54 protein-coding genes and 1 other RNA gene (2 of these 55 cut by a window edge) are annotated in these 57,671 nt (G+C 39.4%); 23 read left to right on the top strand and 32 right to left on the bottom strand.

Going from position 1 to position 57,671, the window contains the following annotated elements:
* The 4 genes from dnaJ to grpE all read right to left on the bottom strand — a co-directional run.
* A protein-coding gene (dnaJ, locus tag A6E04_RS12560; RefSeq protein WP_012550949.1) for a molecular chaperone DnaJ crosses the window boundary here: on the bottom strand, nt 1-854 show its 5' portion. It extends 289 nt beyond the left edge of the window; 854 of the gene's 1,143 nt are visible here — the first part of the coding sequence; it begins with the start codon at nt 852-854; its stop codon lies beyond the left edge, outside the window.
* A gap of 283 nt (nt 855-1,137) precedes the next feature.
* A complete protein-coding gene (dnaK, locus tag A6E04_RS12555) occupies nt 1,138-3,039 on the bottom strand; it encodes a molecular chaperone DnaK (RefSeq protein ID WP_012550950.1) in 1,902 nt (633 codons plus the stop codon).
* 264 nt (nt 3,040-3,303) lie between these two features.
* A complete protein-coding gene (locus A6E04_RS12550) occupies nt 3,304-4,239 on the bottom strand; it encodes a hypothetical protein (RefSeq protein WP_244886272.1) in 936 nt (311 codons plus the stop codon).
* A gap of 233 nt (nt 4,240-4,472) precedes the next feature.
* Nucleotides 4,473-5,057, bottom strand: coding sequence for a nucleotide exchange factor GrpE (gene grpE / locus A6E04_RS12545; protein WP_026025379.1), 585 nt, complete (start codon nt 5,055-5,057; stop codon nt 4,473-4,475).
* A 174-nt stretch (nt 5,058-5,231) separates the two neighbouring features.
* Here grpE and nadK point away from each other — a divergent pair, with 174 nt between their 5' ends.
* The 3 genes from nadK to bamE all read left to right on the top strand — a co-directional run bounded on the left by nadK (nt 5,232) and on the right by bamE (nt 8,519).
* Nucleotides 5,232-6,116 (top strand): NAD(+) kinase, encoded by an 885-nt coding sequence (gene nadK / locus A6E04_RS12540; protein ID WP_065611567.1) that lies wholly within the window; start codon nt 5,232-5,234, stop codon nt 6,114-6,116.
* 127 nt (nt 6,117-6,243) lie between these two features.
* Nucleotides 6,244-7,911: a DNA repair protein RecN gene (gene recN, locus A6E04_RS12535; protein WP_026025381.1), complete on the top strand. Its 1,668-nt coding sequence runs from the start codon at nt 6,244-6,246 to the stop codon at nt 7,909-7,911.
* A gap of 251 nt (nt 7,912-8,162) precedes the next feature.
* Nucleotides 8,163-8,519, top strand: a complete 357-nt coding sequence (gene bamE, locus A6E04_RS12530) for an outer membrane protein assembly factor BamE (RefSeq protein ID WP_012550955.1) — start codon at nt 8,163-8,165, stop codon at nt 8,517-8,519.
* 87 nt (nt 8,520-8,606) lie between these two features.
* On the opposite strand, the gene A6E04_RS12525 is transcribed toward bamE, so the two are convergent.
* Together A6E04_RS12525 and A6E04_RS12520 are read right to left on the bottom strand one after the other, a co-directional pair.
* On the bottom strand, nt 8,607-8,918 hold the full coding sequence (locus tag A6E04_RS12525) for an RnfH family protein (protein ID WP_017021288.1): 312 nt from the start codon (nt 8,916-8,918) through the stop codon (nt 8,607-8,609).
* Nucleotides 8,905-9,342, bottom strand: a complete 438-nt coding sequence (locus A6E04_RS12520) for an SRPBCC family protein (RefSeq protein ID WP_012550957.1) — start codon at nt 9,340-9,342, stop codon at nt 8,905-8,907. The genes A6E04_RS12525 and A6E04_RS12520 overlap by 14 nt, the downstream gene beginning before the upstream one ends.
* Nucleotides 9,343-9,443: 101 nt before the next feature.
* Between A6E04_RS12520 and smpB the strand changes: the two genes are divergently transcribed.
* Together smpB and ssrA are read left to right on the top strand one after the other, a co-directional pair.
* Nucleotides 9,444-9,929 carry an SsrA-binding protein SmpB gene (smpB, locus tag A6E04_RS12515; RefSeq protein ID WP_065611566.1) on the top strand — a complete coding sequence of 162 codons (486 nt, stop codon included), beginning with the start codon at nt 9,444-9,446 and terminating at the stop codon, nt 9,927-9,929.
* A 73-nt stretch (nt 9,930-10,002) separates the two neighbouring features.
* Nucleotides 10,003-10,369: a transfer-messenger RNA gene (ssrA, locus tag A6E04_RS12510) on the top strand.
* A 278-nt stretch (nt 10,370-10,647) separates the two neighbouring features.
* Here ssrA and A6E04_RS12505 read toward each other — a convergent pair.
* Nucleotides 10,648-11,169, bottom strand: a complete 522-nt coding sequence (locus A6E04_RS12505; RefSeq protein ID WP_065611565.1) for a MarR family winged helix-turn-helix transcriptional regulator — start codon at nt 11,167-11,169, stop codon at nt 10,648-10,650.
* Between the two features lie 172 nt (nt 11,170-11,341).
* Between A6E04_RS12505 and A6E04_RS12500 the strand changes: the two genes are divergently transcribed.
* A complete protein-coding gene (locus tag A6E04_RS12500; protein ID WP_065611564.1) occupies nt 11,342-12,241 on the top strand; it encodes a haloalkane dehalogenase in 900 nt (299 codons plus the stop codon).
* A complete protein-coding gene (locus tag A6E04_RS12495) occupies nt 12,238-12,657 on the top strand; it encodes a DUF4437 domain-containing protein (RefSeq protein ID WP_017021291.1) in 420 nt (139 codons plus the stop codon). The genes A6E04_RS12500 and A6E04_RS12495 overlap by 4 nt, the downstream gene beginning before the upstream one ends.
* Nucleotides 12,658-12,707: 50 nt before the next feature.
* Here the strand turns inward: A6E04_RS12495 and A6E04_RS12490 are convergent, their stop codons facing one another.
* Nucleotides 12,708-13,034: a winged helix-turn-helix transcriptional regulator gene (locus A6E04_RS12490; protein ID WP_139078824.1), complete on the bottom strand. Its 327-nt coding sequence runs from the start codon at nt 13,032-13,034 to the stop codon at nt 12,708-12,710.
* A 178-nt stretch (nt 13,035-13,212) separates the two neighbouring features.
* The gene (locus tag A6E04_RS12485) at nt 13,213-13,842 is read right to left on the bottom strand and encodes a magnesium transporter (RefSeq protein WP_083199008.1); all 630 of its coding nucleotides are present in this window, start codon (nt 13,840-13,842) and stop codon (nt 13,213-13,215) included.
* 404 nt (nt 13,843-14,246) lie between these two features.
* Between A6E04_RS12485 and A6E04_RS12480 the strand changes: the two genes are divergently transcribed.
* Together A6E04_RS12480 and A6E04_RS12475 are read left to right on the top strand one after the other, a co-directional pair.
* Entirely contained in the window at nt 14,247-15,296 is a 1,050-nt protein-coding gene (locus A6E04_RS12480) for a hypothetical protein (RefSeq protein WP_017021294.1), read from the top strand.
* Complete coding sequence (locus tag A6E04_RS12475) at nt 15,296-16,369, top strand: hypothetical protein (protein ID WP_065611562.1); 1,074 nt, start codon at nt 15,296-15,298, stop codon at nt 16,367-16,369. Before A6E04_RS12480 ends, A6E04_RS12475 begins: the two co-directional genes overlap by 1 nt.
* Before the next feature lie 41 nt (nt 16,370-16,410).
* Here the strand turns inward: A6E04_RS12475 and A6E04_RS12470 are convergent, their stop codons facing one another.
* From A6E04_RS12470 to sigZ, 6 genes are all read right to left on the bottom strand, one after another.
* Nucleotides 16,411-17,796, bottom strand: a complete 1,386-nt coding sequence (locus A6E04_RS12470) for a cytochrome-c peroxidase (protein WP_065611561.1) — start codon at nt 17,794-17,796, stop codon at nt 16,411-16,413.
* 362 nt (nt 17,797-18,158) lie between these two features.
* The gene (locus A6E04_RS12465; RefSeq protein ID WP_065611560.1) at nt 18,159-19,616 is read right to left on the bottom strand and encodes a glutathione synthase; all 1,458 of its coding nucleotides are present in this window, start codon (nt 19,614-19,616) and stop codon (nt 18,159-18,161) included.
* Nucleotides 19,617-19,641: 25 nt separating this feature from the next.
* A complete protein-coding gene (locus A6E04_RS12460) occupies nt 19,642-21,459 on the bottom strand; it encodes an ABC transporter ATP-binding protein (RefSeq protein WP_065611559.1) in 1,818 nt (605 codons plus the stop codon).
* Complete coding sequence (locus tag A6E04_RS12455; RefSeq protein WP_017021299.1) at nt 21,452-23,251, bottom strand: ABC transporter ATP-binding protein; 1,800 nt, start codon at nt 23,249-23,251, stop codon at nt 21,452-21,454. Before A6E04_RS12455 ends, A6E04_RS12460 begins: the two co-directional genes overlap by 8 nt.
* A gap of 4 nt (nt 23,252-23,255) precedes the next feature.
* A complete protein-coding gene (gshA, locus tag A6E04_RS12450) occupies nt 23,256-24,854 on the bottom strand; it encodes a glutamate--cysteine ligase (protein ID WP_083199006.1) in 1,599 nt (532 codons plus the stop codon).
* Nucleotides 24,855-25,009: 155 nt separating this feature from the next.
* Nucleotides 25,010-25,558, bottom strand: coding sequence for an RNA polymerase sigma factor SigZ (sigZ, locus tag A6E04_RS12445; protein WP_065611558.1), 549 nt, complete (start codon nt 25,556-25,558; stop codon nt 25,010-25,012).
* A gap of 277 nt (nt 25,559-25,835) precedes the next feature.
* Here sigZ and A6E04_RS12440 point away from each other — a divergent pair, with 277 nt between their 5' ends.
* A complete protein-coding gene (locus tag A6E04_RS12440) occupies nt 25,836-27,248 on the top strand; it encodes a cation:dicarboxylate symporter family transporter (protein WP_065611557.1) in 1,413 nt (470 codons plus the stop codon).
* A 95-nt stretch (nt 27,249-27,343) separates the two neighbouring features.
* The gene (locus A6E04_RS12435; RefSeq protein ID WP_065611556.1) at nt 27,344-28,663 is read left to right on the top strand and encodes a CoA-disulfide reductase; all 1,320 of its coding nucleotides are present in this window, start codon (nt 27,344-27,346) and stop codon (nt 28,661-28,663) included.
* A gap of 131 nt (nt 28,664-28,794) precedes the next feature.
* Here A6E04_RS12435 and A6E04_RS12430 read toward each other — a convergent pair whose 3' ends face one another.
* The gene (locus A6E04_RS12430) at nt 28,795-29,973 is read right to left on the bottom strand and encodes a MalY/PatB family protein (RefSeq protein WP_065611555.1); all 1,179 of its coding nucleotides are present in this window, start codon (nt 29,971-29,973) and stop codon (nt 28,795-28,797) included.
* A 200-nt stretch (nt 29,974-30,173) separates the two neighbouring features.
* On the opposite strand from A6E04_RS12430, the gene A6E04_RS12425 reads away from it, so the two are divergent.
* A complete protein-coding gene (locus tag A6E04_RS12425) occupies nt 30,174-30,551 on the top strand; it encodes a rhodanese-like domain-containing protein (RefSeq protein ID WP_017021306.1) in 378 nt (125 codons plus the stop codon).
* A 75-nt stretch (nt 30,552-30,626) separates the two neighbouring features.
* Complete coding sequence (locus tag A6E04_RS21575; RefSeq protein ID WP_277814500.1) at nt 30,627-30,761, top strand: hypothetical protein; 135 nt, start codon at nt 30,627-30,629, stop codon at nt 30,759-30,761.
* A gap of 143 nt (nt 30,762-30,904) precedes the next feature.
* On the opposite strand, the gene pdxY is transcribed toward A6E04_RS21575, so the two are convergent.
* The 3 genes from pdxY to cadB all read right to left on the bottom strand — a co-directional run bounded on the left by pdxY (nt 30,905) and on the right by cadB (nt 35,454).
* Nucleotides 30,905-31,774 carry a pyridoxal kinase PdxY gene (gene pdxY / locus A6E04_RS12420; protein WP_017021308.1) on the bottom strand — a complete coding sequence of 290 codons (870 nt, stop codon included), beginning with the start codon at nt 31,772-31,774 and terminating at the stop codon, nt 30,905-30,907.
* Nucleotides 31,775-31,850: 76 nt separating this feature from the next.
* Nucleotides 31,851-33,989, bottom strand: a complete 2,139-nt coding sequence (locus A6E04_RS12415; protein WP_017021309.1) for a lysine decarboxylase CadA — start codon at nt 33,987-33,989, stop codon at nt 31,851-31,853.
* A gap of 118 nt (nt 33,990-34,107) precedes the next feature.
* Complete coding sequence (gene cadB / locus A6E04_RS12410; protein WP_017021310.1) at nt 34,108-35,454, bottom strand: cadaverine/lysine antiporter; 1,347 nt, start codon at nt 35,452-35,454, stop codon at nt 34,108-34,110.
* 660 nt (nt 35,455-36,114) lie between these two features.
* Between cadB and A6E04_RS12405 the strand changes: the two genes are divergently transcribed.
* Nucleotides 36,115-37,584: an alanine/glycine:cation symporter family protein gene (locus tag A6E04_RS12405; RefSeq protein WP_065611554.1), complete on the top strand. Its 1,470-nt coding sequence runs from the start codon at nt 36,115-36,117 to the stop codon at nt 37,582-37,584.
* Nucleotides 37,585-37,660: 76 nt separating this feature from the next.
* Here A6E04_RS12405 and cadC read toward each other — a convergent pair whose 3' ends face one another.
* Nucleotides 37,661-39,289 (bottom strand): lysine decarboxylation/transport transcriptional activator CadC, encoded by a 1,629-nt coding sequence (cadC, locus tag A6E04_RS12400; RefSeq protein WP_065611553.1) that lies wholly within the window; start codon nt 39,287-39,289, stop codon nt 37,661-37,663.
* A gap of 547 nt (nt 39,290-39,836) precedes the next feature.
* Here cadC and A6E04_RS12395 point away from each other — a divergent pair.
* A complete protein-coding gene (locus A6E04_RS12395; protein WP_017021313.1) occupies nt 39,837-40,253 on the top strand; it encodes a VOC family protein in 417 nt (138 codons plus the stop codon).
* A gap of 65 nt (nt 40,254-40,318) precedes the next feature.
* On the opposite strand, the gene A6E04_RS12390 is transcribed toward A6E04_RS12395, so the two are convergent.
* On the bottom strand, nt 40,319-40,756 hold the full coding sequence (locus tag A6E04_RS12390) for a YeeE/YedE family protein (RefSeq protein WP_139078817.1): 438 nt from the start codon (nt 40,754-40,756) through the stop codon (nt 40,319-40,321).
* A 9-nt stretch (nt 40,757-40,765) separates the two neighbouring features.
* On the bottom strand, nt 40,766-41,185 hold the full coding sequence (locus A6E04_RS12385; RefSeq protein ID WP_065611551.1) for a YeeE/YedE family protein: 420 nt from the start codon (nt 41,183-41,185) through the stop codon (nt 40,766-40,768).
* Between the two features lie 311 nt (nt 41,186-41,496).
* Here A6E04_RS12385 and A6E04_RS12380 point away from each other — a divergent pair, with 311 nt between their 5' ends.
* The 3 genes from A6E04_RS12380 to A6E04_RS12370 all read left to right on the top strand — a co-directional run bounded on the left by A6E04_RS12380 (nt 41,497) and on the right by A6E04_RS12370 (nt 45,098).
* Nucleotides 41,497-42,417 carry a DMT family transporter gene (locus A6E04_RS12380; RefSeq protein WP_065611550.1) on the top strand — a complete coding sequence of 307 codons (921 nt, stop codon included), beginning with the start codon at nt 41,497-41,499 and terminating at the stop codon, nt 42,415-42,417.
* Nucleotides 42,418-42,575: 158 nt separating this feature from the next.
* A complete protein-coding gene (gene metA / locus A6E04_RS12375) occupies nt 42,576-43,514 on the top strand; it encodes a homoserine O-acetyltransferase MetA (protein ID WP_017021317.1) in 939 nt (312 codons plus the stop codon).
* 255 nt (nt 43,515-43,769) lie between these two features.
* On the top strand, nt 43,770-45,098 hold the full coding sequence (locus tag A6E04_RS12370) for an anaerobic C4-dicarboxylate transporter (protein ID WP_026025383.1): 1,329 nt from the start codon (nt 43,770-43,772) through the stop codon (nt 45,096-45,098).
* A gap of 88 nt (nt 45,099-45,186) precedes the next feature.
* Here A6E04_RS12370 and A6E04_RS12365 read toward each other — a convergent pair whose 3' ends face one another.
* The gene (locus A6E04_RS12365) at nt 45,187-46,401 is read right to left on the bottom strand and encodes a NupC/NupG family nucleoside CNT transporter (protein ID WP_065611549.1); all 1,215 of its coding nucleotides are present in this window, start codon (nt 46,399-46,401) and stop codon (nt 45,187-45,189) included.
* Nucleotides 46,402-46,416: 15 nt separating this feature from the next.
* Here A6E04_RS12365 and A6E04_RS21570 point away from each other — a divergent pair, with 15 nt between their 5' ends.
* The 5 genes from A6E04_RS21570 to A6E04_RS12345 all read left to right on the top strand — a co-directional run bounded on the left by A6E04_RS21570 (nt 46,417) and on the right by A6E04_RS12345 (nt 50,444).
* Nucleotides 46,417-46,551, top strand: a complete 135-nt coding sequence (locus A6E04_RS21570) for a hypothetical protein (protein ID WP_280513405.1) — start codon at nt 46,417-46,419, stop codon at nt 46,549-46,551.
* A gap of 278 nt (nt 46,552-46,829) precedes the next feature.
* Nucleotides 46,830-47,390, top strand: a complete 561-nt coding sequence (locus tag A6E04_RS12360; RefSeq protein WP_017021320.1) for a DUF2301 domain-containing membrane protein — start codon at nt 46,830-46,832, stop codon at nt 47,388-47,390.
* 130 nt (nt 47,391-47,520) lie between these two features.
* Nucleotides 47,521-49,218: an ABC transporter permease gene (locus A6E04_RS12355; RefSeq protein WP_370527104.1), complete on the top strand. Its 1,698-nt coding sequence runs from the start codon at nt 47,521-47,523 to the stop codon at nt 49,216-49,218.
* Nucleotides 49,178-49,825 (top strand): ATP-binding cassette domain-containing protein, encoded by a 648-nt coding sequence (locus A6E04_RS12350; protein ID WP_017021322.1) that lies wholly within the window; start codon nt 49,178-49,180, stop codon nt 49,823-49,825. Before A6E04_RS12355 ends, A6E04_RS12350 begins: the two co-directional genes overlap by 41 nt.
* Nucleotides 49,818-50,444 (top strand): CDP-alcohol phosphatidyltransferase family protein, encoded by a 627-nt coding sequence (locus tag A6E04_RS12345; RefSeq protein ID WP_065611547.1) that lies wholly within the window; start codon nt 49,818-49,820, stop codon nt 50,442-50,444. Before A6E04_RS12350 ends, A6E04_RS12345 begins: the two co-directional genes overlap by 8 nt.
* Before the next feature lie 94 nt (nt 50,445-50,538).
* Here A6E04_RS12345 and rpoS read toward each other — a convergent pair whose 3' ends face one another.
* The 9 genes from rpoS to eno all read right to left on the bottom strand — a co-directional run.
* Complete coding sequence (gene rpoS, locus A6E04_RS12340) at nt 50,539-51,504, bottom strand: RNA polymerase sigma factor RpoS (RefSeq protein ID WP_017021324.1); 966 nt, start codon at nt 51,502-51,504, stop codon at nt 50,539-50,541.
* Between the two features lie 55 nt (nt 51,505-51,559).
* The gene (locus A6E04_RS12335; protein WP_017021325.1) at nt 51,560-52,552 is read right to left on the bottom strand and encodes a peptidoglycan DD-metalloendopeptidase family protein; all 993 of its coding nucleotides are present in this window, start codon (nt 52,550-52,552) and stop codon (nt 51,560-51,562) included.
* 6 nt (nt 52,553-52,558) lie between these two features.
* Nucleotides 52,559-53,185 (bottom strand): protein-L-isoaspartate(D-aspartate) O-methyltransferase, encoded by a 627-nt coding sequence (locus A6E04_RS12330; protein WP_017021326.1) that lies wholly within the window; start codon nt 53,183-53,185, stop codon nt 52,559-52,561.
* A complete protein-coding gene (gene surE / locus A6E04_RS12325) occupies nt 53,185-53,949 on the bottom strand; it encodes a 5'/3'-nucleotidase SurE (RefSeq protein WP_065611546.1) in 765 nt (254 codons plus the stop codon). Before surE ends, A6E04_RS12330 begins: the two co-directional genes overlap by 1 nt.
* Before the next feature lie 30 nt (nt 53,950-53,979).
* Nucleotides 53,980-55,026, bottom strand: coding sequence for a tRNA pseudouridine(13) synthase TruD (truD, locus tag A6E04_RS12320; protein ID WP_017021328.1), 1,047 nt, complete (start codon nt 55,024-55,026; stop codon nt 53,980-53,982).
* A gap of 14 nt (nt 55,027-55,040) precedes the next feature.
* Nucleotides 55,041-55,520, bottom strand: a complete 480-nt coding sequence (ispF, locus tag A6E04_RS12315) for a 2-C-methyl-D-erythritol 2,4-cyclodiphosphate synthase (protein WP_065611545.1) — start codon at nt 55,518-55,520, stop codon at nt 55,041-55,043.
* Nucleotides 55,517-56,236, bottom strand: a complete 720-nt coding sequence (ispD, locus tag A6E04_RS12310; protein WP_065611544.1) for a 2-C-methyl-D-erythritol 4-phosphate cytidylyltransferase — start codon at nt 56,234-56,236, stop codon at nt 55,517-55,519. Before ispD ends, ispF begins: the two co-directional genes overlap by 4 nt.
* A 3-nt stretch (nt 56,237-56,239) precedes the next feature.
* Nucleotides 56,240-56,524 (bottom strand): cell division protein FtsB, encoded by a 285-nt coding sequence (gene ftsB, locus A6E04_RS12305; protein WP_017021330.1) that lies wholly within the window; start codon nt 56,522-56,524, stop codon nt 56,240-56,242.
* 181 nt (nt 56,525-56,705) lie between these two features.
* On the bottom strand, nt 56,706-57,671 hold the 3' portion of the coding sequence (gene eno / locus A6E04_RS12300) for a phosphopyruvate hydratase (RefSeq protein ID WP_012550986.1). It continues 333 nt past the right edge of the window; only the last 966 of its 1,299 coding nucleotides appear in the window; its start codon lies off the right edge, out of view; it ends in the stop codon at nt 56,706-56,708.

The following is a 57,671-nucleotide window of genomic DNA, read 5'->3' as shown; positions in this document are numbered from 1 at the left end:
TCAACTTCACCACCCAGTGCCGCCATTGTAAAGCTTACTGGCACCTCACAGTATAAGTTGTTACCATCACGATCAAAGATATTGTGCTCTTTTACATGAACTTGTACGTATAGATCGCCAGCTGGAGCGCCGTGCTCTCCGGCTTCGCCTTCACCAGATAAACGAATGCGATCGCCCGTATCTACACCAGAAGGAATCTTAACGTTAAGTGTTTTTGTCTTTTGTACTCGACCATCGCCATGACAAGAATTACATGGGTCTTTAATGATCTTACCTTTACCATGACAAGTAGGACATGCCTGCTGCACAGCAAAGAAGCCTTGACGCATTTGAACTTGGCCTTGACCATGACACGTGCTACAAGTTGTTGAAGAAGTACCTTTTTTAGCGCCCGTTCCATCACATGGTTCACAGGCCGCTAACGTTGGAATTTCAATGTCTTTCTCACAACCACGAACCGCTTCTTCTAGCGTAAGTTCCATGTTGTAACGTAAATCTGAACCACGTTGTGCACGTTGCTGACCGCCACGACGGCCACCACCAAAAATATCACCAAACACATCGCCAAAAATATCGCCAAAGTCACCTTGACCGCCGCCAAAGCCGCCGCCGCCACCCATACCACCTTGTTCAAAAGCCGCATGACCGTATTGATCATATGCCGCACGCTTTTGAGCATCAGTTAGGATTTCATACGCAACTTTTACTTCTTTAAACTTTTCTGGCGCAGTTTCATCACCCTGATTACGGTCTGGATGGAATTTCATTGCTAGACGTTTATAGGCTTTCTTTATATCACGCTCAGAAGCATCACGGCTCACACCTAATACTTCATAAAAATCACGTTTAGACATGCTTTGGTCACCAATTCTTTTGATACTGCCGGCAGTGACACCGTCAGTATGAGTTCAATCTAGATAATCAGGTTCAACGTTCGAGAATGATTATCTAGATTGACCTATTAATTACGAATTTGCGGGCGGTAGAGAAAACTCCAACGCCCGCAATATATTTTCTATCGAGAAACCGATAATTAATTCATTAAGTTATAAGTCGCTAGTTCAAGGAAAAAGCACGGAGTTTACGTTAGTAAATGAGTACTTTTAACGCCGAAATAGCGGCTTAAAACGACAGGAATTATTTATCCTTAACTTCTTCGAACTCAGCGTCTACAACATCATCTTCTTGCTTAGGTTGCTCACCTGCGTCAGCACCTTGTGCTTGCGCTTTCTGTTGAGCGATTTCCATTAGCTTTTGTGCTGCTTGCATTAGCTCTTGAGTTTTCGCATCGATTACTTCTTTATCATCGCCTGACTTAACGTCTTCTAGAGCTTTGATTGCTGCTTCGATTTTTTCTTTCTCGTCAGCTGGAAGTGCATCGCCTGCTTCTTCAATTTGTTTCTTAGTACCGTGAATCATTTGGTCAGCTTGGTTACGAGCAACAACTAATTCTTCGAACTTTTTGTCCGCGTCTTTATTCGCTTCTGCTTCTTGTACCATTGCTTCGATTTCTTCAGGAGTTAAACCACCTGATGCTTGGATAGTGATCTTCTGCTCTTTACCAGTAGATTTATCTTTCGCAGATACGTTTAGGATACCATCAGCATCTAGATCGAAAGTTACTTCGATTTGTGGCATGCCACGTGGTGCTGCTTGAATACCTTCTAGGTTAAATTGACCCAGAGATTTGTTGTATGTCGCTTGCTTACGCTCACCTTGAAGTACGTGGATAGTTACCGCACTTTGGTTATCTTCAGCTGTAGAGAACGTTTGATCCGCTTTTGTTGGGATCGTTGTATTCTTCTCGATTAGTTTAGTCATAACACCACCCATCGTTTCGATACCGAAAGACAGAGGAGTTACATCTAGAAGAAGTACATCTTTAACATCACCAGACAATACGCCACCTTGAACTGCAGCACCCATTGCTACTGCTTCATCAGGGTTAACGTCACGGCGAGCTTCTTTACCGAAGAACTCAGCAACTTTAGCTTGAACCATAGGCATACGCGTTTGGCCACCAACTAGGATAACGTCAGTGATTTCGTTTACAGATAAATCTGCATCCGCTAGAGCAACTTTAAGAGGCTCAAGAGTACGAACAACTAAGTCTTCAACTAAAGATTCTAGTTTTGCACGTGTTACTTTAACGTTCATGTGCTTAGGACCAGTTGCATCAGCAGTAACGTAAGGAAGGTTTACGTCAGTTTGTTGAGCTGAAGATAATTCAATCTTCGCTTTTTCTGCTGCTTCTTTAACACGTTGCATAGCAAGTGGATCAGTTTTAAGGTTAATACCTTGTTCTTTTTTGAACTCGTCAACTAAGAAATTGATCATACGGTTATCGAAATCTTCACCACCTAGGTGAGTATCGCCGTTTGTAGCAAGAACTTCGAAAGTTTGCTCGCCATCAACGTTGTCGATTTCAATAATTGAAATATCGAATGTACCACCACCAAGGTCGTATACTGCGATAGTGCGATCGCCGCCTTTCTTATCAAGACCGTAAGCTAGCGCTGCTGCTGTTGGTTCATTGATGATACGTTTAACATCAAGACCCGCAATACGACCCGCATCTTTCGTTGCTTGACGTTGAGCATCGTTAAAGTAAGCAGGTACAGTTACGACTGCGCCAGTCACTTCTTCGCCTAGGAAATCTTCAGCTGTTTTCTTCATTTTCTTAAGAATTTCAGCAGACACTTGAGGAGCAGCCATTTTTTGGCCTCGTGCTTCAACCCATGCATCGCCATTATCAGCTTTGATAATTTTGTATGGCATAATTTCGATATCACGTTGAACTTCTTCGTCTTCAAAACGACGACCGATCAGACGCTTAATCGCAAATAATGTATTTTGTGGGTTAGTAATTGCTTGACGCTTAGCTGGCTGACCTACAAGAGTTTCGCCATCAGTGTATGCAACTACCGATGCAGTTGTGCGTTCGCCTTCTGCATTCTCTAAAATACGTGGCGTATCGCCATCTAGAACAGCAACACAAGAGTTAGTAGTACCTAAGTCAATACCAATGATCTTACCCATCAGGTTATCTCCAATTTATCTATTTAAACTTACTCAAAACAACTTGAGTAAAGGTTGGGACTGAATCCCATAATTCATTCTATGACTAATAAATAAGGGCGTGAAATCACAATTCAAGGGAAAAAATAAAAAAAGTGTCATTTATTTTAAAAATAAACAAAAAAGCCTAGCAATTAGGCTAGGCTCTTATTCGAAATCAATATTCTTATTAGCTCTTCTTTAAAAAGAACGCTCTCTTACAAAAGAATCAAGACTCATTTTATTTTAATGATCATAAAAACTCACAGGAGGCGGATTCTCATACCATTCATCTTTTGTTAAATAGGTTTTCCCTCCGGCTTTCACATAAGGGCTATTATTATCAACAATTGACAAATTTTCTGGAGCCACGGTCCCCATATAATACCAAGTCGGCGTCGTTGTTAAATACTGAAAACGACTTCCTCCTGCACCTGGTAGATAATTAGCGTTTGATAAATCACCATGTGATACTGACGTATTTACCGTTGGATAATAATCAGCACCCGTGCTTATTAATATTTTTGCCTCTTCACTGTCTTTTTTGTTGTTTTCATTATCTGTAACCAACCAAGCTTGGATTCGAACAAAAGCAGCAACAACATTTTCACCATCGATAGAAACTTTACTTGTTCCCCCATGAAGTGGGTAATGCTTACGATGAATCTTGTATTCTTTGATACCAGAATCAGAACGACGATACGGAACATCTTCTATGTATTTAATTATATTATGAGAATAATAAGCCGCCCAAGAAATAGGCTGTTTATCCTCAGTGGCATTTACCCATTCCGCAGTAGATGGATTCATACTTCCATCTACCGAACGTAATAACCAAATGTCAGTATCACCGATCGCGATACGAACATTTGTCGCCTTATTCTCTTGCGCTTCAAATACCGTAAACCATTGAGTCATCCCACTCCAATAATCAGACGTCGTGATACTTTTATCTACGATTTCATTAGCCCAATAAGATGGCGCCGCATCCCCTCTAGGAACCCCTTGTACAATCGTAGCTCCATGAGCCCAAGCAGACGTTAAAGGAGCATCATATAACAACGCATCATTAGGCAGTGCCATTGAAGCGTACGTTTCAGAAGCGACAACATGTGCAGCCAGACTAAAAGGGGCATACAAGCATAAGGCGCTACAAAATAGCGACAGTGATTTTAATTTCATATTTACTTCCATTAACGAAACTCATTACATCCATGATGATTAAAATGTAGTAAAAAACAAAATAAATAACGACTCTCCATAAGGGCTACATCTCAAGTTTTGACGTTCGTTCCTTATTTATAAGACCCATTCCCAAAACAAAGACTTCACATCTTAAACCAGAGACAAAAAAAAGCGGTACCATCGCTGATACCGCTTAATTTAAATTAACTTAATAAATCAAAAAAAATTGATTATTGAGCAACCATAACCATTGCAGGACGAATAACTTGCTCATTTAATGAGTAGCCTTTCTGCATTACAACCATTACGGTGTTTGATTCATGATCTGGACTTGCTTGCATACCAATGGCTTGGTGATGCTCAGGATTAAAGGTTTCACCCACTGGGTTAATCACTGTTAGACCAAACTTTTCTATTGTTGAAATAAACGTTTGTAATGTAAGTTCAACACCTTCAAGCAACACTTTTGCCGCTTCGTTTTCTTTATCTCCGCTTTCTAGAGCACGCTCTAGATTGTCGATAACAGGCAATAGTTCACCAGCAAATTTCTTCAGTGCGTATTTACGCGCTTTATCAATATCACCTTCAGCACGACGACGAACATTTTGCTCTTCAGCTTTCGCTCGTAAAACCGCATCTTGTTGCTCTTTAAGTTGCGCTTGGCTTACAAGTAATGCCGCTTCTAATTCTGCAATTTTAGCGTCTTGGCTTTCTTCCATAGATTCGTTCCACTCAACATCGGCTTCAGTACCAATAGCTTCGATTTGATCTTCAACTACGATTTCTTCGTTTACTTTTTTTTCTTCGTTATTCATTTCTGCTTCTCCAGAAGACTGCTGATTAGCCATAAAGCGATCTTAATACAAACCAAGGCGACGCTCTACAAGCAAATTAAAACTTTGTCATTATTATGGGGACTAAATAAAGCGATTCAAGCATAATAGTATTAATTGTAACATTTGTTCCCCATTTAATGATGGATGATGGATATGAAAACAGCTTTTAACGTTATAGCAATCATTGGTAAACCTAGAGATCCTAATGCCATAAAAACGCATTTAGCCTTATACGATTGGCTTACTGAGCTAAATTATACGGTTTTATTGGATGAGCGTTTACGTGAAGCTCTCCCTACTATACCTGATGAATGCTTTAGCCATCTTCCTAAACTTGGTGAGTTAGCCGATCTTGCAATTGTTGTTGGTGGTGATGGGAACATGCTCGGCGCGGCACGTGTATTATCACGCTTTGATATTTCCGTTATTGGCGTAAATAGAGGGAATCTTGGGTTCTTAACTGATCTTGACCCTGATAATTTTAAAGAGCCATTAACTGAAGTATTAAATGGAGAATTCATAAAAGAAGAACGTTTCTTACTTGAATCTGAAGTTCACCGTCATGGACAATTAAAAAGTCACAATTCAGCGTTTAATGAAGTTGTCCTTCACCCTGGACAAGTGGCACATATGATTGAATTTGAAGTCTATATTGATGATAGCTTTGCGTTCTCTCAACGCTCTGATGGCTTGATTATTTCAACCCCAACAGGATCAACCGCTTATTCTTTGTCTGGTGGTGGTCCGATCCTTTCTCCTAATTTAAATGCCATTTCAATTGTTCCTATGTTTCCACATACGCTTTCAAGTCGACCTTTAGTCGTTGAGGGAGGCCGCCATATTAAATTATTAGTTTCCCCAGATAATCGCAGTTCACTTGAAGTCAGTTGTGATGGACAAGTCTCTTTACCAGTTAGCCCAGGTGACGAAGTTCATATTTTCCAAAGCCCAGGCAAGTTGCAACTTATCCACCCCAAAGATTATAGCTACTATCATGTACTTAGAAATAAGTTAGGCTGGTCTAGTAAGCTTTTTTAAAAACCATAATCTTAAATCATAAGCGATTCACAAAAAATTCAAATAAACTTTACTGTATAAAGAAACAGTATATACTGTTTCTTTATACAGTACTTTAGCGTTATTTAAATTTCGTAGAGAATGGCTTATGTTGGCACATATTAAAATTACTCATTTCGCAATCGTGAAATCGCTAGAATTAGATCTTACCAAAGGCATGACCACCATTACTGGTGAAACTGGTGCCGGTAAATCTATCGCGATTGATGCTCTTGGTTTATGTCTAGGTGATCGAGCTGAAGCGTCAATGGTTCGCCAAGGCGAAGAAAAAGCAGAGATCACAGTTCTCTTTACTTTAGAGAACAATATTAATGCTAAGCGATGGTTAGAAGATAACGAATTATACGATGGCAATGATTGTATTCTACGCCGTGTAATCACTAAAGAAGGGCGCTCTCGTGGCTTTATTAATGGCAGCCCTGTACCTGCAACACAGCTAAAAACACTAGGTCACTTATTAATTAATATTCATGGTCAACATGCTCATCATGAATTAATGAAACCTGAATATCAGCTCAATATGTTAGACCAATACGCTGGACATCTTTCTCTATTAAATAAAACACGCAGTCGTTATCAAGCATGGCGCCAATGTGATAATTCATTGAAACAATTAATCAAAAACAGTCTACAAAACGAAGCGCAAAAACAACTGATTGAATACCAAATAAAAGAATTGAATGAATTAGCATTAGGTGAAGAAGAATTCGCAACCCTTGAGGAAGATCATAAACGTCTTTCAAATTCGAGTGAATTAGTTGATTACTGCCAACAAGCCGTCTCTCTGTTGTATGAAAACGATGATGTGAATGCACTTCAACTTCTTCAACATGCAAATAATCATATTCAACAATTAAGTCAGCTTGACCCGCAATTGGCCCCATTAACTGAAATGTTAAATGACGCGATGATTCAAGTAGAAGAAGCAAACCATGAGCTTAAGCATTATTTAGATACTATCGATGTTGACCCTTCTCAAATCGCTTATGTCGAAGAGCGCTTCAGTAAAGTCATGTCAATGGCTAAAAAGCACCATGTCATCGCTGATGAATTATATGAACATCATCAACAACTCTTAGCTGAATATGAACGTTTAGATTGCTCCGATGAAAAACGAGAACTACGCGAACAAGAAGTAGAAGAATTAAAACAACACTTCTTAGAGTCTGCACATAAGCTCACTAAAAGTCGTCAACGTTACGCAAAAGAGCTAAACAATAAAATCACGGAAAGCATGCAGACATTAAGCATGGAAAAAGCCGTTTTTGATATTCAAATAGAAAGTGATGCCGCCACTAAAATTTCACCACTAGGCATTGATACTTTATGTTTCAAAGTATCAACTAACCCGGGGCAGCCTTTGCACCCTATCGCTAAAGTTGCTTCTGGTGGTGAGCTATCTCGAATTTCTCTGGCTATACAAGTTATTACGGCGCAAAAAATAGAAACACCAAGTTTGATTTTTGATGAAGTTGACGTCGGTATCAGTGGACCAACTGCAGCCGTTGTAGGAAAAATGCTTCGCACTTTAGGTGAATCAACCCAAGTACTGTGTGTTACCCACCTGCCTCAAGTTGCAGGCTGTGGGCATAACCAATTATTTGTTGAAAAACAAACAACGTCAGGAAAAACAGAAACACAAATGCGCCCACTTAACACACAAGAACGCGTAGAAGAATTAGCTCGTTTACTTGGCGGAACTAAAATTACAGCACATACCTTAGCTAATGCCAAAGAATTGTTAAACGCAGCTTAAATAGCCTTATCTACTTACATCGATGTAAGCAGATAAATACATAAGACTAAGATAAACGAAGCCAGTACAACCATTGTATTGGCTTTTTTATTTCACTTTATCGGCAATTTACGACGAAAAAAACACAATAGATGCAACTAGATTCAAAATTTAGGGTCAAAATACACCAGAACAGGCTTAACCTTTTTACTTATCAAGTCAGCTTGTTTATCATCTATTTAATTATTTAAAAGGCTAAAGCTGTACGAACTATGCAATTCAAAAAATGGATCATTGCTCTACCCCTTGCTGCTGGACTATTGGGTGGTTGCTCGCTAGTAGAACCATTGGTATATCGAATCGATATTAGCCAAGGTAACTACGTCGAACAGGAAGCCGTCGATAAACTGCGATTTGGCATGACAAAACAACAAGTACAGTTTGTTATGGGTTCTCCAATGCTTGTTGAATCAGGCTACCCAAATACTTGGTATTACATTTATCTATTTACTCATGGACACGAGAAATCAGTTCAAAAGGACATGATTGCTCAGTTTGATGATAATGGTAATCTAACCAGTATTGAGGGATATTTCCCTATGAGCGATAGCTTCTTCGAAAAAATGTAATTTTCCTTACAAAAGAAAAACTACGTTCAAACACAAAAAACCGGAAATCGTTAAACGACTTCCGGTTTTTTATTTTCCGATACTGCTCTATTTTTTAGCGGCTTCTTTTTTTGCTTGTGCCGCTCTTTTTCGTCGAATCTCTTTTGGATCAGCAAGTAATGGTCGATAAATTTCTATACGATCTTTATCTCTGATTGTCGCATCTAACTTTACGTTACGGCTAAATACACCGACTTTATTTACCACTAAATCAATATCAGGATAACGTTCTAATACACCAGATTGCTCAATGATCTCTTGAACGGTTTGATCTGCTTTTACGGCAAGTTTAAAAACCACTTGCTCTGTTGGCAAGGCATACACCACTTCAACATGTATCATCTCGTTAATTATTGACATAAATCTGCTTCGCTCGCTGGGTAAATGAATTCACCATATTATTAGTAAGCTCTTGAAAAACCTTACCAAATGCCATTGCTACTAACGCGTTGGTAAATTCAAAATCTAATTTTAGTTCTACTTTACACGCCGTTTCATCTAATTCAGTAAAATGCCATCCACCCGTTAATGATTTAAAAGGCCCATCAACCAAGTTCATTCCTATGATTTGAGCATCAACTAACGTATTTTCGGTAATAAACGTCTTCTTTATGCCTGCTTTTGCTACATCGACCGACGCTATCATAGAACATTCTGTTTGTTCTATGATCTTAGAACCAGAGCACCCGGGTAAGAACTGAGGATAAGACGCAACATCATTGACTAAATCATACATCTGCTTTGCACTGAAAGGTACTAATGCAGAACGGCTAACCTGAGGCATAAATTCTCCTTTACATAATAGAGGGTTGCATCATACCATCTTGATGTTAAGAGCCAAACTACTTCCCCTATTCTCAACTAATAACGTATAATGTGGGCATTATGGCAAAGAAGAAATCAAAAGATAAAGCGGGCAGTAATACCATTGCTATGAACAAGCAAGCTCGCCACGAATATTTCATTGAAGATGAAATCGAAGCTGGGGTCGAACTCCAAGGCTGGGAAGTTAAATCTCTTCGTTCTGGTAAAGTAAATATCGCGGAAAGCTACGTATATGTTCGCGATGGCGAAATTTTCATTAGTGGTATGAACATAACACCACTGCAAGCAGCATCGACTCATGTTGTTGCGAACCCTACTCGTGTTCGTAAACTTTTAATGAGCCGTAAAGAAATTGATAATCTAATCGGTCGTGTTAACCGTGAAGGTATGACACTTGTTGCTACTAGCATGTACTGGGTTCGCTCTTGGGCGAAAATAAAAGTTGGTGTAGCAAAAGGTAAGAAACTGCACGATAAACGTACAGATTCAAAAGAAAAAGACTGGAACAGAGATAAAGCTCGAATTATGAAGAGTAGTTTGCGTTAATTTCAACCAGTTAGACTGATACTAACTAGACAGACGCTGTTTTTCTGTTAGTATCATCAGGTACCAAATCTTTGGGGCTGATTCAGGATTCGACGGGAATTTTGAAACCCTAGGAGCATGTCGTGGGGCGGTTGGCCACGTAAAAAGCCGCAAAAAAATAGTCGCAAACGACGAAAACTACGCACTAGCAGCTTAATAACCTACTCGGTGCTCTCCTGCCCTAGCTTCCGTTTGTAAGACGGGGAATAACAGGGGATCAAACCCAAACGAACTAGAATGGATTCTCCCACCTGAGAGATGAAGTTTGAATTATAATTCAGGTTAGCCATAAGATAGCGTGTCGGTTCGCAGTTTTACGGTGAAATTAAAGATCGACTAAACATGTAGCGCCAACGGTGAACGGTTCTCGGACGGGGGTTCAAATCCCCCCAGCTCCACCAAACGTTTGGAAAAGCCCAACTTCGAAAGAGGTTGGGCTTTTTTGTATTTGTAAGTTATGTATCTATGCCTAACCACATAGAAAAACCATAATTATCAATATAAAACAATAAATTACAAAAACTCAAAAATAAGCTAAAGATTCAGCCAATCATAATATCATGCTATAAAAAAATCCCAATATCTTTGGATACTAGGATTCTTCGTGTATAGATTGCCATTTTATAAGGTAAATGGGAATAAATCAGAAATCATCACTCCCTCTGATTAGTACTCTATTTTATGTCTTAGCTATCGTTGCAACCTCAACAGGACACCCTGCTTTTCTGCATACCCCTTCATCACAAAAACGGCAAATACGTCTTGCTTCAACAACATTACCAGTCATCGCAGAAAGAATCGTTTCTAATATAGGAACAATCGTTTCTTTCTCTCGCTCACCAATGGAATCAATAACACCACTTGTTATTTTTTCACGAGCTAAAAGTATTTTATTTGCACGCTCTCGTCCTGCATCAGTAACGCATAAAACAACGGCTCTAGCGTCTATTTTACTGCGATGTCGATCAACAAGCCCATCATGTACAAGATTATTCACAAGCCGAACAGATCCTGAATGAGTCAACCCAAGCACTTTACTTAGCATCTCAATACCATCATTTGGATGGTTATTAATGGCAACTAAAGCCGTTTCGTGACTAAGGCTACGCCCATCAAGTTCTGCGACTTCCATTTCTATGTTAGAAGCTATCGTTGTGGCGAATGCACCAAGTAGATTCTTTAAATAATTATCATCAGTCATATCTGCATTATATGTGAGTCAGTCATAAAAAACTATAGACAAAAAATAAATACCCTGCAATACTCTCGAAATATACATGAGTCACGCATATAAATACATAAGTTAATGTTTGTACGTTAATGACACTCCAAGCGTCATCAACACTATTTTTTATTGATATAACGAGCTAATAATGAAAATTGATACTGAAGTCCTACATTATGAAAAAAAATTTAAAACAGTTTTAGGCAAAAAAATGGCCTATATAGAACACGGTGCTGGCGATCCAATCGTATTTTTACATGGTAATCCGACCTCTATATTTTTATGGCGAAATATTATTCCACACCTTGAAGGTCAAGGACGTTTAATTGCCATTGATATGATTGGTATGGGAGATTCAGACAAACTTGATAACACCAAAGATGGCAGTTATTCATTAAAAGAAAATACGCGATACACTTCAGCGTTATTGGAAGAATTGGGGGTTGATAAGAATGTCACATTGGTCTTACATGATTGGGGATCGGGTGTAGGTTTTAATTGGGCTAATCATAACCAAGAAAAAATAAAAGCAATTGCTTTTATGGAGGCCATTGTTACCACCTTTCCAACTTGGGAAGAGTTTAACCATGAGCTGCATGAACCAATCGGTATGCTACGATCTCCTGAAGGCGATAAAATGGTTCTTGAAGACAATTTTTTTATTGAAACATTACTTCAAAATGCCATTTTAAGAGAATTGACAAAAAAAGAGCATGCAGAATATCGTCGTCCATTTATAAATTCAGGCGAAGATCGCCGAGCAACGTTAGCTGGGCCTCGTCAACTTCCAATTGCTGAAACTCCAGCAGAAACAGTTACTTTAATTAACTCTTATGCCGAGTATTTAGCTCACTCGAATAATGTACCTAAACTATTTATTAATGCCGAACCGGGGGCATTTTTAGTTGGCTATGCTCGTGATTTTGTTCGTACCTGGCCTAATCTTGAAGAAATTACCGTTAAAGGGTCTCATTTTATTCAAGAAGATTCCCCACATGAAATTGGAGAAGCGTTATCTTCATGGGTAACAAAAAGGAATGTAAAATGAAAAAAATAATTTCCCTCGCTATATTGCTAACATTAAGCGGCACTGTTTATTCTCAAGATAATATCGTGTCAGAGACTCTTATAAATAAAGATAAAGAATTTACAACCGTAATGGATCCGATTCAATTTGCAAATGCTTATGGTGATGCAAATTCAGGGGATTATGGACGATTTGGTTTATTTCCTGCCAACTTTGAAACGCCTAGTCATGTTCATTCTCATGGGTATAATGCGATCGTCATTAAAGGAACAATGACAAATCCTTTTAACCATGATCAAAACCCGCCAATTTTATCTCCGGGATCGTTTTGGTCAGTAAAAGCGGGAGATATTCATACAACAGCGTGTATCTCAGATATCCCTTGTGAATTTTTTGTTTATTCAAATCAATCATTTGATTTTGATGTGAAAAAATAAAGTAACACTAATAAATGGATAGAGGCATTTACCTATCCATTTATTATTAACTATTTACGCAATTCAATTTGATTAGTTTGAGACCACACGCGTAGATCATCTAATATTTTTAATGCGGTTCGACCAAAATCAGTTAACTCATAACTGACCGCAATAGGGCGATCGCTGATCACTTTTCGAATAACCATCCCTTCTGTTTCTAGTTCTTTTAGTCGCTGATCAATCATCTTTTTACTTGCACCACCAAGCCTACGGGCTAAATCATTAAAACGTACTGGTTCATCTTTCAAATGATAAATGATGGATCCCTTCCATTTACCACCAATCAAACGCATGCCTTTTTCTATCGCGCATGGCTCATGTGACGGGTTTATCATTAGTTTGTCTTCTTTATCGTTCACTTTACTCTCATTTCCCACAATTAATCCGCCTACGTCATAACGAAAAATACACAAGTCATCTTCATCTAGTGGTTACTATTGTAAACCACTAAAATAAAAAAGCCCAACGTCAAAATGAAGTTGGGCTTTGTGTCCATCAATTGTCTTTAGGTTATTAACCGATATCTAATAATGCAGATGCGATAGCAAAATAAATGAGTACCCCTGAAATATCAGCGATAGAAGTGATCAATGGGGCACTGGCTGATGCAGGGTCTAATTTGAGCTTATGTAAACCAAAAGGCAAAACGGTTCCGATTAAGCTACCAATGAGAACAATGGCTATCATGCTTAAACCAACAACCATCGCAATATCATAACCACCACGATATAGCCCTAGCAGGTATACCGCCGCTGCCATACTTAAACCGAGACCTAACGCGACAAAAACTTCTCTTCCTAGCATTTTCGCCCAATCGTTCGGTTTTACATCACCGGTTGCTAACGCTCTGACCATTAACGTCGCAGATTGAGAACCTGCGTTTCCGCCGCTATCAATTAATAAAGGTAAGAAGAAAACAAGTGCTACATACGAGGTAATAATTTCTTCAAAATAAGCAATACCAGCCCCTGAGAATACGTTCCCAAATACGAGTAACACTAACCAAAATACGCGCTTTTTATAGAGCAAACCAATAGAAGCATTTTTGATGCTAATACCAGTGCTCTCAATATGAACGCCTTTATGTGCCGACTCTATTGTATCAATATGTTCGGTGTGATTTTTTTGTTGTACGAGTTCCATAATACGTCTCCAGATCTGAAAACGTACCCGCCTTCAGATCATCATGTACGAAAAGAGTTAAACCTCCAACTTGGGGGTTCCTGTTTATTTGATTTCATGATTTTTATCCTTGTATGAACAAGAGTGATCTGATGGACAGCAACGTAGCTGCATTTGAAAGACGGGCGGACTTTACCCAATAAGCCTAAGATATGCCATTACGGTGTGTAAGGGTCTATTGCAAACAATGTCTTTATTAATATAACCCTCAATTAAAAAATCATTTATTAAATAAAAAATCGATGAAATAACAAACAAATGATACCTGTTGGCTCATAAATGAGAACGCAATCGATATCCCTATTTGCTAAAAAAAGACAGTGCTTTACTCTATAAAGATAATTATTAAAAAAGAATGAGAACTCATGAAATTACTTTCACGTTTATTGTTGCTCGCCAGCATTACCACTCCAATAACCAGCATTGCCGCACTTGGTGAGCATCCCATCATTCTTATTCATGGTTTTCAAGCGGGCCAACTGCAAACAAAACCTCAGTACGATGCAGTCGTGACTGATGGTAAAAACTATTGGCAAAGTTATTGGTTAGATAAAGCGGACGAACGTATTGATTGGCCATCACAAGAACGCATTGTCGGTAAGATTTCAAGTGATTATATATGGCCAAAACTTAAAAAATTATCTGAAAATAATACCTGTGCAAATGGCTGTATTTTAGTGACCCACTCTACTGGTGACTTAGTTGCACGATACTTATTGGATAATCAAGAAAACTGGCTAACCAATGCAGGTTTAACGCCTTTGAATATCATTGCTACGTTTGATTTTGCAGGCGCCGGCGGAGGATCAGAGCTTGGCGATCTAGCGATTAACATTTCAGAAGGCAGTGGTGTATTAAATGCACCTTTAAAATACGCCATGTCATTATGGCTAGGTGAAACCCCAAATATAAATAATACTGGGATCCTGAATGATCTGAAGGTGGCGAATGCTCGTCAGCTCGCTCCTTTGCCTGATAATCGAATTCCACGTATTCGTTTCGTCGGTAAAGGAAGCGATTATTTTGGTTCAACCAGTCAATTTTTACCCGGTAAAGATGATGGGGTTGTTTCTAGTCATTCATCATGTGGAGCCAGTCAATCCGGCAAATTCTTCAGTTGTTCATCAAACATAGGATTTAATGGCCGAGTTACTCCTCAATCACAGGCAGTCACCCGTTTTATGCCATATCACTATCCGCTATTAATGGGAGACGATTACAGTCACAGTGATTTAATTGGCACTGAAATAGAAGGAAAAGTCGTTGCTGCTAACCAAAATAAAGAGCTGCTTGATGGCACTTTGATTGAAGTGAAAATAAAATTTGTGACCTACCCGTTAACAGGAACGACTTATCGTTATGTCGATAAATCCAACACAAAAACCATGTCAGAATTAGCCAGCGATTTACTATAATGAATAAAAACACCTTATTTATTTGCGGACTATTAATGGTTTCAGCCGTTACCTTTCATTGGATAATGCGAGACAATACCTCATCGAAGATTGTCTCCACTTTCCCCCTTAAAAAAAGTCATCCGTCGCCGAAACAAGATCCTATATCGCCACTAAAAACCGTTTTTAAGAAAAATATTGATTCACAAAAGAAACCAGAAAGTCAGCGACGACAAGATATTCCACAAGAGTTAAGTACACAATTTTCGTTATTATCTAAGGCGTATGCCAATGATATCGCCTACCCTTCTTATTCTATGCCTTTGCTTTCCGGTGATCTTAATTATCTAGAACCAAACCATTTCAGTGTCGTTAATATCCCAGTGTTGGATGGAACTCATACCGCGTCTCTTTCTCTAAAAAAATATCGTTTTGATTACCCTGAACCTATCGTTGTCACTCTTAATTCAGATCTTGCTGTTGACCACATTGAATATGAGCTATTAAATCCAGAAACACGAAAGTCATTAACGACTCAATACACTCAAGAATTAACCACCCGTTTTATAGCCAAAAAAGAGTGGCCTCAAGAGATCAGAATAAAAGCCACGATCACATTTTTAAATGGGAAAGACATCATTACTACTGATATTCAATTTTCAAATCCGGTGGCTTATGTCGAATCAATAAATGCACCTTATTCCGCTGGCAGTAACATGATTCTCCCATTAAATGTGAACACAAAACAACCGGGTAACTACCGTATTCGAGCCAATTTGTACCTCGCCAATGGCAAACCCATTGCATCACTAACGCATAAAACAAAACTCTCAACAGGTAACTCTATATTTGAATTAAAGGCTCATCACTCCGTATTAAAAGGGATACAAGGAGAGTTGGAGTTACGCAATATTACGGTAGAAAAAATGTCAGATTTCCCCGGAGAGAAGACACGGTATGGAGCAAGTAAAGAAGCGGTATTTCCAATTCCCTCTTTTGATCTATCCGGGTTAAGTGATGAACCTTACGAAATACCGGAGCAAGACAAAGAACGTCTTCAGTTTTTAAACGATATAGCTCAACAAAACGAATAAAAAGGAGACAGGGTGATCTCCTTTTATTTTCATATGAATAATTAATTCAACGTTTTACCATTGTAGTCACCGGTTAGAGTTCTCAAGTACGCGCTAATATCCGCAATTTCATTTTTTGTTAGCGTTACTCCAACTTGATATACTGCCATCGTGGCGACCGCATCATCCAACGTCTCTACACTGCCATCATGAAAGTAAGGGGCCGTTAACGCAATATTTCGCAAGGTTGGTACTTTAAAGCGATTCATGTCATCCGGTTTATTCGTCACATTAAAACGACCATTATCAACCTCTGATACATTGCCTCGATGAGAAAAATAATCGGCTTTTAATCCCATGACTTCAAAGGTTTGCCCTCCCATCGCTTGACCTGCATGACAGGTTGAACATTTGTTATCTTTAAATAATTCATACCCTTTTTTCTCTTGCTCATTCAACGCCAGCGTATTTCCTTTTAAAAACTGGTCAAAACGACTGTTTGGCGTCACTAAGGTTTTTTCAAACTCGGCAATGGCATCTGTAATGTTATTTCCCGTAATTCCATCAGGATAGATCTTAGCAAAAGCCGTTTTCATTCCTTCATCCAAATCTAGCTTTTGGGTAATTTGCTCCCAAGACGATGAGCCCATTTCAATAGGGTTCATCGGTGGGCCACCAGCTTGTGCTTGTAGATCACTCGCTCGACCATCCCAGAATTGATGAATGTTATAAGACGCATTAAATACCGTAGGCGCGTTTATCGGCCCTTTAGAACCATTAATCCCCGTAGAGGTCGTTAATCTATCAACGCCCCCTGTAGAAAGCGAATGACAGCTTGAACAGGCTACCGTGTTATCACCAGATAAACGCGTATCGTGATAAAGCACTTCACCTAAGGCCACTTTATTATCATCCACATTAATCGCATCATTAATGGGTTGTATCGATTCGTATTGGAATTTTTTGCTCGCTAATGATTGCTTATCATCTCGCTCTTGCTTTATCCATACTCGTAACGTTTGCTTCTCTTGAGCGGATAGATTTGAACGCCAATGCATGGACAAGTACGCTTTAGGTGGCATAGATTCATCGTCTAGCACTCCACTGATTTTGGCTAAAGCCACATCGGAGATTTCATTGTCACCTTCAAAACTGTTTAACACGTCATCAAATTGAAAATGACGTAACCCACTCTCAACGTCTTTTTGCATCAATTGTTTAGCGATAGGAAGATTGGCATAAAAAGGCATTTCGCTATTATCAGTATGGCAGTAACCACACCCATTCTCGGTGAGTACTTTAAAAGCAGCAGAAGAAACCGGATCCCGCTTGATGGTGGATTGTGTCAACTTACTTTGACTCAACACTTGATCAGATGAGTCCACTACATAAACCGTTCCTAAATAAGCAACGGCCCCTAGCCCTATAATCAATCCTAATTTTTTCATAACTCTTTCCTGCGACATGAATGTTCGCACACGATAGAGAGAAAAAATGACGCTTTCCAAGGAAGAAATGTCATGATAATCATCGTTTTAATCGATAACTGAACATGAAAAAATCAAATAACCTTACTTTTCATAATGATAAATAACACTCGGCATCAGTATGATAATAAAGTGTTAAACTAATAACGAACGATTTATTATCCAAGATCAATTTTATAAATCAAACTGATACCAATAACATCTATTCGGTGAGCGACTAATTACGCATAAAAATTACAGAATGGGTATGACTTTCTCTGTCATACAAAAAAGCCCAACATCACAATAATATTGGGCTTTGTATTACGGCACTGTCTTATTAATTAATCAATTAACACCAGAGAATCAAGAATCCCTTTTCCACTGTGGATCCCACCTTCATTTTCACTTGCTGGCTTACTGCGAATTAAATACCCAGCATACCCTTCAAATTCTGTTACGGGATTTCCATTGTAATAGGCCGTAAATAATCCAATTTCACTGACTAAATCATTCACGATTGTCTGTTCTCCATCACGAACCGCAATGGTTGGCGTTTCACGTTCGTGTGGATATAAACGTTGCATCAACGCCCATGCATCATATTCCTCTGGCTCTAATTGGCTTAATTTCTCACTGATATCCAGCCCAAAGACACAATGACCACCACCTTCACCTTGGTTTTTTAATACCCACTCTTCTTGTTTTGCTTCTGCGTTAAACCATGTGATGGTTTCGTTATTAACAGGCTTCATATCAGCTAAGACACTTTTTACCAATGTCGCCTCTTCGAGGGTTAATCCCCAACGCGCATATTCCGCTTCTGGCATCATAGTTAACAGCATTTGCATTGTTTTACTGGTCGCTAATTGCTGACTGATGGTTGCATTCACCGCGACATGATGCTGCTCAATAAGCAATCGGGTTTGGCTTAACGTATGGCAACATTCTGGCTCATTAAGTTCTGGTGAGAAATAGTCCTCATATTGATAACCCGCACGCAAATACACCACATCAATAGCCCCTACATTATCCAATAGCAGACGTTTATTTTCGCCACTAAATAGCTGGGTGCTGAGTTGTTCAAATGTACGTCTTACCGTCCGTATACCTTGTTTTTGCAACTCAACTTCAAGTAAATGCTGGTCGTATACGTTATCTTCGTTCTTTTGAACCACCATCAAAAACGTGGGTTTACTTTGATCATTAAAATCTGAATTCACCGCTCTTGCAGCAATAGCAATACCGTAGGCCAATTGCTCTAAACCATGATTCTCAGCAGGCGTGGCTGATGGGTCTTCAATCCATTGGTTATAGGTATCCGGCCATTGATTTTTCATAAACGAATGAAACTCAGTGGCACGTTGACCAAAAGGCCCCATGCCTGCTGCAATCCCATTAAATTCAATCACTTTTGCACCATGATTGCGATCATCCATGAAATCTGTACGCATTAATAACAAAGGCTGGCGGGCGGCGGTGTAGTTATTCACATCACTGTGTAGCGTACTGTGTAATGACATTAAGCGACCGAAAAAAGGATCCGCTTTGGCCATGTGACCCAATGACGCTTGCAGAAAATCATGATCTTCAGACACGTTATTAATAAGCTTCGTGATTAATGGTGTCACGGTTAATAAGTGCTGATAAACCTCACGCTCAATGGTCATTGGTGCAATGCTAAATGGACAGTGTCGTGCCGTATTATCTGCTTGTCGAAATGCCACACCGTGCATAATTGCCCATTCACAGGCATCTTCAATGACTTGCTGAGAAACAAACGATTTTTTTTCTGTATTCATTTTAATTACTCTTAAATTCAATAACTCAAGCAACGTTAGTGTTAGCTAAACCAAGCGTGCTGTTCTGATGTTCATTTTCTTCTTGTGCTTTTTGTGCCAGATACAAATCTCGATAATCCCCGGCTTGAACAATAAGCTCATCGTGCGTACCACTTTGAACCATTTTACCTTTATTCATCACTAAGATTTTATCGGCATTTTTTATGGTTGATAATCGGTGAGCAACCATAATTACGGTTCTGCCATCTTGAATATTTTCTAATGCTTCTTTTACTGCTTCTTCGGTTTCACTATCAATATTTGCCGTTGCTTCATCTAATAGAAAAACATTAGGTTGGTGTGAAATCGCTCGAGCTAATGCTAAAAGCTGTCTTTCACCAACAGAAAGAGATGATCCACCATGACCCGGTTGATGATCATAGCCATTAGTTAATCGATTAATAAATCGGTGGGCTTTTACCTGCTGCGCCGCTGAAATGACTTTTTCTTTATTTGGTGTCGAGTGTGATAAATCAATATTCTCAACGATAGAACCACTAAAGATAGTTGGGTCTTGAGAGACCAAGCCAAACATTTTTCGTAATTGCACTTCAGGTAATGATTCAATCGGCTGGCCTCCTATTAAAATAGAGCCTTGTTGGTGTTGATAGAATCGCATAAGCAAATTAATGACCGAGCTCTTACCGCTGCCGGTATGACCCACAATCGCAGTAAACTGTCCGCCTTTAGCGACAAAGTTAACGTCTGACAGTACCAAGTTACCTTCATCATAGCTTAACTCTACGTGACGAAACTCTATGTCATGTGGTGCTGACAACTCAACCCACTCTTGCGGATAACGGTTCTTGTCAGATTGCTCATCTAATAATTCAAATACACGTTTTGAGGCAACCGTTGCCACTTGTAATTTACGCAGCTCCATTGATAGCTGTCGAAACGGGTCAAAGAAACGTTCAATATAGTTCAAAAATGCGTATAACGTACCCACTTCAACCGCGGTATTTAATGATCCATAAGCAAACCACGCCACAATTCCTGCCGCCGTTAGGTTCGACACTAAACGGGTTAATGGGATCAACATGAAACTATCAATCGCTATTGATTTGGTTCTAAACTCAAACCAACGTTGGTTTTCTTGTTCAAACTTTTCTTTAAATGCTTTTTCTTGATTGAATGCTTGAATCAGCGCCATTCCTTGTAGCGATTCATTAATGCGTCCATTGATATTACTGATTTGCTCTCGAATACCATTAAATACTGGCATAGAGATCTTTCGATACAAATGCATTGTCGTCAGCAGCACAGGGATCAATACCAAGCTCAATAGCATCAAACGCCAATCCAATATTGCTATCGCTATAAATATCGCAATGATACGTAAGCTGCCTTGAATGATGGTTGGAATGGTCGACACAAACATATCACGCATCGATTCAGTATCATTCGTAATATAAGAAACCAACTTACCCGCAGACAATTTATCAAAGGTACTGATCGAGAAATTCAACACATGATTAAATAATTGCTTTCTCACATCATTAATCACCAATAAGGCACTATGACGAAATGACACCGCTTGCAAGTAAGTAAATAGCGCCGATATCACATAGAACATCATCACTAAGCTAATAAGAACAATCAGATGCTGCCACTCAAATTGTTGTGGCACGATAACGTCATCAATAATGGTTTTCGCTAACCATGGGATCGCCATTTCGGCACTGATCGCAACCGTTAGCATCATAAATGCCATTAAAAATCGCGCTTTATGGGGCAGAGAATAGGAAAATAATCGTTTAAATAAGGAAGTGTCACTTGATTGCGGTGCTTTATCTTCACTCATGACTCTCTCCTGTTTGTTTCTGCTCTTTGGTGTTATCACTTGGTATGTCTTTAATAACGGTACCTAACTGACTTTGTCTTTGATAAACCATTGAGTACCACCCCTGATTCGCAAGTAATTCATGATGTGATCCTTGCTCTTCTATTTGCCCTTCATTTAACACAAAGATTCGATCCGCTTCGATTAAATTAGGTAACCGTTGCGTCACTAATATCATGGTTTTATCGCCATAATTTTCCTTTAAGTTTTGGCGTACAATCACTTCGGTTTTAATGTCTAGCGCACTGAATGGATCATCTAACAACAGAATATCCGCATCAGATAGTAAGGCTCTGGCAAGCGTTAATCGTTGACGCTGCCCACCTGAAAGATTATTTCCGCCTTCACGAAGCTGAGTATTAAACCCATCAGGCATGTCATCGATTTCATTTTTAATTCCAGCCATATTAGCAACGTGTTTAATTTGTTCGTCTGTTGCATCCGGTTTAGCCAGTGCGATATTTTCAGATATCGTGCCTGAAAATAAGAACGGTTTTTGTGGAACCCACGCCATCTTATTGCGTAATGAATGAAACGTTAATGAGTCAATCGAGTGCCCATCAATACTAATACTTGATCCATTTGATAGCTGAAACTGTCTTAATACCAATTGCAATAAAGTACTTTTACCGCTGCCTGTTGGGCCTGTTATTCCAATAAAACCACCGTCAGATACCGTCATGTTAATTTTATCAAGTGCTCGTCGATTCGAATTTTGGTAAGAGAATGAGGCGATATTAATATTCAATGCCGCTTTCGCCTCCTTAGGTAATGTCACCGTCCCCTCAACCACTTCTTCTTTTTCTGAAAAAAGCACCTCTAAACGTTGCCATGAGGTACTTCCACGCTGGAAAACATTAAACTGCCAACCAAATTGTAGAAACGGCCCTAATAGTTGCCCAAGGTACAAGGTAAACGTAGTAAATAAACCCACCGAAATCTGCCCATGGCTGATTAGCCATCCGCCATAACCTAATGAAATAACAAACGATAAGCCGTAAATAAGTTGAATGGTTGGGGCAAAAGCCGCGTCCACTTTCGCAACGGCTAAGTTCGCTTCTAACGTATCGTCCAATGTTTTACCAAAGCGTTGTTCTTGACGCTGACCAATGCCGTGAGATCGAACAGCACGAATACCCGATACGGTTTCACGCGTCTCTTCATTTAAGTTAGAAAAACTGGCTTGTGCTCGACCAAACGTTTTATGCAAGTTACTGCCGTAACGCTGAGTAATAAGCACCAATAATGGAAATGGCAACAGCGCAACCGCCGTTAATTCACCACTGACAATAAATATCATGCCGAAGATAACCGTCAGACCAGCAATGAAAGAATCAACTAACGTCATGATCCCCATACCAGTGGCTTCTTCAACCGCATTCAAATCATTGGTGGCATGCGCCATTAAATCGCCCGTACTTCGACGAGAATAAAACGACGGCGATAACATTGAAAACTTTCGAAATAAATCTCGACGAAGTACTTTCGCAATCGCAATAGATGCGCCATACAATTGGCTTTGCCATACATAGCGCAACCCATACATCGCAATGGCTGACACAATAATCCCGCCAATATGAGTCAACAAATACGTCATCGTTAATTCATTTTTACTGATGCTATCGACGATACGTCCGATTAACCAAGATGGGATTAAATTGAGTAATGCCACCACCTGTAAAGCAATGATGGCAATGATGTATTGGCGTGAAAACATCTTGATGTAACCACGCAACTTCCACAAAATATTCATTAAACTACGCTACACCCTCTGCTATTTCACAATCACACTGCAAATAATTTTTTTTCTGAATAAACTCATCAAAACTCATGTCTTGTTTCGCTTCCATCTGTTGCTGTTTAAATAAAGACTCGGTGACCAGATGGGTTAGATTACCCATTTCGTCCTTATCAATCGTTGTGTCTTTATGCTGTTTAAAATACGTTTCAGATAATGTCTGTGTTGCTCGCTTATAAGATACGTTTTCATTTTTCATGAGCGCGAGCATTTGTGCCGATGGCGTTAATTTACTGTCCAAAAATTTCGCACGTTCACGATCTATACTTTGCTTGTGCCCTTCTGTAGCAAACACCTTATCAAACCAACATGCTATTGGTTCCATTGAAGATAATAATTCGACACCAAGATGTTTAAGCTCTATCTCCCCTTCAGTAGTGGGTAATAGTAACCCTTCTTTTCTCCCTTCGGTTGCAACTAATTCTTGGCGACGTGCAATTAATAATCGCTCCTCGTCTGTTAATTCTGGGCTTGGCGCTAATGCGTTATACGCAAGGAATGCATCGATAAAATGGCTTTGCTCTTCATTAATCCCTAGCGGTAAAAATGGGTTGTTATCTAAACTGCGTAACTCAATGTATTGAATACCGTGATGACACATGGCATATAAAGGACGCAATTGGTCATTAACGATTTTAGGTCTTACAGAACCATACAATTCATTTTCTAACTGTAATACCGACCCATTTAATTGTTGGTCTGCATTGAGGTGGGTATAGCGATCGCTTGGTGTGCTTAGTGCGTGACACAAATCCGCCAAGTATTCTTGTTTATTATTAAAGCTCACTGGGTAAAGAGATTGTTCATTACTGCTATAGCCCATGTTACTCAGGCGTAACGACGTCGCCCATGGTAGGTAATACGTATCTTCATCAAATACACCTAAAGGATGAACTTGATTCGTTACATAGCTTTTATCTACCGCAGGCGATGTGCCGAATAAATAAGGAATAATCCAACCATTACGTAAAACATTGCGGATCAAATGAAAATAACGATCCGAAATAAATTCGCTTAACGGTAACTCACTGCTCATGTGCGAATGTAATGTCGCCCAAAACGAATCAGGGAATGAAAAATTATAATGAATACCTGAGATTAACTGCATTCGTTTACCATAACGGTTTGCCAACCCTTTACGGTAACGCACTTTATGTTGTCCTGCGTTAGAGGTCCCGTATGTCGCAATCACAATATCATCATCACTTGGTAGCGCCGGCGGCATGCTTGCGCCCCACATGATTTCATTATCAGGTAAATGCGCTGCGACGAAGTGATGCAAAGAAGCCAATGAATCAAACATTGCTTTTCTTTTCGTCATTGCCGGTGTCACTAACTCTAATTGCGCTTCTGCAAAATCAGTCGTGATATAAGGATGCGTTAATGCCGATCCCAGCACCTTTGGATGAGGTAAGCTTGAAATGCAGCTTTTTGGAGTGGTGCGGATCAGCTCTCTTTCAATTCCACGGCGGATGTCATGGAGTGTATTCATGGCATTTTCGTTATTTAAAAAAGAAAGCGTATTAGGTTCTAGGTATTTCACATCAGTATTTTTCATTTATGATCTTCATAAAAATAGTTTTAACGGTTCAAAGACGTAAAAACTGGAAAAAAGACGCAAAATTTTTTCAAATAATAGGAATAAAAAAGAGAGGAGAAAATAAACGGAAAATAGAGTGGTTATTTCCCATTTATTTAAAAAAAAGAACCGCATTATTTTGATTGCGGAGAACAACTTTTTCCTTTTTTAGGAGAATAACCAGTGACCGTTCCCCCATCATTAATTTCAAAATCACAACACGTCATTAAGTTCTCTCGAAATTTAACACGACCACGTTGGATACGGCTTTTTGCTCCAGATAAAGAAAGCCCTAACTGATCAGCGATTTCTTGTTGAGGAACTCCCTCCAATTCAGCCAAACGCAAAGGCGTACTGTATTTTTCAGGAAGCTCATCAATTAAAGGGCGTATACATTCAGCCATCTCTTTTCGAGCCTCTTCTATCGTATCTTCGTCTTCTGAGACCAAATCATCCGGCAACTCATCAAAAGGTTGTTTATTACGATGAAAATCCATGATCGTGTTATACGCAATTTTATATAGCCATCCTTTCAAACTATCTTGCGATTTTAACTGGTGTAAATTGCTGCTGGCTTTTATATAAACATCTTGAAGAATGTCATCTACCGCACTTGCATCATCCACTCGTTTGTAAACGTAATTACGCAATTGTGCTTTGTGATTTTGCCATTCTGACAACATAAAAACAGACCTCAAATAAAAAATAGTTGGGGGGATTTGAGTAAGACGGTGAAATAGGTAAAAAGACGCAATAAATTCACATTATTTTTTATCTTTGTTTTTTAACCCATTTTTTTGCATCTTTTTTTTCTTCACGGCGTCTCTCTGATATTAGCCATGCAAAGAAAGTATTTATTGTTCACGCTTTCTCTACGATAGGCCCGTCGGTTACTGATGATTCGCAGTTACTTTGTTTATCGTAACCCAAATCTATTTATTAAACATCAGGATGTCTCATATGAGCCTTACATTGATTGGATTATTCATTGCCTTTTTAGGATTTTATTTCTTACTATCCCAATTAAAAAAAAACAAAAAGAGTTTCAATTATCGAGTATTAACGGCCTTAATCGGTGGCTTAGTCTTTGGTAGCCTGATTCAGCTTACATTAGGCAATCACAGTGTGGTTGCTGGAGAGTTTTCTAAACTCATTTCTATTTTTGGCAGTGGTTACATTAAATTGCTGCAAATGATCGTGATCCCACTGGTCTTTGTTGCTATGACCGCTTCAATTATGAATGTTGAAGGAAACGGATCATTATCAAAAATTGCGCCTAAAATCATTGGTGTTCTCATTGTTACCGTGGCTATTTCAGCCATCGTGGGTATCGCTAGCATCTATGTCTTCAATATTGATGCAAACAGTTTGGTTAGTGTCGTGGGATCTAATTCCGCGATAGAAGCTCGAAATAATAACTTGGTTTCGACTCAAGAGCTGATGACCAATAATGGATTATCTGAACTGTTCCTATCTATTATTCCTAGTAACATTTTTGAAATGCTCACTGGTGCAGAAAAAACGTCAACGTTGTCTACCGTGCTATTTGGTATGTTCCTAGGCTTTAGCGTACTTCAAGTTAAAAAGCGTAAACCAGAAAAAGTGCAAGGCTTCATCGATTTCATTAACTCAGCAAAAGAAGTCGTATTATCGATGGTTCGAGAGATCCTAAAGCTCACCCCTTATGGTGTGTTCGCATTAATGACCACCTTTATGATGACGAATGATCTGTTTGCCTTAGCTGAAATGGGTCGTTTCTTACTGGCAAGTTATAGCGCTATTATTGTTATGTTTGGTATTCACCTCGTGTTGGTTTCTTTATTTGGTTTATCCCCAAAAACCTTCGCGAAGAAAACGTGGCCAGTTCTCGTCTTTGGTTTTGGATCTCGCTCAAGCATGGCGGCGATCCCACTCAATGTAGAAACACAAACACAGCGCCTTGGTGTCGATGAAGAAACAGCAAATATGTCGGCCACTTTTGGTACCAGTATTGGACAAAATGGGTGTGCGGGTATTTACCCTGCCATGCTCGCAATTATGGCGGCTCAAGTCATGGGGATCCCTGTTGACTTCAACTTCATTCTTCAACTTGTTGCCGTGATTGCAATTGCGTCTTTTGGTATTGCGGGTGTAGGCGGCGGCGCTACTTTCGCAGCAGTTGCAGTACTGACCATTATGGGATTAGATATTACGATTGTTGCTATTCTTGTCTCAATTGAAGCACTTATAGATATGGCAAGAACCGCACTTAATATCTCGGGTTCCATGTTGTCAGGTGTCATTACAGCAAAACGTAATGGGTCATTAAACACTACGCAATATAATGCTCAAAGCACAACACCAATACAGAAAGAGAGCGAAGTTTCAGCCTAATCACGTCCACCGCTTCCTCTTTTTTCACCAACTCAACGCTTAACCAATAAGGGCATTTAATTTAATGCCTTTACATTCTAATCAGGTAAAAAATCATGAATATTATTGTTTTAGGTGGCAGTGCTGCCGGCATGAGCTTTGCGGCTAAATACAAAAGAAATCAACCCAACGACAACGTCATTGTGGTTGAAAAACGTGACTATATCTCTTTCGGTGCCTGTGGTTTACCTTATTTTGTCGCGAATAAATTCAGTGATACTGAACGAATGATCTCGCGAACACCTGAACAAGCCATAGAATCTGGCTTAGACATTCGTTTAAATACTGACGTTATTGCCCTTAACCAAACCGATAAAATGGTGACTGTGCGACACGAAAATAAAGAGCAATCACTGCATTATGATCAACTCATTATCGCCACTGGCGCTCGACCAATTATTCCAGATTTAGGTCAATACAATATTAAACAGGTTTATACCTTAACGAGCATGGAAGATGGCATCGCTGTAAAAAAAGCAATGCAAGATTTAAGCAAACCGAAGATAGCAATTATCGGTGCTGGGTTTATTGGCTTAGAGATGTTTGATGCGGCACATGACTTAGGAAAAAACGTCACCTTAATTGAACGTGAAAAGCATATATTGAGTCGTCAATTCAGCCCAGAAATGATACATGACGTAGAAGAAGCAATTCGACAAACAGGTACGAGCTTACAACTTAATACTCAAGTGAATTACATTAGCGATAATCATAATAGTTATACCATTGCTACTAATAACGGTGATATAACCGCGGATATCATTATATTAGCGCTTGGATTCAAACCAAATACCGAATTTATTGAATTACCAAAGCTTGGGAACGGTGCCTTATTGGTCGATAAATTTGGTGCGACACAAGATCCAAATATTTACGCCGTCGGTGATTGTGCTAGCGTGCATCACCTCTCCTTAGATAAGCCGCTTTATCTTCCTTTAGCCACAACAGCAAATAAACAAGCCCGCATGATGGCAGATAGATTATCTGGTAAAGAAACCTATTTAACTGGCTTTTTAGGATCATCATCATTAAAGGTACTTGATTACGAATTAGCGAGTACGGGAGTATCTGAATGGCTAGCTAAGCAACATCATTTATCAGTGAATACGTCCGTTATTAATGATAAAAACCAAACTGATTATTATCCGGGTCAAGAAGACATAAAGATTAAATTGGTTTATCACCCAGAATCAAACGTGTTGTTAGGTGGTGAGATTATCGGTAAAAAAGGCGCAGTTGGTCGACTAAATGCATTAGCGGTGGCCATCACTGCAAAAATGACGACACAACAACTCGGCTATTTAGACTTTAGTTATGCGCCTCCTTTTGCAAGAACGTGGGACGCATTAAATGTAGCTGGTAACGTAGCTAAATAGGGATACTAACATCCCTTTATATATCCCCATCAGGTCAAACTGGTGGGGGTTTTTATTTTATTACTACATAAAAAAACACCGAACATTATTGGCTCAGTGTTTTTATTATAGATACTAAATCAATGCTTTTTCTATGAATTTAACTTATCGATTTCATTTTTCAATAAGATAAAAGAGGCTTGAATTTGAGCGAGTGGAGACGCGATATTCATTCGATAAAAATTTGAATCTTGCTCACCAAACCATGATCCCGGAGTTAATCCCATCTTCGTTTTATTTACGATAAGCGTTTTTAATGCTTCTTCTTCCAAGTTTAGTCCTGAGAAATCAAACCATATTTGGTTTGTCCCTTCTGGTTTGTAAGCCAGTACTTGAGGTAGATTCTCTTCAAGGTAATTAACAATCCAATTCACGGTATTTTCGGTATAAGCTAAAAAGCCATCGAACCACGCTTGTCCTTTTTCATAAGCCGCTATGGTGGCAAACGTAGTAAACGCATTACCATGATCTAAAGATAATGAATTGACGGTGGCTTTTATCTGCTCGAACATCTCTTGATTGTCAGTATAAATATACCCGTTTGAGATACTATTTAAGCCAAAGTTTTTCGCTGGAGAGCCGATAATCGAGACACTTTTTTCATAACCAAACTCAACAATACTGGTAAATTTATGCCCCGAAAATACGATATCCGCATGAATTTCATCACTGATTATCACGACATCATATTTTTTAGCGATATCGACTAATTGTTGTAATTCACTCTTTTCCCATACTCTCCCTACTGGGTTGTGAGGGTTACAAAGCAGAACCATTTTTACATCACCGCTTTGTAATTTTTCTTCAAAATCATCAAAGTCCATACGATAGTGACCATCTTCGATTTTCATCGTATTGCTGATCGCTTTTCTACCAGACGACTCAATTAAACGCTTAAATTGATGATAAACAGGGGTTTGAATTAATACTCCATCACCTACTTCTGACCATTCACGGATCAATAATGCAATGGCATTCAACACTCCAGGAACTTGAACAAAGGTCTTAGGGTTCAATTCGATATTGTGCTGACGCTTATTCCAATCTGAGATCGCCTTAAACACGGCAGATGAGTTAAATTCATACGCATACACTTCGCGATCAACAAGACGTTGTAATTCTAACGTGATGGGATTAGCAATAGGAAAGTCCATATCCGCTACCCAATATGGCGTCACTTCTTCTGTTTTATAAATATGGTTCAGCATATCAGAATCGTATTTTATGAATTTATTCTGAGCGTCACTATTTTTAGGCGTATCTGTAAACATGCGGTGTTATCCTCAATTAAAATTTATCTTTACGATAACTTAGACGCTTAATCATAAAAAAAGACGCACTATTTTTTATCCCTTATTTAAAGCGTAATATTTACGTAAAAAGAGTAAAAAATAATGCATCTTTTTCTTACTAACTGCGTCTATTCATTAATGACAGCATTGTATTAATGCGAAATTAAGAGAGAAAAAACATGTCACAAACAATAATAAAAGGCATTAAAGAGTTAAATGAAGAAGCACGTTCAACAGTAGAAGAAATGTCGATTGCAGAGGCTAAGGCATTATATCAAGACGATAACTATATCTTTGTCGATGTCCGAGAAGCCGCGGAACGAGAAGAGCATGGCGTGATCCCGGGGGCGTTTACTTGCCCAAGAGGAATGTTAGAATTTTTAATTGACCCGAAATGCCCTGCTCATAATAAGATTTTCAATCAAGATAAAACCTATGTTTTCTATTGTGCTCATGGTTTACGCTCACTTTATGCGGCAAAACTGGCCTCTGAAATGGGGTTATCACCAGTAAAAAATCTAACTGAGGGTTTCTTTGGTTGGTTAAAAGAAGAATAACGATTATCTAAATACAAAAATAATCATTCACCTAATAAAACAAAACCCAACATCACAAAGAGGTTGGGTTTTTTAATGTCTAGTTTCAATCTATCCGTGGCATTTTTTGTTGCTCGAGTTACGGTTAAAAAAGGCGCTAATGCATGCTTACAAGATAAACGAGGTAATACGGCAATCATGAGAGCCGTATTGAAAATAATGCAGGTTTAACACTACAAGAATTTACACACCTCGATGGTCAATCTGATCTATTCAATAATTAAAAAGAAATCAACACAATAAAAAAGCCCTTTAATCACTGACGATAGGGATTAAAGGGCTTTGCATTTTCTATTCATTGCGAAGATGACGGATTACGCTACTTTCGTCGCTTTTACCGTAATATTGGGCGCATTAAATTGTTCTTGTGACGCGATAAGCTGTAACTCATACGCTCCACGATTGAAGGTTTCTTTCATCACAGAATCAACCGCAGCATTGGTACGCTCAAATGCTTCAATTGGCGCATAGCCTGCCATCAAATTGGCCAGCATCACACCACTGATTAAATCCCCTGCCCCTACTGGCTGACGCTTTGCATCAAAGTCATATAAAGGACGAGAAACGTGGTAACTGCCGTCTTTGGTGGTTAATAGCATTTCAAAACGATCTTTTTGAATTCCCGCACGACTCAAGTGTTTTACCACTACCATCTTAACGCCTTTTTCAAGCAGTTGATTATTCGCTTCAATCACTTGATCTAAGGTATTAATAGTCATGCCAGATAAACTTTCTAACTCAAGTAAATTTGGTGCAATAATATCGGCTGAAGCTAATGCCGATTCTTTAAAAAACACTTCGACTTCTGGTGCAACAATACAACCTTTCTCAGGGTGCCCCATTACTGGATCACAAAAGTAAATTGCGTTTGGATTGTCTTGTTTAATTTTCTGAACCGCAGTAATGATCTCTTCACCTTGCGCTGCTGATCCTAAGTAACCACTTAATACCGCATCACAGACTTTTGTTGCTTCAATTGCTGATAGACCATCAACTAATTCTGAAATATGGCCCGCAGGCATAGCGATGCCTTTCCAGCCTTGTAAATATTGTGTGTGATTTGAAAACTGTACCGTGTTAATTGGCCACACTTCCATTCCCATTCTTCGCATTGGAAAAACCGCTGCACTGTTGCCTGCACAACCAAATACCACATGAGACTGAATGGAAAGAATACGTTTCATAACATCACCATAATTTAAAATAGAGTAAGGGCTTCCGTGCCCTAAAATAAACGATAATCCTTTAAAACCCTAGGGCTTAATCTTCTTTTAATACTTTCACTGTGTAACTGCCATCTTTTTGAGCATATACACCGTGAATATCCGTTTCAAAGCCTGGGTAATGAGCGCCGATTGCACATAGCATCTCTAAGAAATCAAGTACTGGACGAGATTCTGTTGTTACCATTTCACCAGGAAGTACTAGTGGAACACCTGGAGGATAAGGAAGGATCATATTGGCACTTACGCGACCAACTATTTCTTCCAGTTTCACTTCTTCCACATTGCCGCGTAGCTCTTCTTGCCATGCTGCGTGTGGCGTTACTTTTAGTTCAGGTAATACATCAAACGCTTTGAACATCAATTCTGGTAAACGGTATTTACGAGTAAGGTCGTGAATGCCTTGTGCCAGTTCTTGAATGCGCATGCCTTCGTAGAAGCTTGGATCTTCGTTGTACAGTGAAGGTAAGAAGTTTTTCACTGTTAAGTTTAGATCATAGCCACGTTTAAAGTCAGTTAACGCACGCAGTAATTGCATTGCTTTTGATTTATCAATACCGATAGAGAACAAGAATAATAGGTTATATGGACCTGTTTTCTCTACTACAATACCGTGTTCATCTAAGTATTTAGCAACGATAGAGGCAGGGATACCTGTTTCACTCATTTCGCTATTTTCGTTCATTCCTGGAGTTAATAGCGTTACTTTGATTGGATCAAGGTACATGTGGTCATCATCGATGTCTTTAAAACCATGCCATGTATCTTTAGGATCCAGTTTCCAACATTCTGTTGTATCAATGTTTTCTGGTTGCCATACATCAAAGAACCAGCTGTCACTTTCACTTTCTAGACGTTTGATCTCTTTACGGAAACGAATAGCACGATCAATAGAGTCTTGGATCAGTTTCTTACCTGTATTACCGCGCATCATCGCCGCAGCAATTTCTGTTGATGCAACAATACCATATTGAGGTGATGTTGATGTGTGCATCATGAAGGCTTCGTTGAAAGATTCTTTATCAAACTCACCTTTCACATGGATCATTGATGCTTGAGAGAACGCAGCCAATAATTTATGAGTTGATTGTGTTTCATAGAACACTTTACCCGGCATCGCTTCACCACTCATACCACATTTACCTTCGTAAATAGAGTTGAAGTTAGTGTAAGGAACCCAAGCACTGTCGAAGTGGATGAATTTAGTGTCTAGCGTTTCTTTGATGTATTGAGTGTTATACAACAAGCCATCGTAAGTAGAGTTAGTAATAACCGCATAACCAGGCATAGTTGCGTTTGGTGTTGCTGCTACTTTTGCTTCAATCACTTCACGAGTGAATTCACTTTGAGGAATGCCACCTAAAATACCGTAAGCGTTACGCGTTGGACGGAAGTAGATAGGTGTTACATCACTCATCATCATCATATGAGTCAAAGATTTGTGACAGTTACGGTCAACAAGTACTGTGCTTCCTGCTGGTGCAGAGAACATACCTACAATTTTGTTTGAAGTAGACGTACCGTTCGTTACGATGTAAGAGCTGTCTGCATTAAACGTGCGAGCAATATACTCTTCTGCTTCTTTATGAGGACCAGAGTGATCAAGCAATGAACCTAGTTCAGGCATTGAAATTGATACATCCGCTTTAAATGCGTTTGGACCGTAGAAATCATAAAAGATGCTGCCTGCTGGACTTTTTTGGAAAGCAGTACCGCCCATGTGACCCGGAGTACAGAACGTATATTTACCTTCTTCTACGTATTTGAATAGTGCCTTAGTAAAAGGAGGCATGATTTGATCTATGTATTCTTCAGTCGCTTGATTAATTTTCAGAGCGATATCATCGGCCATGCCTAACGCATATTCGAAGAAATGAAGGTTTAGACGTAAATCCGTTAATGAAATATCTAACGTTGAATGTTGGTTTGCAAAGGCATACAAAGGCAATTTTTCATTCAAGACATTAATTTCAGTACATAGGTCTAATGAGTATTTATCCCAGTCAAATAACACACCACAAATGCGTGGGTTCATTTCAACCATTTTATACAAATCTTGTGCGTCTACTGGGTAAACAACTTTGTAGCCTGCTTTTTCTAAAGAAGCATGAAGTTCGCGAACTGGCTCTTCTTTAAAGAAAACACCTGAGTGGTTTAGGATAGCAAAAATATTCATTTTATATCTCCAAGACGAAACAAGGCGCTCCCCATCTTTTTGATGGTGAGGTAGTGGAGCGCCATAGGGGTAAATTAAGTAAGTTGGTAGCGTTAAATCGTTACGCTATCGAGTGACATTAATGGGTTGCAATCGCGGCTTCTGTTTCAGCTGCTGCATTTTGCTCTGCTTGTTTCAAGCCCATTTTTTTTGCGTAGAACATAAGGATAACCAGTGACACGATAAAGGTTGCAGTCAGTGTTGCACCTTCTGCACCAGCAAGCGCAATCATACAGAACACACAAGCCACGCCAGAGAACATCATCGTAAAGCCACTACGAGTAGTCATACCTTCAAAGCGAATTAAGTTAATGCTTGAGTAGAAGTAAGGAAGCATTGTTAGTAGTACGGCATCTGTTGTTAGCTGATTAAATAAGTCAGCAGTATGAGCAGATTGAGAACTGAACGCAGTAAGTACAATCATTAGCGCTGTCATTTTTAACGATGCTAAGATAAGCCCTTTTTTCGCTACGCCATTTTTATCAGTTTCGCCATAGATTTTAGGGAAGTTGCCATCGTTAGCAGCACGTTTACCGGCCTCACCAACCAACATCATCCAAGAACCAAGAGAAGTGAAACACGCAAGTGCAGTAAATGCAGAAACGAATGGAGCAGACCAGCTACCGAAGATTTCTGTTGTTGCCAGTGCGAAAGGTGCACTTGATGCAGCTACTTCAGACGCCGGGAACATACCACCAATAACTTGAGTCGATAGGATATAAATAATACCCGCAATCGCTGTACCCAACATGGTTGCTAGAGGTACCGTGCGTTTTGGATTTTTTACCATACCAGATGATACAGCGGCTGATTCAACACCAACAAATGACCATAAACAAATCAATACCGCACTGATAACAGCATGACTGTTTGTGCCTGATGATACGTTCCAGTTTTGGTTGTAAATGGCCATATCAAAATGCCCCCAACCAGCAACAGCGGTACCAACAACTGGAATAAGGATAAGCCCTAGACCTAGAGTACAAAGACGACTAACCCAGCTACCACCGAGTAAGTTTACAAAGGTAAATATCCATACAGACGCAACCGTTGCTATTGCAGCAGGGATTGGATGACTTAAAGCAGGGAAGAAAACAGATAAATAAGACACACCAGTAATGGCGATGGCTAAGTTACCAATCCAGTTTGCGTGGTAGTAAAGAACCCCAGTTTGGAAACCAAACACAGGAGCAACTTCACCAGCGTAAGCGATTGGACCACCTTCTTGTGGGTTCTTTGTTGCTAAGCGAGCAAAAACAAATGCCAAACTCAACGCACCAACTAAACAAATGATCCAACTAAAAATTGAAATTGAGCCAACAGCTGCTAATGAAGAAGGTAATAGTGCAATACCGCTCCCCATCATGTTGCCGGCAACAACGCCAGTACAGGCAATTAAGCCAATTTTTTTGGTATTCGATTCCATCATATCTCCAGGGATTATCGAATGGGCCTTTTTTCGTGCCCGTTATACTTAAATGTTCATTAAAAAGAGGAGACGTTATTTAAACCAAATTATAAAAACTCATTTGGGTATAAGAACAACATCTCGCTGTAATGTTGAGATGAAGATTACGCCCAAAGACAATAAAAAAAATCAGGATAAAATTATCAATAAAATAATGATGAAAACATAAGGAAGTTTATCTTTTTACATAAACACAAAAACCATTATAAGCATTTGTAATCAACAACTTAATTAAGTGTTTTTTATATTTAATTTGAGTTTTATAAAAAATATAAATTCATCAAGAATGATAATGTTCGGATATAAGGAAGATACGAAAGGAGTAAGAAGAGAGACAGCGGATTAAACAGTACCCATATAAAAAGAAGGTGTTAATTAACGACGAAATACAAACGTTTTTTTGTAAATCTTTAACCTCAATAGTAAAAAAAGATGGGTGTATTGTTTCATTATTATTGACTAAACAAAGCTCCCTACACTATATTAATCGCCGCGAATCCTTAGCAAACGATATTTTATACAATTCTATAACAAAGTTACTTATATTTCTTAAAGAGTGGCTTTTGCTCCCCTTTAATTCAGGAAAGATAAATTAACGATTAATAATAAGGAAATTTCATGACAAGCACAGATTCAACGCTAATTGAGTCAATGAACGAGGCATTAATGTCTGTCATTGGCACTATCAACGGCATTCTTTGGGGACAAGTTCTCGTCTATCTTCTGGTTGGTGTTGGTGTTTACTTCACACTACGTCTTGGTTTCATTCAAATACGTCAACTTGGTCATTCAATTCAAATTCTACGTAACGACAAAGAAGTCGAAAACGGCATCAGCTCTTATCAAGTATTTTGTACCTCTATGGCAGCTCGCGTGGGAACGGGTAACATGGCAGGTGTGGCAGTGGCATTAACCGTTGGTGGCCCTGGTGCTATCTTCTGGATGTGGCTTATCGCCTTATTTGGAATGGCAACCGCATTCATCGAATCAACTCTAGCTCAAGTCTACAAAGTAAAAGATGTTGATGGTCAATACCGTGGCGGCCCAGCATACTACATGGAAAAAGGCCTAGGCCAACGCTGGATGGGTACACTTTTCTCTATCTTTTTAATCATCGCTTTTGGTTTAGTCTTCAATGCTGTTCAAGCAAACACCATTACCGATGCACTTAGTCATTCATTTGGTTTTGATAAAACGATCATGGGTGTGGTTATCGTAGCGGTATCTGCGTTCTTCATCATGGGCGGCTTACGTCGTGTTGCAACGGCATCATCAAAAATCGTACCCGTAATGGCGGTTGGTTACCTTGCGATTGCTTTAATCGTTGTGGTAATGAACATCACTGAAGTTCCAGCAGTATTAACGCTTATCGTTAAAAGTGCATTCGGTTGGCAAGAAGCCGCAGCAGGTGGTGTTGCTTATACTATCGCGCAAGCTATGCAATCTGGTATCGCTCGTGGTTTATTCTCGAACGAAGCGGGTATGGGTTCAGCAGCGAACATCGCAGCAAGTGCAACGCCAAACCCTAACCACCCTGCATCACAAGGTTTTGTGCAAATGCTAGGTGTATTTGTTGATACGATTGTTATCTGTACCGCTTCTGCGGCGATGATTATGCTTTCTGGCGTAATGGATCAACCAAATGCAGCAACAGGTATCAGCCTTCTACAACAAGCGCTAACCAATGAGCTAGGTAGCTGGACAAGTTACTTCATGGCTCTTGCTATCTTATTGTTCTGCTTTACGTCTATCATTGCGAACTACAGCTACGCTGAAACCAACGTAATGTTCTTAAATGGTAACTCTAAGAAAGGCCTATTTGGTTTCCGCCTATGTGTATTAGCAATGGTGATGTTTGGCTCAGTGGCTTCTTTACCTGTGGTATGGAACTTAGCTGACGCATCAATGGGCATGATGGCATTAATCAATATTGTCGCGCTCATCTTTTTGTCTAAATTGGCAATTAACGTTATCAAAGATTACGAAACGCAATTAAAAGCAGGTAAAATACCTGAATTTGATCGCACTAAGTTTCCTCAACTGGATAACGTCGACACAGCATGGCATCCAGAGAAAAAGAAGGTGTAAATACTTTATTCTCTCGTAAATAAAAAAGCCCGTAGTACTGAGTACTACGGGCTTTTTGTTATCCATTATTTGTCATTTACATTAAACGAACTTCACTCGGCTTTACGGCTCTATACATAAAATAAGCCACGGTTTCTAGATCACTGTAAAACGCTAAGTTCTCACTTAACATGTACGTTTCTAGAGACGTATCCATAAAGAACGCTCGACTATAAGCGTCCCCCGCTTTATCTAAATTCCCATTCAGCTCTGCAAGCTTTCCTTCAAGAATATATGAGAAAGCGGACTCTCTGCGCGCAAAAGCAAGCGAAAGGTATTTTTGAGCCGCTTCTTTATCATCTTGTTTAATGGCATTCATTGCTAATGCTTCATAAATACGCGCAGGCCATATTTCGTCTGTTGCAACCCCGTATTTTTCCACCAAATCTTGACTTAAATTATCAATTTTCATGGTGTTATCGTTCAATTCAAGCTCAGGGTTAAGTGCTGAAAATGCATTATAAGCAATATATAATTCAGCCAAAATATACCCATTATCAGGTTCTTCTGATGATATTTTCTCTAACAGTCGTATGCCTTGCTCAAACAATCGAGGATCCGGCTGATTGATATAATGATTTGCTTGAATCAATACCTCTAGCAACCCTTCCTCTTTAGGTAAGCCAAGCATTAATTCGTCCATCTGTGCTTCAGAAACAGTAACACCCAGTGCGTTCATTAAATCAAAAGACGATTGACGTAAAACACGCTCAAGATTGGATGGCGTCATTCGATATTGACGACTAAACAACACTTTATTGGATGTATTGCTGCGATACTCTACATCTAAATAGGTTTTATTTTGCTGCTCTTCAACACGTACATCCACCGCTTTCCCAGGTAAAATCCCAGTCGTAAAGGCGGTTTTATCTAATTGAACACGATAATTACCAACACTGGCTAAATCTGCCATTAATTTTTGACTTATCCCATCAGCAAGAAATTCCGTTTCATCTTTTTGATTACGGCTTGCATGAAACGTAAATTCGATTAAATCGATATCGATCGCTTTTGTAATGTGTGTACTGGTTTGTTGATACGTTGCCGACATAATCACTGCAATTAAAATACAAACAAGAAAAGCATCAAAAGCGAGTAGTTTCCAACGATGGAAAGAGTTAAAGCTTGCACCCTGTTTATTTTTTTCTTTTTCAACATCTTTCGATATTGTCGTGATAGCACGGGTTAGTGGGCCTGATGGAAAAGAAAGATCACGCTCTGTTGTTGTTACTTTCTCATCAATAAGCTCGTGAGCTGCATGCCCTGATTCTGCATAATTTAACGCTGAAGAGATTACCGTTTTAGAATAGTCACAAGGTTTCCAAAACTCTGTCTCTTCAAAATTAACGAGTTGAGTGTCAGCAACAAGCTTATAACCACGTTTTGGCACGGTCACAAGGTATCTCGCGTTATCTAAACGCCCATCTCTTAATATCTTGCGTAATTCAAAAATAGATTGAGTGACAACTTGATCAGTTACGAACGCGCCATCCCAAACATGTTGTATTAATTCATCACGGCAAAATACTTCACCGGAATGTTGGGCTAAAAAACGAAGCAAATTAACTAAACGTGGTTCAACCGAGACTTCCCTATCTTGGCGATATAATTTATTTTCTTCAATGACGAGAGTCCAGTCATTAATTTGAAAACATAATCCGACCATAAGATACTCATTGGTGTTAAATCGTTATTAATATAAGCAGTTTATGCATCTCAAAAAATAAAGATTATCTATTTATATTGATACGATTCATAAAAGAGATGGCGATTATAAATAAACTATTTATATCTGCCTATATCATTCCCTTATCAAAAATGAAATCTTAGGATCCAACGAATTAAAACAACATAAAAAATCAAACAATCAAACATAAGCAATTGAATTAAAACAAACTAATAAAATTAAAGATATAAGAGAGATAACATAGCATGACCATTTTTCACATGAACAAGTCTATTTTTAATATTAATAGAACCTAGCGTTTATGAATGCAACATAAATGGAATATAAATAGATCAAGTTTTATCAACTTATAACCTTATAAAAAGAAGGGGAAATAAAAATCAAGAAAACATAAAAATGCTATTAATATTTACATCACTAATCAATAAATAATAGTGAACAAAAAAACATATAATGTATTGACCTAAAGTTAACTTTACCTTTTACAGTGTCTCTACGTTAATAATGAGTATGACAAGGAGTCACTATGACACAATTTGAACACGCCAACATCACCGTTCCAAACATAGATGCGGCCATCGCTTTTCTATTAAATGCAGCACCTGACTTTAGAGTCAAAATAGACCAAACACCAGTAGGTAGTTATCGATGGGCTCATGTCGGTAATGATGAATGTTATTTTGCCTTACAAGAACCCAAAGATGCGACCTCATCACAAGATACCCGTAAGCCCTATCACAATATCGGTGTGAACCATATTGGAATGATCGTCGACAATTTAGACCATCTTCAGGAAAAATTACTTGCTTTAGGTTACGAACAAAATGGTCTAGTCACTCAAGAAAAACATGGGCGACGTACTTACTTTTATGACAAAGCAGGATTCGAGTGGGAGTTAGTAGAATACGACAGTGAAAAGCCGGAAGAACGTTACAGTTACTAATCAATAAGAAAGGGCGAACTCAAATAGGTTTGCCCATTTTTTGTATTAATTAAATCAACGTCAATTTACGCGTCTTTAGATTGCAGTATTTTATGGGTCATATATAACCCGATAATCATAGCAACAAAAAAGATAATCACATCTTTATTACCAAGAGCGATGCTTGATACGGCGGGTCCCGGACAAACACCGGCAATGCCCCATCCTAAACCAAAGATTACCGCACCGATAACTAATCGCTTATCAATTTGTTTATTGGTAGATAAACAAAACTCACCTGCATTTAATGGTTTTTCTTTCGGCTTAATCAATAGAAAATACGCGGGCATAAATACCAATAACGCCCCTCCCATCACAAACATTAAGCTTGGATCCCACTCTCCAGCAACATCTAAAAAAGCAATCACAACGTGAGGATCTGCCATTCCAGAAATAACCATACCGATACCAAAAAGAAGCCCTGAAACCAGCGATACAAAAAGAAATAATAAAGTAGCCATCATCGAATCCAACTAAAGAAGGTGATTGAGAAAAAAAACAGTGATAGCCGCAACAATCATAAAAGTAGCGGTAGCAATCATTGAGCGAACAGACAATCGACCAATACCACAGATCCCATGCCCACTAGTACAACCATTGCCTAAACGGGTGCCAACACCAACCAGTAAACCGGCAATAACAAGCGTGCTCACCGTCGCGTTATACTCACTAGGCACGTAAGCACCAAGATAATGAACACCACCAACACCACCAAAGATCATTCCCACAATAAACAAGACACGCCAAGCATAATCTTGTTTTTTAGGTACTAATAGCCCGGTAAGCACTCCACTAATTCCTGCAATTTTACCATTCAGCAGTAATAACAACGTCGCAGAAACGCCAAGTAACATGCCGCCAAATAAGGACTCCCATGGAATCGATATACTCATTATCTTCTTCTCTCTTTTAGGTTAACTCAGTGTTAAGCATACTAAATCATAAACATTAGTCAAAGATTATTTAGCAATGACTAATTTAGGTAATGTGAATTCACAATCAACTAAACAGAAAATAAGAAGGGAAATATGGAATAAATACTTAACAAACTCAATGAAAGAGAAAAAAATTCTCTAAATTTGATTTTTTATGACATAAATAAGCAAGTTATTCTCCGGTGAAGCACGTATATTTCCCATTCATCTTGTTGCTATTGCACAAAAAAATATCAATACATTAAAACAATATAGAATGGACACTTTATATGGATAAGAAATACCTTTCTCTGCTGCTATTTTGCTCTGTGTGCTTCATTTGGGGAACCACATGGCTTGCTATGGAAATAGCCGTCGATACCATCCCACCAATCTTTTCGACGGCTCTGCGCTTTCTTATTGCTTCGCCTATTCTAATTTTATTGTCGAAGATTTTTAATCAGCCTTTATTCTTTCCAAGAGGGAAAAATAAGTGGATGATTATTGTCGCTGTTTTCTATTTTGCGATCCCATTTACCTTAATGATAGCTGGTGAGATGTATATTTCTTCTGGCCTTGCATCTATTATTTTTGCCAACATGCCAATTGCCGTAATGATCACATCCACTTTATTTTTAGGCCTTAGACTTTCACCCCATCAATTTGCAGGCTTGTTTATTGCTGTCAGCAGTTTGTATGTCATTTTATCGAATGAGCTAGGGATTGGTGGTGATGATTTACTGATTGGTTCAGCGGCGTTAGCGTTAGCCGTTGCTATTCATGCGATCATGTATGTGATGGTGCAAAAATACTGTAAAGATATTCAAGTCATCACTTACAACGCCATTCCTAGTTTTATTGCCGCGCTATTATTGTTTATTACGTCATTTGCTTTTGAACAGGTCGACGTACAAGCGTTCTCATCATCTTCTGTAATAGCTGTCGCTTACTTAGGTGTCTTTGCAAGTGTCGGTGGCATTGTGGCTTATTTTAAATTAGGTCAAATATCAACCCCCTTTGCCGCATCAATCTGTTTCTTAATCTTCCCATTAGTCGCACTCAGTTTGTCTTCACTCACTTCTGGAACCACTATTTCAGACAAGTCCCTTATCATGCTAGCGCCGCTGCTTGGTGGGATTTTACTGTCGAAGATCCCACGAAGTGCACTCTCATTAAGTAAATTAAAAGTCCTCTATAAATCGGCATCATAATGAAAGAGACAATCTGGTTATTTATAACGAGAGATTAAAGAAAGAAGAAAGGGCGCAATTAGTGCCCTTTCTTGTATCGACACCCTATTCATAATAAGGTAGTTTAGGAGTATAGACGTATAGAATGCTATGAATTAAAAATAACTTAAGGATAAGTTGTGCCAATTAGAATCCCTGACCAACTCCCTGCTGCTGAAGTATTGCGCGAAGAAAATATCTTTGTCATGCAAGAATCTCGAGCCACCACACAAGCCATTCGTCCTCTTAAAGTGATCATATTAAATTTGATGCCTAAGAAGATAGAAACAGAAACTCAATTTCTTCGCTTGTTATCAAACAGTCCATTACAAGTGGATGTTGAGCTATTACGCATTGATAATCGCACCAGTAAAAATACCCCTACCGAACATTTAGATACTTTTTATCGCCAATTTGAAGGCATTAAAAATCGTAATTTTGATGGCTTGATAATTACTGGCGCTCCATTGGGTTTAGTCCAATTTGAAGATGTTATTTATTGGGAGCACTTACAAACCATCATGACGTGGGCAAAGGATCATGTCACATCGAGTTTGTATGTTTGTTGGGCGGCACAAGCCGGTTTAAAATTGCTGTATGATTTACCAAAGCGCACACGCAAAGAAAAACTGTCTGGTGTTTACAAACACACCAACCTTGAACAACATCACCCCATTTTACGTGGTTTTGATGATCAATTTTTAGCGCCTCATTCTCGTTATGCGGATTTTTCTGCCGATTATCTTAACGCTCATACCGATCTCGACATCCTTGCGACCTCAAAAGAAGCTGGGGTTTATTTAGCATCAACCAAAGACAAGCGAAATGTATTTGTTACTGGTCACCCTGAATACGACTCTCTCACTTTACATAATGAATATGTTCGTGATTTAGGTGAAGGAATGGAACCTATTATTCCTGTTAATTATTATCCTGATGATAACCCTGATATTCCACCAAAAGCGACGTGGCGTAGTCACGGACACTTATTGTTTTCTAATTGGTTGAATTACTGTGTTTACCAACAAACACCGTATGATCTTGACCATTTTTCAGAGCTCAACTTCACCCGCGATTAACTCCTCACTAGGGCGTAATACATCAGTTACGCCCGACTAATAATAAAACCATCTAGATTTATCTGATAGATAGCCCACACTTTTTTATTTCGATCAAAAAAATAGTCATCCCTTTAACTCAGATCAATCAAACCTCTATTTACAAAACCAACAACACTCTAAATGAGAACAAGCTCAATAAAAGCCTCTGATATGTAAGGTATTAATGCCTGTAATTGATTTTTTATTATTTTTTGCATTTATGCAGGTGGTTCTATGTTGTATTTTGAGTTTATCTTTCTATTACTGGTGCTCTATATTGGCTCTCGCTTTGGCGGGATTGGTTTAGGCGTCGTTTCTGGGATTGGTCTGGTTATTGAAGTGTTTATCTTCAAAATGCCCCCTACATCTCCTCCCGTTACCGTTATGCTTATTATCTTAGCGGTTGTTACTTGTGCATCGATACTAGAAGCCGCTGGGGGCCTAAAGTACATGCTGCAAGTCGCAGAGCGGATCTTAAGAAAGAACCCGAAACGCGTTACTATCATCGCTCCTTTTGTTACCTATGCGATGACATTCTTGCTAGGTACAGGTCACGCGGTGTATTCGATTATGCCTATTATTGGTGATGTGGCATTAAAAAATGGCATTCGACCTGAACGCCCTATGGCGGCGGCTTCTGTTGCCTCTCAAATCGCCATTACCGCTTCCCCTCTTTCTGCTGCGGTTGTTTACTATTTAGCGCAATTAGTCGATATCGATGCATCAATTACCTTATTGTCGATCTTAATGGTTACGGTTCCTTCAACGTTATTTGGTACGCTAATGTTGGCGCTGTACAGTTTACGTCGTGGTAAAGAATTAGACGATGATGAAGAGTATCAAGCTCGTTTAAAAGATCCTATTTGGCGTGAAAAAATCTTAAACACTACCTCTACGTCTTTAGATGAAAAACTACCAACCAAAGCCCGCAATGCGGTACTTATCTTTTTAGCTGCCATCGTGTCTATTGTTGTCATCGCTATGTTGCCAGAGATCCGCACCATCACAGAAGGTGGCGCTCCGATCAAAATGTCAGTCGTGATCCAAATGATGATGTTGGCGTTTGGTGGTGTCATTCTATTAGCGACGAAGACCGATCCTCGTGATGTTCCAAATGGTGTGGTGTTTAAATCAGGTATGGTTGCCGCGATTGCGATCTTCGGTATTGCTTGGATGTCAGACACCTACTTCCAATACGCAATGCCTCAATTTAGAGCCGGAATTGTGGATATGGTGACACTTCACCCATGGACATTCGCTTTAGCGCTATTCATTGTCTCTGTAGTCGTTAACTCTCAAGCAGCAACGGCTCGAATGATGTTACCTGTTGGCCTTGCTCTAGGTCTAGAGCCTGCTTTGGTGATTGGTTTAATGCCTGCAGTTTATGGTTACTTCTTTATTCCAAACTATCCATCAGATATTGCTACGGTTAACTTTGATAGCTCAGGTACGACCAAGATTGGTAAATACTACTTTAACCACTCGTTTATGTCGGTTGGTTTAATCGGGGTAATTTCGGCCTGTATGGTCGGTTATGTATTAGGACAAATAGTGATTGGTTAGGGTAACCTAATCAGACTTAACGTTTAAAAAAAGCCCGTGAGCATGGTTGTTAATAACAACCTGCATCTCGGGCTTTTTTAAAACAATCTTACAGAGATAAACTAAAGAACAAACCGGCTAAACACGCACTCATTAAGTTAGCTAACGTACCACCAAGTACCGCTTTAAAACCCATATTCGCGACTTCAGCACGGCGCTCTGGTGCCATCATACCAATAGAACCTAATTGAACTGCTATCGAGCTAATATTAGCAAAACCACATAATGCAAAAGTAATAATTACTTGGCTGTAAGCTGATAATTGATCTTTATGTTGAACAAAGTCGATAAAAGCAACGAACTCATTTAATACTATTTTTTGACCAATGTATGAACCCGCCATCACCATTTCACTTTCAGGAATACCAATGATCCAAGCAATAGGTGCAAATAAATAACCAAACACAATTTGCAGCGTTATGCCTTCAAAGCCAAACCATCCAGCAACCATTTCTAGTCCGCTGTTTAGCATTGCAATCACACTGACAAAAGCAATCAACATCGTACCGACAGCGACCGCGATTTTCATGCCATTCATTGCACCACTTGCCAGTGCATCTATCACATTACTCTGTTCGCTTTTATCGATCGTTAACTCATGCTGATCAACCGGCGTTTCTTGCTCAGGCACTAAAATCTTAGCCATTAATAAACTGCCCGGTGCCGCCATAAAGCTTGCTGCGATTAAATATTTAAGCTCAACCCCTAATCCGGCGTAACCACCTAGAACACTACCAGCAACCGATGCCATACCACCGACCATCACAGCAAACAGCTCCGAACGTGTCATTTTTGCCAAGAATGGACGGATAAGTAGAGGTGATTCACCTTGAGATAAGAAGATGTTACCTGTCGCAACTAAAGATTCAACCTTACTTGTTCCTAAGAATTTCTGAACCGCGCCACCTAAAACAGCGATCACTTTTTGCATGATGCCTAAATAATACAGAGCAGAAATTAAGGCACTGAAGAAAATAATGATTGGTAATACACGAATCGCAAAAATAAAGCCTGTTGATGCTAAATCACCAAATAAAAACGCGATGCCTTCATCAGCAAAACCCAACAAGCTTGATACCCCACGGCTTAGCGCAGCAAGAGCCGTCTGACCCCATGGAAAGTAAAGTACAAGAGCTGCAAAAGTGAGTTGTAGAAAAAGAGCTCTAAGAACGGTTTTCCAATTGATAGCTGAACGTTTTTCAGAAAATATCCATGCACAAAAAATAAGCGCGCACATGCCAAGTAGACTAAATAAAATGGTCATAGTAATGCCTATTTAATGATTAAATGTAAATATGAAGAAACGAAAGGGCACGCCGCAATAAAGGACGTTAATGGTGAAGCGTTACTGTACCAAGAGGAGGTAGAAATAGATAAAAAGCTGTTCATTTGGGTTCCTTTACAAGCTGTTTAACAGTAGCTGGTCCTAATCCTTGGGGTCATTCACTGTTCCCTGTGACGGCTTGTATTGGGAAAAGGAGTATACATTGCGCAGATTTAAAATCACCAAATATGTGACATTAATCACTGAATTTACCTAACTGAAAAACAACCGTACCAATAAGGTACAAATAACCAAAAAAAACCGCCTTTATCACCATAAAAATAAACATATACAACGAAATATATACAGGCAATTTCAATCATAAGCATGCTACAGTTATAGGCTAAGCTTAAAATTGGAATATAAATATGGCGAATACAGAGCACATTGAAAAACTGGATAATATCGATAAATTCAGTGTTATTACTTATCGTTGTGGAATCGCACTTTTTAGCTTGGCACTTCTTCTTTCGTGCATTGCCCTGTCAGATGAGATCGGACTTATCGCTCTTGAGCAACCTCTCGATAAATTGGCGTATCTAGCCTTAGCGGTATCAAGTGCAATGAGCGCTGCAAATTTGCATGTGTATGATAAAAAAATCCGTATAATAATTACGTGGTCAACGTGGATAGGTTTAGTATTATTAAGCCAGTTAGACAATAGCCACTACTTTTGGTTACCTATCGGATTCTTGTTTATTACCTTCTCTGGTATTGCGATGAAAGAATCATTTTGTTTCAGCGTTCCGGGACTAAAAGCCATTCCATTTTTACTTTGTACCGCCGTGTTAATGCTCGCATTAAATATCTGGATCATTGCACTCGCTTGTTTGGCATTTTCTAGCGTTGTATTTGCTTTTCTTGCTATACAAAAATGGCGTATGCCACTGCATTTTGATATTGGCAATAAAGCGTATTATCAAAATTAAATCGCGTCATAACAGTGCCCCCATCCCTAAATGGATAGGGGGAATTTAATCAAATGATTCATTTTATAACTGGAACTTGTTGCTCCAATACTGGTCTATAATTTTTTAGGATCTAAATAACAAGATTATGATATTACACGTTTTCTATGCTTTTCTTGTTGTGATCTGCATTGTCCCTATTGCTCCCGGTCTAATTGGTGTATTAAGCTCATCATTGAGTTATATCCCCTCCATTGGATTAACTCAGTTTACTCTGAATGGCTATCATGCGGCTTTTGAGTGGAGTGGCGTTTGGCATTCCATTTTATTAACGCTATCCAGTGCTATCATCAGTACCTTCTTTACTTGCATTATCTCCTTTGCCATTTTGCAAAGTGGTTGGCATCGTCCTATTTGGAAAAAAATAGAACCACTTCTAGCCCCTTTACTTGCAATGCCCCATGTTGCTTTCGCTATTGGGTTCGCCTTTCTTTTCTCTCCAACCGGAATGATTGCCAGACTCATTGCTCCCATAACTAATGAACCTTTATTTTCAATCATTAATGACCCGTTCAATATCGGTCTAATCTTAGTGCTTATCATTAAAGAAGTGCCTTTTTTGTTACTCATGAGCATTCCGATAATGCAGCAGCTCAATATTGATAAAACAATAAAAGTAACGACCAGTTTAGGCTATAAGCCTCATCAAATGTGGTGGAAGTGCCTTTTTCCTCAATGGCTAAAAAAAGCGCGCTTTCCTTTATTGGCGATCATTGCTTACAGCGTTTCAGTGGTTGATGTGGGTTTAATTATTGGATCTAGTAACCCCCCAACCTTTGCTGTTTTAGTTTGGCAATGGTTTAGTGATCCAGACATTAACCTTCAGCCTCGAGCGGGCGCAGGGGCTGTTATCCTATTTATCCTGTGTTTACTGCTAATTGCCATTCACCGCTTTATCGAATGGGGAATAACAAGCTATTGCCGAGCATGGCAAATCTCTGGCCGATTTGGATTTGTATTTCCAGGGCTTTCTTTATTTGGGATGGTTAGTAGCATTATTGTTATCTCTTTTCCTATTATGTGGGTATGGAGCATCGCACAGCGGTGGCGATTTCCTAATTTAACGCCTACTCAGTTCTCTCTACGGTTCTGGATTGAAGAATGGCCGAATATTGTCCCGACTATTGCTGACAGCCTTTTTATTGCTCTTATTTCAGCAAGTATCGCTCTTGTGTTGGCATTGATTGGGCATGAATATAGACTTAAATATCGTTGGCATATCCCGCCTCTACTGATAGCGATACCGATGTTAGTACCCCAACTCTCTCTTTTGTTTGGTATTCAAGTTGCTGCACTCTATTTCTCTCATGATTCTTATTATATTTGGGTGATTTGGTCACACATATTTTTCTCTTTCCCTTATATTTTTCTTGCACTAGATGGCCCTTGGCGTAGTTTTGATCAACGCTTAATTCAAACAGGATTAAGTTTAGGTAAGTCACCATTACATTGTTGGTTCACGATTAAGGCCCCCTTACTTTTTCCTGCCATTATTTATGCAGGAGCAATAGGGATCAGTGTCAGTTTGGCTCAATATTTACCAACACAGATGTTAGGAGCAGGAAGAGTGATGACGCTAACGACGGAGGCTGTGGCATTATCCAGTGGATTTGATCGTCGAATTACGGCACTTTATGCACTGTGGCAAGCGCTATTGCCTTTTGTTTTCTTTACGTTAGCCGTCATTATCGGTCGATATTATTCTCGTCATTCCCACATCAACATTAAGACAAGGAAGGTTGAAGGTCATGAGCCTATCAATAAAGAATCTCACCATTTTCACTCATAATGGGACGGAGTTACTGTCCTCTTGCTCTTTATCTGTAAATAAAGGGGAAGTACTGAGTATTATGGGGCCAAGTGGCTGTGGAAAATCAACACTATTAAACGTAATCGCAGGTCATCTAACGAATGATTTCAACTACTCAGGCAGCATCCAGTTAAATGGAGAAGACATTGATACTTTGGCTCCTCATAAAAGAAATGTCGGTATTCTCTTTCAAGAAGATCTTCTTTTCCCTCACCTTTCGGTATGGGAAAATCTTGCCTTTGCTTTGCCTAACGCAATTAAAGGAAAAGAACGACAAGCAGAGGCCATTAACGCATTAAAAAACATTCAATTAGACCATTTAGCTCACTCTTTTCCTGATCAAATATCAGGAGGTCAACGAGCTCGTATTAGTTTAGTCAGAATGCTTCTAGCAAAGCCCAAAGTCGCTTTACTTGATGAACCTTTTAGTAAATTAGACAAAACACTTCGTATACAATTTAGAGATTGGGTATTCACACAACTCGCTGAAGCCAATATACCTACACTATTAGTAACTCATGATAATGATGACATTCCGAACAATAGCCAACACCTCTCTTGGCCAATGGAGATTCCCCATGCTTGATAAGTTCAGCATCCAACTTATACGTAAACCCTTATCAATAATGGCAAATCAATTAAGTAAACTTGGTATAACCGCAAATCAAACGACGGTTTTTGGCTTCGTTTTAGGCTGCATGGCTTTTCCGGCGTTAATCTTTCAAGAATACAATATTGCTTTGGTTTTCATTTTACTAAATCGTATTTGTGATGGTTTGGATGGGGCATTAGCAAGAATCAACGGCATTACAGATTCGGGAGGATTTTTAGATATTAGCTTAGATTTTCTCTTTTATTCTTTAATTCCTTTTGGATTTATTCTCGCGAATCCAGAACATAACGCCATTGCAGGCGCATTAATTATCTTTTCATTTATCGGTACTGGCAGCAGTTTTTTGGCTTTTGCGGTGATGGCAGGAAAAAGGAATATAGATAACCCAGTCTACAAAAACAAATCATTGTATTACATGAGAGGGTTAACCGAAGGAACAGAAACGATTGGCTGTTTTGTTTTATTTTGCTTATTCCCTTTTCACTTTTCAATCATTGCTTATGTGTTTTCCGCTCTATGTTGGATCACGACAATAAACAGAATTTGGTCTGGGTTTCATACACTAAAAGACAGTGAAAAAAGCGATCAATGATAAATTAATCCTCTTTCTCATAAACTAAAAAAGCCACCGCAAGTAACCCTGCTGTGGCTTTTATGATTCTACTTATTGTTGAATAAAAATGAGTTTAAAAGTCATCAACAGCAAATAGAGTTTCCATATTCAAACCTTGTTGCGTCATTATTTCTCTTAAACGCCTTAACCCTTCAACTTGGATTTGCCTTACTCGTTCTCGAGTTAAACCAATCTCTCGGCCTACCTGTTCTAACGTTGACGCTTCATACCCTAACAGTCCGAAACGACGTGCAACGACTTCTTTTTGTTTTGGGTTTAATTGACCTAACCAGCCAATTAAAGATTCGTTAATATCGTTTGTTTGTGTTTCGGATTCAGGATCGGCATGTTTCGTATCCGGAATAATATCAAGCAGTGCTTTATCAGATTCACCGGCAACCATTGAATCAACAGAAGCGACCCTCTCGTTTAAACGCAGCATTCGACTCACATCGCTTACTGGTTTATCTAGCTTTTCTGCTATTTCTTCTGGTGTAGGCTCATGATCCAATTTTTGGGATAGCTCACGAGCGGCACGCAGGTATACGTTTAACTCTTTCACTACATGGATTGGTAAACGAATGGTTCTCGTTTGGTTCATAATGGCACGTTCAATCGTTTGACGTATCCACCAAGTGGCATAAGTAGAGAAGCGAAAGCCTCTTTCTGGGTCAAATTTTTCAACCGCGCGAATTAAACCTAAATTACCTTCTTCAACCAAATCTAATAAAGCAAGACCACGATGGTTATAACGACGTGCAATCTTCACCACTAATCGTAAGTTACTTTCAATCATTCTAGATCGAGCGGCAACATCACCTTTCAAGGCTAGGCGACTGAAATACACTTCCTCTTCAGCGGTTAGAAGTGGTGAAAATCCAATTTCACTTAAGTACAGTTGAGTCGCATCCATTACTTTTTGCGAACTACTAACTTCAAGACGTTCAGATTTTTTTTCTGTCTTTGTCGTTAGTTCAGTTTCATCAACTGCGTCTAAATCAAATTCTTCAACTTTAGTTACTGCATTGCTTTTACTCATAGCGCCTCCCGATGGCGAGCCAGCAAGACATTACAACTCAGCTATGTCATCCCTGTTACGGTAAATACCGTTGTGGATTTACCGATTTCCCTCTAAAACGGATCTCAAAATGCAAACGAACGCTGCTCGTACTTGAGCTACCCATTGATGCGATTTTTTGTCCCGCATTGATGTTTTGACCTTCTTTCACAAACAATGATTCATTATGGGCGTAGGCACTTAAGTAATCGTCATTATGTTTAATAATTATTAGGTTGCCATAACCTCTTAACGCATTGCCTGCATAAACCACGGTTCCTTTTGCGGTTGAGATGATCTCTTGGCCACGTTGACCTGCGATATCTATCCCTTTATTTCCTTGGTCTCCTGTTGAAAACTTAGCAATGATTCTTCCTTTAGTTGGCCATAACCACGAATCTACCTTCTCCGATTTTTTTTCTACTGGTTTTGGTTTCGGTGTTGGCTTCGGTTTTGGCTTAACAACCGGCTTCGGCTTAGAAGATGTTATCGGTTTGTTAGATTCAACATACTCCTTCGATTTCGCCTTTTCAACCTTTTTTGTGCTTTGTTTTTGAACAGGTTGTGTTTTTGTGCTAGCGGACGTAACGGGTTTTGCCGTACTCGGTGCTTTATTCGTAGCAACAGGAACAACGGCAACCGCTGTTGCAGTAGACCTTGGGGTGCCATTCTCTTTAATAACGGAATGACCATCATCACCGTACGCAGGAGCAATATATCGAGGGCCCCATAATTTTATTTTTTGTCCTGGCTGGATCACATAAGGTGCTTTAAGTTCGTTATATGCAATAAGCTCTTTAACATCTTTATTCGTTACATATGAAATAAAATATAACGTATCCCCGCTTTCAACCTTGTAGTAACTTCCTCGATAGCTGCCACGCTCAGTACCACCATAAGAAGATGCCTTACTATTAACGCTTGATACTGGCGCAGGACGATGTGGCCCCAATGAACAGCCAACAAGCAATAAACTAAGAGCTATCACACCCAAGTAAGAGAAAGAGAAGTATTGTTTTATTTTATCCATATTCACTTATGCTAAGTCCCCTGAAACTAAAGGCACAAATCGCACCTCTTCGATCACTTCAGAATGGAATTCATCTCCATGACGGGTAATTCGGAGCAATTGTTGTGACTCTGTACCAATGGGAATGACTAACCGTCCTCCCTCTTTTAATTGATAAAGAAGATCATTAGGGATGGATTCTGCGGCAGCGGTAACGATGATGGCATCAAACGGACTTTTACTTGGCCAACCATTCCAACCATCAGCATGCTTAGTTGAAATGTTATAAAGATCTAACTGCTTTAATAAGCGCTTCGCGTTCCATTGTAATGATTTAATGCGCTCAACAGAGTGCACGTGCCCTACTAATTTGGCTAATACTGCGGTTTGATAACCTGAGCCTGTTCCTATCTCTAACAAGTTGGAGTCATATTGAAGCTCCAATAGTTCCGTCATTTTTGCAACAATATACGGTTGAGAGATCGTCTGACCCTCACCGATTGGTAACGCATTATTTTGATAGGCTTGATGTGCTAATGCTTCAGGAACAAATCGCTCACGTGGCAATTGTCGGATAGCCAAAAGAATATCCTCATTGAGGATACCTTGCTGACGTAAGAATTGATCAAGTAACTCAGAGCGAGAATGCATCATTAATGAGTGCTCTCCGGCAATGATAGCCACTCTTTCATCATTGTTAATGAATCATGTGCTGTTAAATCGACTTGTAAAGGGGTAATAGACACACTGTTATTAGCAATGGCATAGAAATCCGTGCCCTCTCCAGCGTCTTGCTTTTTCCCTGGAGGACCTAACCAATAAATGGTTTCTCCTCTAGGGTCCTTTGCCTTTATCATGCTTTCAGAATGATGCCTTGCACCTAAACGAGTCACTTTCCAATCTGATAATTGTGAATATTCACAGTCCGGAACGTTAACATTCAATACTCTTTTGGTCGTTAATGGTTTTACTAAATGATTCTTAACTAATTCAACCGCAACCTGAGCTGCAGTATCAAAATGTGTTTTTCCGACCAATGACATTGCTATGGCTGGCAAACCTAAAAAATGCCCTTCTGTTGCCGCTGCAACGGTACCAGAATACAGCGTATCATCCCCTAAATTAGCACCATGGTTTATCCCGGTAATGACTAAATCAGGTAAGTTATCTTTCATTAACTCATTCAATGCAAAATGAACACAATCGGTTGGTGTTCCTTGTACTGAGTGAATATGATCCGCAATTTGGCGGACACGAAGTGGAGATTCTAGAGTAAGAGAATTTGACGCGCCTGAACGATTACGATCAGGAGCAACAATAGTAATATCTGCGATATCAATAAGAGCTAAAGCAAGAGTATTAATCCCTTCAGCAAATACCCCATCATCATTACTTAGCAATATATGCAATTTCTTCACTCAGTTCTCCACTTCATTTCTTAAGTCGTTCTAATCGTATGTACGTTCAACTTCAATTTCTTGTAACAATTCACGAACGATAACCGTAGCAAAACTGCCCGATGTTAGTGAAAAGTTTAAGGTAAGTTGATCGCCTTCCACAGACCAATGTAGGTTCTCTGGATGTAATTCAATGCTACGGCGTTCATGACGCATACGGTTACCACGGATCAAGGCCATTAAGTCTGGTTCAGCATCCAGTTGTGGTTGCTCAAACGTTAATGCTTTCTCTGTCGTTGGCAGTTGATTATCACCAGCAAGTGCTGCACTGATTGATAATTCACCCTTTTTAATTTTTTGAATGCAGTCTTCTGACGTTACATTCTCATTAACCGTACGATCGTTTTGATCAAGTAGAATATCACCATCAACAGGTAGAGAGAAGTAACCCTCTGTTATTCTTTGAGAAATAATATGGTTAAAAATCCACGAACGCGCTGCTGATAGATAAAAACTGCGTTTCGTATTATCACGAGTACGGACATTTTCACGCCCCCAACGACGCGCTTCTGTTACGTTATTGCCTTCATGTCCAAAGCGTTGAGCACCAAAATAGTTTGGTACACCCGTTACTTTTACCTTATCTAAACGAGCCAGTACATCATCCATATCAGTCACTTCAGTCGCAATTAACTGAAAGCTATTTCCGAGAAGATCGCCTGGACGTAATTTTTTATGATGACGCGTCATTTCTAAAATTTCGACACCAGGGTGTGCCACTTCAAATAGAACAAAATTCAAGTGATCACTTTTTGGAAGATGAACGCTTAACCACTGTTCAGTCACCGCATGGCGATCTTTCAAACCAGCCCAGCTGATGTCTTTTGATTTAACACCACAAAACTTAGCTAATTCATTCGCTACGTATTTCGTGTTTTCTCCAGTTTTACGAATTTTAACCATTAAGTGTTCACCTTTACCAGTGAACTCATACCCTAATACTTCTTTTACAATAAAGTGTTCAGGTAGCTGCTTTAATTTACCAGTTGCAACTGGCTTTCCGTATAACCATGAAAAAGTAGACATGATGTCTGACATAAGTTTGTCTCTAATTAATAAGATTTTTTAACTAACAGCACCACAGCTTCACAAGCGATGCCTTCTTTTCTACCAGTAAAGCCTAAACCCTCGGACGTGGTCGCTTTGACGTTCACATTATCCAAGCTTGTTTCTAAATCTTCAGCAATAGCAGCGCACATATGTTTAATATGAGGCGCCATCTTAGGGGCTTGTGCAATGATTGTGACATCCGCATTCCCTAGCTCTAAGCCTTTTTCTTTAACTCGACGATATACATCTCTAAGCAAAGCTCTGCTATCGGCGCCTTTCCATTTATCATCAGTATCAGGGAAATGACGACCAATATCTCCTTCCGCAATGGCACCAAGCAAAGCATCACACAATGCATGCAGTGCAACATCACCATCTGAATGAGCAATTAACCCTTGCTCATAAGGAACGCAGACTCCACCAATAATAACTGGGCCTTCTCCACCAAATTTATGTACATCAAATCCGTGTCCAATTCTCATTCGTTGATTTCCTTTTTCATTTTTTGAAGGTAGAACTCTGCTAAATCAAGATCTTCAGGTTGAGTTATTTTTAAGTTATCGGCCCGACCTTGTATGAGTTTAGGCTGATATCCCATAAATTCGATAGCAGAAGACTCATCCGTAATCGATAAGCCCTGTTCTAAACCTGTTTTTAATGCGGTATACAATAACTCGGTAGTGAACAATTGCGGTGTTAATGCATGCCACAACACACTGCGATCAATCGTTGTACTGATGCTTAAATCTGAATTTGCCTGCTTCATCGTATCTCGAACTGGCGAGGCTAATATACCACCCAGATGATCCGGGATCACAGCTTCAATTAACTTAGCAATATCGCTATGGCGAAGGCAAGGGCGCGCCGCATCATGAATCATAACCCACTGACTTAATGTGTTTTTTTGTACGTATTCTAGACCAGAAAGAACAGAATCAGCACGCTCTTCCCCACCAGAGACTCGAATCACTCTCTTATCGGTAGCAATAGATAACGCATCAAAATATGGGTCATCATCGCTGATTGCAACAATGACCGTATTGACCATAGGAAAGGCCAATAAGTTTTCAATGGTATGTTCAATGACTGTTTTACCATCAAGTACTAAATATTGTTTTGGACGATCGGCTTTCATTCGGCTGCCAACACCTGCAGCAGGTACGATTACAGTAATAAATAAAGGAGACAATGACGACATTTTTTATTCCTCACTATTTTCATCAATAATGCGATAAAAGGTCTCACCTTTTTTTATCATACCGAGTTCATGCCTAGCTCGCTCTTCTATTGCCGCTGAACCTTTTCTTAAATCGTCGATTTCAGCAAACATTTGTCCATTTCGATTACGTAACCCTTGATTTACTTCTTCTTGAAGCTGAACATCATTGGATACTTGAGCGTAATCCGCCATGCCATTTTTTCCAAACCATAAGGTATATTGCAGCCAACCTAAGGCAATAATCAGTAAAACGGCGAATGCACGCATAGTAGCTCCGGCAACAAATGTTTGAGTTATAATGAAAAGAGCGCTAACTATATCAACCCCTCATTAGAACTTCACTAGCTGTATAGCTGAAATAAAAAAAACCGCCTCAAATGAGACGGTTTTTGTATCAAAATTCTAATCGAACGATTAAAGAATTAAGTCATACTCTCAAAAATTGAGATTATTGACCTTTAACTTCTTTAAGACCGTTGAATGGCGCTAGTTCACCTAGAGCTTCTTCGATACGGATTAGTTGGTTGTACTTAGCAACACGGTCAGAACGGCTCATAGAACCAGTTTTGATTTGACCTGCCGCTGTACCAACTGCTAGATCAGCAATTGTTGCATCTTCAGTTTCGCCTGAACGGTGAGAGATAACTGCTGTGAAACCAGCATCTTTAGCCATCTTGATTGCAGCTAGAGTCTCTGTAAGTGAACCGATTTGGTTGAACTTGATAAGGATTGAGTTAGTGATGCCTTCTTCAATACCACGAGCAAGAATCTTAGTGTTTGTAACGAATAGATCGTCACCAACTAGTTGGATTTTGTCGCCAAGAAGTTCAGTTTGGTGCTTGAAGCCAGCCCAATCTGATTCGTCTAGACCATCTTCGATAGATACGATTGGGAATTGCTCAACAAGACCAGCTAGGTAATGGTTGAACTCTTCAGCCGTAAATTTCTTACCTTCGCCTTTAAGGTCGTAGATACCGTCTTCTTTGTTGTAGAACTCAGAAGCAGCACAGTCCATAGCAAGAGTAACGTCTTTGCCTAGCTCGTAACCAGCAGCTGCAACAGCTTCTGCGATAACTTCTAGCGCTTCAGCGTTAGATTTAAGGTTAGGAGCGAAACCGCCTTCATCACCAACCGCTGTGCTGTAGCCTTTAGACTTAAGAACTTTAGCTAGGTTGTGGAAAACTTCTGCGCCCATGCGTACCGCTTCTTTAAGCGTTTTAGCGCCAACAGGTTGAATCATGAATTCTTGGATATCAACGTTGTTATCAGCGTGCTCGCCACCGTTGATGATGTTCATCATTGGTAGAGGCATAGAGAATACGCCAGGAGTGCCGTTTAGTTCAGCAATGTGAGCGTAAAGAGGCATAGATTTAGCAGCTGCAGCAGCTTTAGCATTCGCTAGAGAAACAGCAAG

This window comes from Aliivibrio logei (assembly GCF_001691055.1).
Classification (GTDB): Bacteria; Pseudomonadota; Gammaproteobacteria; order Enterobacterales; family Vibrionaceae; genus Aliivibrio; species Aliivibrio salmonicida.
Note: the sequence above shows the minus strand (reverse complement) of the source record. Positions and strands in the feature narration are given on the sequence as shown.

Coding starts and splice junctions, on each gene's coding strand:
- dnaK (WP_012550950.1), bottom strand. CDS start 3,039: ATGGGTAAGATCATTGGTATTGACTTAGGTACTACTAACTCTTGTGTT.
- A6E04_RS12550 (WP_244886272.1), bottom strand. CDS start 4,239: ATGAAATTAAAATCACTGTCGCTATTTTGTAGCGCCTTATGCTTGTAT.
- grpE (WP_026025379.1), bottom strand. CDS start 5,057: ATGAATAACGAAGAAAAAAAAGTAAACGAAGAAATCGTAGTTGAAGAT.
- nadK (WP_065611567.1), top strand. CDS start 5,232: ATGAAAACAGCTTTTAACGTTATAGCAATCATTGGTAAACCTAGAGAT.
- recN (WP_026025381.1), top strand. CDS start 6,244: ATGTTGGCACATATTAAAATTACTCATTTCGCAATCGTGAAATCGCTA.
- bamE (WP_012550955.1), top strand. CDS start 8,163: ATGCAATTCAAAAAATGGATCATTGCTCTACCCCTTGCTGCTGGACTA.
- A6E04_RS12525 (WP_017021288.1), bottom strand. CDS start 8,918: ATGTCAATAATTAACGAGATGATACATGTTGAAGTGGTGTATGCCTTG.
- A6E04_RS12520 (WP_012550957.1), bottom strand. CDS start 9,342: ATGCCTCAGGTTAGCCGTTCTGCATTAGTACCTTTCAGTGCAAAGCAG.
- smpB (WP_065611566.1), top strand. CDS start 9,444: ATGGCAAAGAAGAAATCAAAAGATAAAGCGGGCAGTAATACCATTGCT.
- A6E04_RS12505 (WP_065611565.1), bottom strand. CDS start 11,169: ATGACTGATGATAATTATTTAAAGAATCTACTTGGTGCATTCGCCACA.
- A6E04_RS12500 (WP_065611564.1), top strand. CDS start 11,342: ATGAAAATTGATACTGAAGTCCTACATTATGAAAAAAAATTTAAAACA.
- A6E04_RS12495 (WP_017021291.1), top strand. CDS start 12,238: ATGAAAAAAATAATTTCCCTCGCTATATTGCTAACATTAAGCGGCACT.
- A6E04_RS12490 (WP_139078824.1), bottom strand. CDS start 13,034: ATGATAAACCCGTCACATGAGCCATGCGCGATAGAAAAAGGCATGCGT.
- A6E04_RS12485 (WP_083199008.1), bottom strand. CDS start 13,842: ATGGAACTCGTACAACAAAAAAATCACACCGAACATATTGATACAATA.
- A6E04_RS12480 (WP_017021294.1), top strand. CDS start 14,247: ATGAAATTACTTTCACGTTTATTGTTGCTCGCCAGCATTACCACTCCA.
- A6E04_RS12475 (WP_065611562.1), top strand. CDS start 15,296: ATGAATAAAAACACCTTATTTATTTGCGGACTATTAATGGTTTCAGCC.
- A6E04_RS12470 (WP_065611561.1), bottom strand. CDS start 17,796: ATGAAAAAATTAGGATTGATTATAGGGCTAGGGGCCGTTGCTTATTTA.
- A6E04_RS12465 (WP_065611560.1), bottom strand. CDS start 19,616: ATGAATACAGAAAAAAAATCGTTTGTTTCTCAGCAAGTCATTGAAGAT.
- A6E04_RS12460 (WP_065611559.1), bottom strand. CDS start 21,459: ATGAGTGAAGATAAAGCACCGCAATCAAGTGACACTTCCTTATTTAAA.
- A6E04_RS12455 (WP_017021299.1), bottom strand. CDS start 23,251: ATGAATATTTTGTGGAAGTTGCGTGGTTACATCAAGATGTTTTCACGC.
- gshA (WP_083199006.1), bottom strand. CDS start 24,854: ATGAAAAATACTGATGTGAAATACCTAGAACCTAATACGCTTTCTTTT.
- sigZ (WP_065611558.1), bottom strand. CDS start 25,558: ATGTTGTCAGAATGGCAAAATCACAAAGCACAATTGCGTAATTACGTT.
- A6E04_RS12440 (WP_065611557.1), top strand. CDS start 25,836: ATGAGCCTTACATTGATTGGATTATTCATTGCCTTTTTAGGATTTTAT.
- A6E04_RS12435 (WP_065611556.1), top strand. CDS start 27,344: ATGAATATTATTGTTTTAGGTGGCAGTGCTGCCGGCATGAGCTTTGCG.
- A6E04_RS12430 (WP_065611555.1), bottom strand. CDS start 29,973: ATGTTTACAGATACGCCTAAAAATAGTGACGCTCAGAATAAATTCATA.
- A6E04_RS12425 (WP_017021306.1), top strand. CDS start 30,174: ATGTCACAAACAATAATAAAAGGCATTAAAGAGTTAAATGAAGAAGCA.
- A6E04_RS21575 (WP_277814500.1), top strand. CDS start 30,627: ATGTCTAGTTTCAATCTATCCGTGGCATTTTTTGTTGCTCGAGTTACG.
- pdxY (WP_017021308.1), bottom strand. CDS start 31,774: ATGAAACGTATTCTTTCCATTCAGTCTCATGTGGTATTTGGTTGTGCA.
- A6E04_RS12415 (WP_017021309.1), bottom strand. CDS start 33,989: ATGAATATTTTTGCTATCCTAAACCACTCAGGTGTTTTCTTTAAAGAA.
- cadB (WP_017021310.1), bottom strand. CDS start 35,454: ATGGAATCGAATACCAAAAAAATTGGCTTAATTGCCTGTACTGGCGTT.
- A6E04_RS12405 (WP_065611554.1), top strand. CDS start 36,115: ATGACAAGCACAGATTCAACGCTAATTGAGTCAATGAACGAGGCATTA.
- cadC (WP_065611553.1), bottom strand. CDS start 39,289: ATGGTCGGATTATGTTTTCAAATTAATGACTGGACTCTCGTCATTGAA.
- A6E04_RS12395 (WP_017021313.1), top strand. CDS start 39,837: ATGACACAATTTGAACACGCCAACATCACCGTTCCAAACATAGATGCG.
- A6E04_RS12390 (WP_139078817.1), bottom strand. CDS start 40,756: ATGATGGCTACTTTATTATTTCTTTTTGTATCGCTGGTTTCAGGGCTT.
- A6E04_RS12385 (WP_065611551.1), bottom strand. CDS start 41,185: ATGAGTATATCGATTCCATGGGAGTCCTTATTTGGCGGCATGTTACTT.
- A6E04_RS12380 (WP_065611550.1), top strand. CDS start 41,497: ATGGATAAGAAATACCTTTCTCTGCTGCTATTTTGCTCTGTGTGCTTC.
- A6E04_RS12370 (WP_026025383.1), top strand. CDS start 43,770: ATGTTGTATTTTGAGTTTATCTTTCTATTACTGGTGCTCTATATTGGC.
- A6E04_RS12365 (WP_065611549.1), bottom strand. CDS start 46,401: ATGACCATTTTATTTAGTCTACTTGGCATGTGCGCGCTTATTTTTTGT.
- A6E04_RS21570 (WP_280513405.1), top strand. CDS start 46,417: ATGATTAAATGTAAATATGAAGAAACGAAAGGGCACGCCGCAATAAAG.
- A6E04_RS12360 (WP_017021320.1), top strand. CDS start 46,830: ATGGCGAATACAGAGCACATTGAAAAACTGGATAATATCGATAAATTC.
- A6E04_RS12350 (WP_017021322.1), top strand. CDS start 49,178: ATGAGCCTATCAATAAAGAATCTCACCATTTTCACTCATAATGGGACG.
- A6E04_RS12345 (WP_065611547.1), top strand. CDS start 49,818: ATGCTTGATAAGTTCAGCATCCAACTTATACGTAAACCCTTATCAATA.
- rpoS (WP_017021324.1), bottom strand. CDS start 51,504: ATGAGTAAAAGCAATGCAGTAACTAAAGTTGAAGAATTTGATTTAGAC.
- A6E04_RS12335 (WP_017021325.1), bottom strand. CDS start 52,552: ATGGATAAAATAAAACAATACTTCTCTTTCTCTTACTTGGGTGTGATA.
- A6E04_RS12330 (WP_017021326.1), bottom strand. CDS start 53,185: ATGATGCATTCTCGCTCTGAGTTACTTGATCAATTCTTACGTCAGCAA.
- truD (WP_017021328.1), bottom strand. CDS start 55,026: ATGTCAGACATCATGTCTACTTTTTCATGGTTATACGGAAAGCCAGTT.
- ispF (WP_065611545.1), bottom strand. CDS start 55,520: ATGAGAATTGGACACGGATTTGATGTACATAAATTTGGTGGAGAAGGC.
- ispD (WP_065611544.1), bottom strand. CDS start 56,236: ATGTCGTCATTGTCTCCTTTATTTATTACTGTAATCGTACCTGCTGCA.
- ftsB (WP_017021330.1), bottom strand. CDS start 56,524: ATGCGTGCATTCGCCGTTTTACTGATTATTGCCTTAGGTTGGCTGCAA.